Genomic DNA, 55,653 nt, shown 5'->3' with positions numbered 1-55,653 from the left:
GTCGCCACGGTGGCTGATCGACGCTCCGCTCCAGCCGCCGCTTCCGATGGTCAGGCGGGAGGCGAGAGTTCCGTCGCCGCGGCCTGGGTAGACGTACAGCTTTCCAGCGGAGTCAACAGCGATCAGGTCTGCCTTGCCATCGCCGTTCAAGTCGTTCGAGCGAGGCTGCTGTGGGCTGGGGTCTGGCTCGTGCGGCGGGGGGAGTGAGGGGTCGCCGTCGACTGCCACGTAGAAAGCATCGTTGTCGAGGACTCGATTGAGGGTGTAGAACTGCGTGTTGAGTTCCCTGCCGACTTTCTGGTTGTCGTCTGCGTCTATCAGTCGAGCCGAGTAGCGCCTATCTCCCTTTGCGGCCCCTTCATAGGTGGAGGCAAATGGGTATTCGTCGCAGTTTAGTTTGGTCCCGTCGTAGGGGCCCCACACGTCCGTGCATGTTCCGTTGGCCGCCTCACGGTTTTTGTCGACGGTGTCCTTGTCAAGGACTCGGTGGAGCGGCTCATTTTTGCCGGGAATGACCTTCGGGAAGGTGGCCGGGAAGGTGCGTTCCGGGTGGTGGAGTGCGTCATAGATATGCCGCGCTGTCTCCCAGCCCAGAGGGTCGTCCAGGCGCGGACGGAAAGTCATTCGCGCCTCGGTGAAAACCGTTCCCTTGTACTTTCCGGCGACTGGACCGGCGTAGTCGAAGCGGAAGTTGGAGCGGAAGGCATCTACGTCCTGGAAAGTTATTGATGAACTTGGCGACGAGACGCTGAGTGACGCCAGCGTGAGGGCGTTGACACGCTGTTGGTTTCCTTGACTGTATAGAGGACCCTTGTCGGGTGATGTGTATCTCAGATTCCACTGAGGCTGGGTGTGCCACTCTCCGAGAAGGCCGTCCCGGTCATTCTGCTGGGGTCCGGTGACTTTCGGGTCGGGGTCGCTGTTGGAGGGGTCTATCGAGTCCGAGAACTGTTGGTGGATCCGCCACTTGGTGGCATCTTCGTCGCCGTCAGTTTGGACTCGGATGTCTTCGATGCTGGTGACGAAGTCGACTCGCCGGTCTCCGTCGTAGGCGAACCCGAGGATCCATGCGTCGAACCACAGCCTGCCGATTACATCCTCGCCATCGGTGCTGCGCAGTACGAGGTCGTAGGGGCGGTGCATGCAGGTTTCGAATCTGCTTTTGATCCAGCCTGTCGTGCTCTTGGCGGCAGCTGCGTTTCCCTCCCGGGCACAGTCCGTCCGCAGGTCGCCGTCGTCAGCAGCGGCAGTAACGTTTCGCTTGGCCTTGGCGGTGTCGGGCTCGCTGCGGCTGTGCTGATAGTCGGTCTGGTCGAGTCGAACCAGCACAAGACCTGGACTGCCATGGAGTTCGACCGACTCCGCGAGCAGATCGCGGATTCGCCGGTCGGCTCGCGTCTGTTGGTCCTGGACAGCTGCTACAGCGGGGCAGCGCTCGACACCCTCTCAGCCGGTCTGAGTAGTGCGTCACGGATCGAGGGCACCTACGTGATGACGTCCTCCAACGCCACCAACGCGTCACGCGCCCCGCAGGGCGACCGCTTCACTACATTTTCCGGTGAGATCATCCGTTCACTGACCGACGGAATCCAGGGCGGTCCGCGGGTGATCGACACGGACACACTGTTCCGTCATGTGCGGGCCAGTTGCGAAGAGCAAGGCTGGCCCGTGCCATCGCGACAGATCGGCCGGGACGGAGACCGCGTAGAACTCATGAGCAACAGGTGGGGGCAGCCATGACCGAAGTTCGACTCCGCATCGTCACGGAGACCGGGGCGAAGGTTCCGGACGGTCTTCGGATCTTTCTCTCCCGGGACCCGGAGCTTCGCGGCATCGGCCGGGCCAGGTGGGCCTCGACAGCGCCGAAGGAAGGCCAGCTCGGGGACACCCTCGACATCCTGACGTTGGTGGTGACCGGCACTCTCGCCCTCCCGTCGGCAATCGAGGCAGTCAAGCGATGGTGCGGATCCCGTGGCATGGCGGAAGGCGTCGAAATTCGCTTGGGATCGCAGAGGATCACCGTCAACGGGACGGAAGACCCTGCGGAAATCCGGCGCATGGCGGACCTATTGAAGGCGGCATACCCCGAGAGCGGACCTGGTGAGGCGGAGTAGTCCGGGTCCCTCGCCGCAAGGTCATCTGCTAGCCAAACACGGCTCCGCTGGCCGACGGGTTGACGAACACGGCCAGGTAGCGGAACTCCCCGCCTGATCCGCCCTGCTCGGAGTACGCGTTCCAGCTGAGGCGGTATGCAGCTTTCAGAATGCACGTGTTCGGCTCGTATGCGCCCTTCGCCCAAAGCCGGGTTCCGGCGAGCTCGACCCCTGTGTGGAGCCTGAATTCGTGATCACGAGTGGGGCGGTGGTCGGGACCTGGTGGTGTCCACAACGCCGGTTCATTGGTCAGCATGAGAGCAAGGCCGTTCTGCTCAGTTTGACTGCAGAAGCGCTCCAGCCTGGCTATGTCGCGGACGAAGTGCAGGCGGGCGAGGTCCGTGGCCGCATGCGCTTGCAGGGCGTAGGTCTCGGCCGGAACGCCCGTCACGCCTTTCCATCGGCGGGTGAAGTACTTGAACTCGACGCAGGTACGGGCCTTCGGCCCGATGCAGAGCAAGTCTAGGTACTCGCTCTTGCCTGATCGCCGCTGGGGGACCTCGAGTCTGGACTCCACCTCCGGCGCCAGCTCCCAAAGCACCCTCGCGAAACTGTGCTGGAGGTCGGCCTCGGAGTGGAAGACCGGTCTGCGGTGTCGCAGATTCTCCATGACCTCATGGAGCGAAGCCCGTCCTGCAATGGTCTGTGAGCTGTCCAGAGGTCTCGTGGTCACTAGTGCATTCAAGTGGCTACCCGGCAGACTCTCAACCCAAGGATCCCCTTCGGATTCGCGGGAAGGGTCGAGTGTGCTCCGCATCCGCGGGACAGCTCGGCGCGTCTCAGGCTGATGACCTCTACGAACTGGTCGCGGGGGCTGTGCCTCTGGTGAGTCAGAGGAACTGCGATGATCGGCAGAGCCCGCGTCGAAGATTCCTGACACATCTCAGGGTCGACAGGCGCGCATTTCAGGGTTGTCTCAGGGTGCCACCCTCAAGCCTTCACCTTCGGCCGAGACGAAGGAGGGGACCAGTTGACGACCCCCGCTGCTCCTTGCGGTGGGGGTCGTCGGCACGAGCTCTGATCCTGACCTCCTATTCGGTGCGCAGGGCCGTGGCCGTTCGGGCCCTGGCGGCCCAGCCGGCGGGTAGGAGCGCACCCAGGACGGCGATGAGCAGGCCGCCGAGTGCGAGCGGGAGCAGTTCGACTCCTTGGTAGACGGCGATGACGGAATCGGGGAGACGGAGCCCGACGCTGTCGCCCATCGCGGGGATGACCCAGCCGTGCAGGGCTACGCCGAGCGGCACGCCCAGAACGCCCGCGACCAGTCCGGTCAGGGCGACCGAGGTGAGGACCATGGAGATGGTCTGCCGGGGAGTCATGCCGAGCGCCTTGTGCACACCGATCTCCCGGACTCGCTCGCGGGTGTCGAGCAACACTCCGTTGAGGACGCCGAGCGCGGCGACGGCGACGAGCATCAGCGTGAGGATCGCGGAGAGTGCGTTGAGCGTGACGACCATGTCGCCGCCTGCGTCGAGCCCGCCGGCACGGGCACTGACCCCCAGCGGTGCCAGCTTTCTGTTCAGCTCGTCTACGTAGGCGGTGACGTCGGTGCCTGACGTGACCGCGATGTGATGGCTCGTTTCCGTCAGTTCGGGATGGGCGGCCGTGAGGGTCGAGGCGTCGGTGAAGACCTGCATGCCGTCGTTGCGGGGGTCGAGGATCTCGCCGACGATCCGGACCGCGACCGGCTCGGCCAGGCCGTCCAGGGTGACGGTGTCGCCGATGCGGGTGCCGGTGGCGGCGAGGAAGGGGGTCGGGACCACGGCTTCGCCGGGCTTGGCGATCCAGCGGCCCGAGACCATCGTGTAGCCGCCCCAGGAAGCGTCGCCGGTGAAGGCGATCACGTCGACGGTGCCGGTCAGGCCGGACACGGCCGCCCGTACCGTAGCGGCGCTGTAGTGTTTTCCGGTTCCGGCGGCGGCCTCGATGGACGCGGTGACCGCAGCGGGATCGGCCTTGGGCTGCTTGTCGGGACCGAGACCCGGGCCAGGGCCTTGGGGTCCGAAGTCCGGCAAGGGCGCGGGCACGACGACATCGGCGGCGTCGTGGGCCTTGGCCTTCATCACCTCGCCGAGCGAGGCGCTCATTCCTACGGTGAACGTGACGGCGATGGCGCCGAAAAGGATCGCCGTGCCCATGGCCAGCGCGCGGGCCGGCCGTGCGAACGGTCGGGTCAGACCCAAGGCGACCGGCTGTGGCAACGGTAGCCGCCTGGCCAGGCGGGCCGCCCACCGGCCGCGCCCCGCCAAAGCGGTGCGCCCGACTGCGAGCGCGTCGACCGTACGCAATCGGCCGGCCCGCCACGCACTCGCCCACGCGCTCGCCGCCACCAGGCCGAGCACCCCGGCGATCACCGCCAGGTCGACCCAGGGGGCGATGGCCAGGGACGAGGTGCCGTAGACCTCCTGGGTCTCGGCCAGTACGGGGACGGCGAGCAGGTGACCGGCGAGGACGCCGAGGGCCGTGCCGACCCCGGCCGGGATCAGCGCCTGGCCGACGTAGGCGCGTACGACCTGGGGCGGGGTGAAGCCGATGGCCTTGAGAATGCCGATGCGGCGCGTCCCCATGCCGACCGCCGATGCGACGACGTTGCCGACGATGAGTACCGACATGATCATGCCGAGGGCACCGAACGCGGTGAGGAACGGGACGTAGACGGCGGTGTCGCGCTCGGCGGCCTTCTTGACGGTGAGCCACGACTGTTCGCCGACGGCCGTTCCCGGCGGCAGGGATTGGATCACGGCCTGGCCGCCCGCGGCGATCTGCGCGGCGGTGCCCGCGTCGGTGAAGCGGTAGAGCATCTGGTAGCCGCCGCTGCCGGGCGCGGTGAGCGCGGGCATCTGGGACGGAACCACCCAGGCGTCGGCGGTCCGCGTGACCGACCGGGCCACGCCGACCACCGTCAGTGTCGGACCGCCGGACAGACTGGGGAAGTCGATCTTCATGCCCATGGTCGGGATGAGGGAGGCGTCCGCGGACAGCACGATCTCACCGGAGTGCGTGGGCCACCGCCCGTCGAGCAGTGCCACCTCGTCCACGTCCCGGCCGGGATCGCCCCGACCGACGACGGTCATCGGCCACCCCGGGGTGGCCGAGTCCGGCCGCGGGATGACCGTCGCCGTACGGAAGGGCCCCGCCGCGCTGCTCACCCCTTCGGCGTCCTTGGACTTCGACAACTGCCCGGCACTCACCTCACTCGCGTCGAACTGCACGGACAGATGCGCGCCTTGCTGCCGGGTGAAGGCGTCGTCGAAGGGCGCGCCGGAGACGACGAGCAGCGAGCCGCCGAGGACGGAGGCGGCCACCGCCATCATCGTGGCGAGCCCGATCACCAGCGTCTGCACCCGGCGTCGTCCCACGCCAGAGCGCACCACCTTGCCGAGCGCGCTCATCGGACGGCCTCCGAGGAGTCGGCGTGCGACTGGATGCCCTCGGTGATCCGGCCGTCGGCGATCCGGACCGTACGGTTCGTGCAGGACCGGGCCCAAGCCAGGTCGTGGGTGACTACGACGATCGTCTGGCCCTCGGCATGGAGATCGGCGAGCAGCCTGCTGACGTCCTCTCCAGCAGCCGTGTCCAGGGCCCCGGTCGGTTCGTCGGCGAGGAGCAGCGCCGGTCGGTTCATCAACGCGCGGGCCACCGCGACGCGTTGCCGCTCGCCGCCGGACAGCCGTCCCGGGTAGGCGCGGGCGTGCCGGTCGATGCCGAGGACCTCCAGGAGTTCCGCCGCCCGACGGTCGGCCTCGCCACGGGCCACACCCGCGAGCCGCGCGGGCAGGACGACGTTGTCGGCCACGGTCAGATCGTCGAGCAGGTTGAAGAACTGGAAGACCATGCCGATCTTCGACCGCCGGTAGCGCGCCGATCCGGCTTCGCCCAGCTGGTCCACCCGTACCCCGTCCACGGTGACGGTCCCCGTATCCGGCCGGTCCAGGCCTGCGATCAGATTCAGCAGCGTGGACTTGCCGCTGCCGGAAGGGCCGAGGATCGCGATGGCCTCGCCGGGCCGCACGGTCAGCGATGCCTCGTGCAGAGCGGGCGGGCCGTCGTCGTATCGGCGGCTCACTCCGCGCAGTTCGATCACCGGCATGGTCATGGGAGGCTCCTTGGGCACGGGCAGTTGGCTGCGTGAACGCTAGGAGCGGCCCCGGCCCGCACGCGTCGCCCGCCCGAACCCCTTGCGGTACCGCGCTGGGACGAGCCCCGGAATCGTCATCCTTCCGATGTAGGCGAGTGATGTATCCGGTGCCGTGCGAAATGACCACCGGGACGGATTCCGCGGATCCGCGCGGCGGCGACAATGAACCGGTGATGGACGTACGTACGACGCTGGAGCGGCTGCGTGAAGTCGCCCGCCGGACGGTCCGCGACGCCAGGCTTCCGAGCGGTCCACCGCTGCGGCCCACCCGGCGCGCCTGGCAGTTCGACGCGCTGGTGGCACTGGCACTCGGAATCGCCACGGTCTACTACGGCATCGACAATGTCGACAACGTCGTTGTGCGTGAGATCGCACCCGGCGTGCAGCACGTCGTGCCGCGCCCGTCCGGTGCTGGTGGCCTGGCCCTCATGGTGACCCTCGCGGCCACCGCCTCGTGTGCCCTCGCGCTGCGTCGCCGCTACCCGCTCGCCGTGCTGTGCGTCGTGACGGCCGCGACTCTGGCGACACCGCACAGCGTCATGCGGCTCACCTTCTACGCGTTCGTCATCGCCGTCTACAGCGCCGCCGTCTACAGCCCGTACCGGGTGGCCACCCTGGCGGCGCTGCCGGTGTCGGTCGTCCTGGTCGGCACCTCGGGGAACTCGGTGACACCGATCGTCCCCAACGAGTACATCGCCCTGCTGATCCTGGCCCCGATGGCCGTGGCCGCCGTCGGCCTGCGTACCTGGAAGCTCCGCACCGACGAGGGCCGCACCCGACTGTCCGCCCTGGAACGCGAACAGGCCGAGGCCCTGCGCCGGGCCGTGGAGCACGAGCGGGCCAGGATCGCCCGCGAACTGCACGACGTCGTCACCCACAACGTCAGCGTGATGATCATCCAGGCGGGCGCCGCCCGCAAGATCATGAAGACCTCTCCCGAGCAGGCCGGCGAGGCACTGCTCGCCGTCGAGGCGGGCGGACGGGCAGCCATGACCGAGCTGCGCCACGTCATGGGCCTGCTCACGATGGCTGACGAGGGCGAGGGGACGGACGGAGATGCGGACCTGGCCGACACGGCGGGGGAGTTGGCCCCGCAACCCGGCCTGGACCAGCTGGAGGCGCTGGTCGGACGGGTCCGGGACGCCGGGCTGCCCGTCGACCTGACCGTGACCGGTCCGCCCCGTCCCCTCCCGCCAGGCCTCGAACTCGCCGCCTACCGGGTCGTCCAGGAAGCCCTGACCAACACCGTGAAGCACGCGTCCGGCGCCACCGCCGCAGTGACCGTCGCATACGGCCCTGAGCGGCTCCTGGTGGAAGTCACCGACACCGGTGGACGCCCGGGCGCGGGCACGCCCGCCGGAAACGGCCGGGGCCTGATCGGACTGCGCGAGCGCCTCGCCGTCTACGACGGAACCCTGAACACCGGCCGACGCCTGTCCGGCGGCTACCGTGTGGAAGCGCTGATCCCCCTGGAGGCATCGTGACCGAGCCGCTGCGTGTGCTCCTCGCCGACGACCAGACCCTGGTCCGCACCGGATTCCGGATGATCCTCAGCGCCGACGGCATCGATGTCGTCGCCGAGGCGACCAACGGAACCGAAGCCGTCGAAGCGGTCCGCCGCACCCGGCCCGATGTGGTTCTGATGGACATCCGGATGCCCGAGATGGACGGCCTGGAGGCAACCCGCCGCATCCTCACCGGAGCCCCCGGCGATCCTCGCGTCATCATCCTGACCACCTTCGACCTCGACCGCTACGTCTACGCGGCACTGTCCGCGGGTGCCAGCGGCTTCCTCCTCAAGGACGTCACCCCCGAGTACCTGGCCGCGGCCGTCCGCACCGTCCGTACCGGCGACGCTCTCCTGGCGCCGGCCATCACCCGCCGCCTCGTGCAGCGGTTCGCCCAGCGCGGCAGCGACACCGCCGCCCTCCACCGCGACCTCGCCTCGCTCACCCCGCGCGAACTGGAGGTCCTCGGCCTGCTGGCCCGAGGACTGAGCAACGCCGAACTCGCCACCCGCCTCCACTTGGCCGAGGCGACGGTCAAGACCCACGTCGCCCGCATCCTCGCCAAGCTCGGACTCCGTGACCGTGTCCAGGCCGTCATCGTCGCCTACGAGACGGGGCTGGTCAGCGCCGGAGATCGCGAGGCCGCCCAGCAGGCCGCAGAGCAGACGTAGTTCAGTACGGTTCGATCGAAGGTCGCCCCGGACGAACTCACGGGGTGAGTGGCGAGCGAAGCGCCCCCTGGGGCAAGACGCCTCGGGAACGGTGCTGGCATCGTACGAGTCATGAGAACAGCAGGCGCGACACCGGAACCGGAATCCTCAACCCGGAGTGGCCTCATGTCTCTGGGTGAGGTGGCGTGCCGGTATCGGGCGGATGAGGTCCGCCCGGAGGACCTGCCGATGATTGCTGCCGAGGCACTCGCGTCCGGCCTTGACACCCCGACGTTGTGCGAGCTCGCCGGTTTGCCTCGCAACGCGGATGCCCGCGATATCCGCGACGCGTTCGAGCAAGCGCTCTCCGAGGCGGGAATCGAGTTGCCTGATCCGGGCCTGGCACGGCGTCACGGGCTGCGTCGGCTGGCGGCGAGGCTGATTCGTGGGGAAATCGCTCCCGCTGATCTGGCGACAGATGACTGGTGGGAGACGGAGCCCGAAGCCGTTGAGGAGCGATCGTTCGTATCGCTGATCCCGCCATGCGGGTGCTGCATCGAGTACTCGTTGGGGCTTGACCAACGGACGTGGACGGCCGAGCTACGGATCGCCGCGCTCGCCCTGACATCGTCTCCGGCGATCGGCCCTGGCTGCTGACTCTGCCTCTTCTCGTCTATGCCGAAGACGAGGGCGGGCGGCGGGGCCGCGTGGTCTCACCTGGAACGGCCCCCCGTGACGTTCAAGAAGCAGTACGGCAACGACTGCGAGCTGCACGCACGGACCGGCGCCAACTTCGAGTTCTAGAGGCAACGCACCGGGCGGGGTGCTTCGCATATGCCGAAGGTTCTTTCATGCACGACCCTGTTGCCCACCCGGGGCGCGGTGGCAGGGTGTGCGCACGCGGTCCTCGCAGACCACCCCCGGAGAAGGATCGCGTACCTGGTCGGCCCCGCTTGCCGTCGAGCAGGCGGGGCCGCGCCGCCCCTTCCCGGCTCCCCACGGGAAGGGTCCAGGCGCACGCCCTGGTCACCGCTCGGAACGGCCGGACTGTCAGACCCTCCTCGTAGCGTCGTGAGCACAGGCCGGATGTGCCGGCCGCCGGAGCACGGGAGTGGTCATGGGCGAGATCAGTGTCGACAGGCAGCAATTGGACCGCCTGCTGGCCGACAGCGCCAGCGCGTACGGCGCGCCCTACCAGGAAGCGTTCACCGAACTCGCCGCCACGCACCGCGGCCGGCCCACCGGTGAGATCCTCCCCCTGCTCCGTGCGGCCGCCGACCGTGCACTGCTCGGCTTCACCACGGCGGACCTCCGTGAGCAGGCCGAGGCGATCAGCAGCGGGCGGCCCTACGTTCTCCGTATCCGCGTCGCCGGCCGCTGACCGATAGTCGGGTGCGGCCACGAGCTGCACCTTTGTACGCTGCCCTGGCAGCCGTCGTCGTCTAGCGGCCCAGGACGCCGGACGCCGGTTCGCCCGGCTTCGCAACCCAGGTTCGAATCCTGGCGACGGCTGCACCCAGCCACCCCCTGGTCACAAGCGCCAGGCTCCCAGCCACAGACTGGTCCTGGGCCGACCCCGTCGCGGCCCAGGAGGTGGCCGAGCTCGGGGTGGCTCTCAGTCTCGGGCCTGCGCGCCCGCCTCGGGTACGGACGGGGAACGGCGTGCGAAGGCGAGAAGGGCGCCGAGTGCGGTGAGGAGGGTCAGGGCCGCGTAGCCGTAGGTGAGCGTGGCGGCGGTCGCGACGGCGGCAACCAGGAGGGGCCCGCCGGCGTCGCCGAGTTCCCGGCCGAGTTCGGCGGCGCCCATGGTCTGCCCCATGCGCTCCTCAGGAGTGCTGGTCGCGAGGGCGGCGAAGCCGAGGGGGGTGATGAGTCCGGTGCCGGCGCCGATCAGAGTGGCCGCGGTCAGGACGCCCGCCAGTCCGGGCAGCATGGCGCAGGCGAGGCCGCCGGCGGTGAGGGCCAGGCCGGCCGCGAGGCCGGTGCCGGTGGTCAGGCGCCCGTTGTCGAGGGCGCGGCCCGCGGCGGGTTGGACGAAGGCGGCGGTGGCGGCGAGGACGGAGACCGCGGCGCCGGTGGCGATGGTGCCGAGTCCGGCCGCGGCGCCGGTGACGGGCAGGAAGCCGACGCCGACGGAGAGGGCGGCGGTGGCCGCGGCGAGGGCGGCGGTGGGGCCGAGGAAGAGCGGGTCCGCCAGGCGTCGCCCGAGGTCGAGGACGGTCTGCCGCTGCTTGGGCAGGGGAGGTGCGGCCGGGACGGAGAGGGCGGCCCACAGGGCGACGGCGGCGCCGAGTACGGCGAGCACGACGAAGAGGAGGCGCAGTCCGCCGGCCCAGACCAGGAGTCCGCCGAGGAGGGGGCCGAGGGTGTAGCCGATGGACTTGTAGAAGCCGTAACTGCCGAAGGCCCGGCCTCGCTTGGCCGCGGGGTTGAGGCGGGCGACGAGCGCGGAGGCGGAGGGAGAGAAGGCAGAGGCGGCGGCGCCCTGGCCGAGGCGGGCGGCCCAGAGCCAGCCGGGGCTGTCGGCTATGACGTAGAGGGCGGAGGCGCCGGCGAAGGCGACGAGGCCGCCGACGAGGACGGGCTTGGCGCCGATCCGGTCGGCAAGGGTGCCGAAGACGGGCTTGAGGATGACCTCGGCGCCGTCGTACAGGGCGAGCAGTCCGCCCAGGACAAGCAGGGAAGTGACGGCATCGTCGGAGAAGCCGCCGAGGTTGGCGGCGATTCCGTGTGCCCCGAACGCGGTGGTGAACCCGGCTGCGTACAGGGGCCACATGCGGCGAGCGGGTGGCACTTCGGTGGGCGTGGTGGCGGTCATCGGGGGTCCTCCGCGGTCTCGTGCAGGGCGGCGAAGACGCGCTCGGCGTAGTCCTCGCAGACTGCGGCGCAGGTCTTGAGCCGGGCCGCGGCCTCGGCGGCCTCCGGGGCGCCGAAGACGTCGCGCGCGGTCAGGTCGCGGTGCCAGCGGCGCAGCCGCTCCAGGGACTGCTCCTCTTCCTCCAACTCGGCCAGGGTGAACTTGGAGTTGCGGATCTCCTTGGCGATCTCCTCCTCGAACTTCCCGCAGTCGGCGAGGTACTCGGCCCAGTCCGCCGACCGGGCGGCGTTGAAGAGCTCCCGGAATCGGGCGGCGTCGCCCGGACCGCGCCCTGCGGCGTTGAGGGTGAGGGTCTGCCCGCCGGCCTTCTCGGTCAGCTCCAGGGCTCGGGCGACCCCGTCGGCGAAGACGGGCACGTCGGGCACGGCCCACACGCCCTGCCCGATCGAGAGGGCTCCGATGCGGCGCAGTTCGCGCCAGACGGCGACCCGGTGGCGGGACGGTTCTGCGGGGATCTTGACGACAAGTACGAGCCACCGCTCGCCCGACGCCGGTTCACTGTTCGACACGCGGAGAAATGTAGCGGCTGTTACATCAGATGGTGTATTCCGGGGATCGGCCGGTATCCGAGGCCGTGGGGGAGAGGTCGTGGGGAGCGCAGCTCAACAGCTGGGCCCCGTAGGAGGTATGGCGCCGCACCGATGCCCGGTGCACACTGCGCAACGCGCGTAGAAGTGACATGCGGAGGAAACCTTCCGGTCCCCCGCGTGCAACCCGGCCCGCCTAGAACTGCCCTGCCGCCACGGCGTGTCCCCCACACACCCCCGGTGCGGTGCACCGCGACCGTCCGCAACCGCTCGCGAAAGGCACCCTCATGTCACCTCGTCACCTACCTGTCAGACGCCCCCGCCGCACCACCACGCTCGGCGCCGCCTGCCTGGCCGCCGCCGTGACGGTGGCCATGCTCACCACCGCTCCCGCGTCGAATGCCGCCGCCTCGGTTCCGTCGCAGGGATCGCCGACACAGCTCGACGTCGGCAACTGGAACGTCGAGTGGTTCGGTGCGCCGGACTTCGGCCCGACCGACGAGGCGCTTCAACAGCGGAACGTACGCGACGTCATGGCGGGCGCCGACATGGACGTGTGGGGCCTCTCCGAGGTCGTCAGCGCCTCGGCGTTCGACACGCTCGTGGCCGGCATGCCCGGGTACACCGGGGTCGTGGCCAACGACCCGATCGTGACGAACGGCGCGCAGTACTACTCGGACTTCGGCAACACCGAGCAGAAGGTCGCCCTCGTCTGGCGCTCCAGCATGGCCACCCTGGTGAGCGCGAAGGTCATCCTGGCCAACCAGAACAGCAACTTCGCCGGCCGCCCGCCGGTGGAGTTCACGTTGCGCGGCACGTTCGACGGTGTCACCCGTGACCTCGTCTTCATCGTCCTGCACGCGAAGGCCGGGTCCACCCAGGACGCGTGGAACCTGCGCAACCCCGCGTCGCAGGCCCTCAAGTCCTACCTCGACACGACCTACCCCACACAGAACGTCTTCGTCATCGGTGACTGGAACGACGATGTCGACACCTCCATCACTCCCGAGAAGGCCTCGCCCTACGCCAACTTCGTGAACGACGCGGCCCGTTACACGTTCCCGACGCGGGCCCTGTCGCTGGCGGGCGTGCCGTCGACGGCGGGCTACCCGGACTTCATCGACCACCAACTCACCACCAACGAGGTGCAGGCGAAGTACGTCTCCGGCTCGGCTACCGCCTTCCAGCCCCAGCCTTATGTCCCGAACTACCCGACGACGACCAGCGACCACTACCCGGTGCTTGCTCGCTACGACTTCGTCATCGGTGGTGGCGGCGGACCCGCCAACGTCATCATCAACGAAGTGCTGGCCAACGAACCGGGCAGCAGCACCGCCGGCGAGGCCATCGAGGTCGCGAACACCGGCGGCACGGCAATCAGCATCGCCGGCTGGACCGTCCATGACGGGTCGGCGGTGCGGCACACGTTCGCGGCCGGTACGACGCTGCAGCCCGGCAAGGCGATCACCGTGTTCGGCGCGGGCTCCTCGATCCCCGGTGGCATCGTGGCGGTGGCAGCCAGTACTGGCGGCCTCAACCTGTCCAACAGCGGTGACCAGGTGATCCTGCGGGATTCGGCCGGAGCGACGGTCCAGTCGATGAGCTACTCATCGAGCCAGGCGAACTCCGACGGGGTGTCCATCAACCGAAGCCCTGACGGCTCGGCGACCGGCGGCTGGGGCAAGCACAACACCATCAGCTCCCTGTCCAGCTCGCCCGGCAAGCGCGCCAACGGAACGGTGTACTGAGCCCCGATCCGTCAGCGTGACTTCGAAGTGATCGATTAGCGGGGCCCGGGGCTGGTCGGCTGGTGGACGTAGCGCGGTAGCCGTTGGTCTGCCCAGCTCTTCCGCGTGTGCACAGATCTCGGGCCCTCGCGGGCGGGTCCACGAACCCGCCCGCGGAGGGCTCGGTGATCCACGTGGAGCGGGGGCGGTGCACCGTGTGCGGATCAGCGGGCGATCGAGATCGCGAAGGGCGTGAACCCGCTGGACCGGATCACGTGCGGTACGAACAGAATCGCGGCCTCCGTGGCGCGGGCGGTCCGGATCCCGCCGAGATCAGTGATCCACTCCTTGCGCCAGCCGAGGTTGATGAGCAGTTCGCGGACGGTCTGCTTGGCCTGCGGGTCCTCGCCGGAGAGGAAGGCGTCGGGCGTCTGGGTGAGCGTGGCCGGCGCGGTCATCACCGGGAAGAGCATGGTGTTGAGTGTCTTGACGACGCGCGTTTCGGGGAGCGCTTCCTGGAGTTGCTCGGCGAGGCTCGAGCCGGGGTAGATCAGGTCGGCGGGCAGTCCGTCCGGTCCGTCGACGGTGGCGTTGGAGACGTCGACGAGGATCTTGTCGCGCAGTTCCTCGCGCAGGGCGACGAGCCGGTCCAGCGAGCCGGCGCCTGGGGTGGCGTTGATGACGATCTGGGCCCTCCGGGCAGCGTCGGCGGCGGCGCCCGGCGCGCGGTCCGCGACGGTCACCTCATGCCCTGCGCGGGTGAGGGCTGTGGCCAGGTTGCCGCCGACGCGGCCGTTTCCGAGAACTGCGATCGTGGTCATGGTGATCTGGTCCTTCCGTGCGTGCGGGTTGTCGTGGGCGGTCAGCGTGAGAGCGTGGCGACGGCTTCGGCGTGGACACCGGGCGCGGCGGCCAGGAAGCTCTCGCTCTGCGGGGTCCAGGGGCGGCCCTCGGCGTCGGAGATCCGTCCGCCGGCCTCGGTGACGAGCAGCGCTCCGGGCAGCAAGTCCGCGCGGGCGCCGGCGAACTGCCAGAAGGCGTCCATCCGGCCGGCGGCCACGTTCAGCAGGTGCAGGGTCGCGGGCACGGCGGTGCGGACGACGAGCGCGTCGAAGAGCATCGCGGTGATCGAGGAGCCGACGCGCCGCACGACCTTCTCGTCCTCGTCCGGCCGGGCCTGGCTGGTGGCCACGATGCTCAGGCCGAGGTCCTCGGCCCCGGAGACCTGCAGCGGCCGACCGTCGAGGAAGGCGCCCGCGCCGGTGAGCGCGGTGTAGGTCTCGCCGGTCATCGGCAGGTGGACCGCGGTGAGCACCGGCTGGTTCTCACGCACGAGGGTGGCGGTCACCGCCCACTCCGGCAGGGCGTGCAGGTGGTTGACGTTGCCTTCGGCCGGATCCACGACCCACCATTCGCCGGGCGGCAGCGCCCCGCCGTCCAGCTCGTCCTCCACCCAACCGGCGTCCGGGCGCAGGCGCGTGAGGCGGGGGCGCAGGATGTCGAGGGCCGTGTCGTCGTTGGCGGCGAGCGCGCGCATCAGCTCTTCACGGGTCTGGTAGGGGACCACGTCACCGAAGCGCTCGCGCAGCGCCGAACCTGCCGCGCGCACGGCGATCGCGGTCTGGTCGAGCAGGTCGGCGTCGGAGGTGGCGACGTCAGTGGTCTGAATCATTTCGGACATGGCGAACTCCCTTTTGAGAATGAGGTGATGGGGCCGTTCGGGCCGAACTGTGCGCTCTGTTCAGCGCTCTGCTCTCGAAGGTACGCAGCCCCCCGATTAACTTCAAATGCATGTAAAGCACGGCTAGGATTACTCACATGCAATTGGATTTGAACCTGCTGGCCGCGCTCGACGCGCTGCTGGAGGAGGGCAGCGTGGCCGGGGCGGCCGCACGCCTGCACGTCACCGCCCCCGCGATGAGCCGGAGTCTGGGCCGGATCCGGCGCACGACCGGGGATCAGATCCTGGTGCGCACCGGCCGCACGATGACCCCGACGCCGTACGCGATCGCCGTCCGGGAACAGGTGCACGAGCTGCTGCACCAGGTGCAAGGGGTGCTGGCGCCGAGCCGTGAACTCGATCTGGCAACGTTGGAGCGCACCTTCACACTCCGCTGGCACGATTCCCTGGTCGCCATGAGCGGTCCCGCACTGCTCTCGGCCGTGCGTGAAGAGGCGCCTGGCGTGCGATTGCGCTTCGTCGCGGAATCGAGCATCGACACCCCCGAGTTGCGGCGCGGCGAAGTCGACCTGGAGGCGAACGCCAACGGCCCGAGCGCACCGGACATCCGTGCCGAGAAGGTGGGTGAGACCCGCCTCGTCATCGTCGCGAGGCAGGGGCACCCCCTCACCCGCGTCAGGACCGTCACCACAGAGCAGTACGCCGCCGCTGAGCACGTCACCGTCTCGCGACGTGGAAACCTCAGCAATGGCCTCGACGACGCCCTCGCGCGGCTCGGCCTCACCCGCCGCGTCGTGGCGACCGCGCCCACGGAAGCGGCCGCGCTGGAGTTCGCGCGCGGCTCCGATCTCCTGATCAGCGTCCCCGAAGCCACCACACGGTCCGCGGTCGCCGACCTCGGCCTGGTCGTGCTCCCCCTCCCGCTCGAACTGCCGTCGGCACCGATCTACCTGTCGTGGCATCAGCGCTACGACACCGACCACGCCCACGCCTGGCTGCGCGGGCTGGCGCGAACCGCGCTGGCCATGTGCGGAGCGTCGTAGTCGGCGCCGTCGATCTGAATGCGGTCGCGAAGCCCGAGTTCGCCGCCGAGGCCAAGGGCTGCGAAGGCGGTCGCCGCCCCGCCGTGGCGGCCGGCAAGACCGACGCCGTGCACACCGCGTACCTGGAGGGCCGCTCCATCGCCACCCTCGCCCGCGACCACGGTGTCAGCCGCGACGCGATCCGTACGGCCGTCGCCCACCTCATGCCCGACGGCACCGCCATCCAGCAGGAGGACGCCCCGGCCCCCGAAATGCCGGTCGCCCTCGACAAGCCGGGCAAGGTCACCGACTTCCCACGCCCCACGGGCTCCGCGAGCGGATTGCCCCGGAGGGCGACTCGCCGCTGTGGGGCCCGCCCGCTCGTCCCGCTCGTGGAACCGTCTCGGAACCGCCTTCCGGAAGCCGGACGTGGTGAGTCCAGGACGCCCGCTCGTTGGGCCTCCCCACCCCGCTCCTACGAGCGACCCCGTACCTTCCGGAGGATCTCCTCGCGAAGCCTCGCGCGGTCTGAGTCTCTTCGGAAGCGGACACCCCTCTGGCTCTCCACTGTTTCAGCCAGCCTCCTGGCCTGGCCTCCGTCGAGTCCGTCGACCATCTGCACCGCGAGCCGCATCGCGTGGTACTGCTCGAAGGGGGTGCGCGGGTGCCTGATGGCGGCGAGGGTGGCTTCGAAGTTCTGGAGTTCAGGCTTGGCCTGCATCATCGCCAAGGCCGTAATGCGCTCTTCCTCCGTACCTTCCCGCAACCAGCACCAAGACCTCGGCCGACTCGAAGGACTGCTCCTGCGCCAAGCGGCGCGCACGGGCAACCACGTCTTCCAGAGCCTGGGTGCGCGCGGCACCGGGGCGCATCGATCCACGCACTGAGCCGTAGTCGGCGGCGATGGGCCCCGCAGCGTCCAGCAGCGTCCGCGCCTCCGCACGCAACTGATGAGCCGTGGCAATGTCGCCCAGACGTTCGGACTCCTCCGCCAGTGCGAACCTCTCCGCTGCGGCGGCCCGAAGCCTCAGGGTGGCCCCTCCGAACTCAAGGCTCTCGACGCGACTGCCCAGCAGAGCGAGGAGAAGGAGGACGCCCCCGAAGACGATCAAGGCTGCGGCGCCGGTCCCGTTCTGGGTCGCGAAGACCGCATGTGCCCCCAATCCGAATGACCCCGCGCCGAGGAGAACTGTGAGCGTGCGCAACGCCGGCGTGAACCACACGGTCGCGGTTCTCGTCTTCACGGCCTCTCCGCCTCTGTTGGGATGGGATGGAAACTATCGGCGAACCAGGGCATACCAACCCGTAGAGGACTTGTATTGGGGCTGCGCTACGCGCCATCTGGACCGGCCACCATTGCCTGCTGCTGACTGTCCATCGGGCGGCCCCTCTCCTGGGCCGACTCCGCAGGCCGCTATCCAGCAGCCACGACCGTGCCGGCCGTGACCTGAGGACGGTTGGGGAGCAGCGACGCGAGGTTGTCCCTCACGAAGTCCGCCGCCCGCTCGATCGACTCTTCGGCCCCGGATCGGTCTTCAAAGACGCTGGTGGAGACCATCACTCCGTCTCCGGCGTCCACCCAGTAGTAGGCCACGAAGCCGGGGACTCGGCGGAGGAGAGGTACGAATCCCTCGTCCACTCGGCGTCCCGCCTCGGCAGAGTCGGTCACTCCTTCGTAACGCCGAATCACTGCGTACATAGCTGATCTCCTCCTGGATCCCAAGGTCACCTTGTGCGAATCGACTTCCCCCGCCGAGCGTCTCTCGCTCGGGGGACGTCAGGACGTGACCCGGATAGGCGCACCGGTCATCCAAACCGGGCTTCCGCTGTGGCAGGGGCTGGGCGAACCTGGGCTTCACGGAAATCCGGTCCGAGCCGCGGAGCCCGGCGGCCCGGCTGACCGCCGAACAGGTCACGCCTACTCGCGGCGGATACCAGGCGTCTGCCGGCTCAGACCAGCCGTGCGATGAGGTACGCGAGGGCGGCCGCGGCGCCGAGACAGCCGAGGACGAACACAGAGCGCCACGAGATGCCGCCCTGACCGTGGGTGTTCCCACCGCCGGCCGGCGCGGGGGCCGGGCCCGGCGGCGGCTGAGCAGGCGGGCTGAGCGGCCCTGAAGGCGGGCCCTCAGGCCGCAGGACGGCGCCGCCGCCGGTGTGGCTGCGTCCGGCTCCCGGAAGGGGGTTCCGATACGGTTCGACGAGCGGAACGATGGGCGGACCCCACAGCGGCGGGTCGCCCTCGGGGGAAATCCGCTCGCGGAGTCTTCCATCGGCGGTGCGCCGCCAGGCACGGCCCGCAACATCGGTGAACTCCACGGCCATCCCTGCGGGATCGAGCTCGCGGCCCGTGCCCTCCAGGAGAAGGGCAAACGTCGAGCATCCGCCCGGCATCAGCAGCCTGACACGGTCTGGTCGAAGTACGACCTCCCCGGCGAGGACACGAACATCTCCGACAGGCTGGCTACTGCCGTTGCACACCGTGACACGATCGCCGTCGGCCTCGACGTAATTCGAGATCCAGCTCGCCTGCCGGATCCGTTCCGTCCGCGCAGCCTCCTCCTCGCGCCGTCTCCGAGTCCGCTCCTCACGCTCATCGCGCATCCGCTGAGCTCTCTCGGTGCGGTGGCCGTGGCGGTAGCCGACAACAGCGGTTGCCACCGACACGACCAGGCCAAGGATCGCGATGACGGTCCCGATCATGCCCCCACCATGCAGTCTGCGGCGCCGTCCAGTCGGTTGCAGCGCCTGACCTCCACAGCCCAATCGCCCTATTGGGGGACGGTGCGAGCGTGTCAGGTGACTTGGTCCAGGAGGTGCGGGCCGTTGTTGCGGACGTTGTTCACGGCCATGGAGACGGGCCGGGCGTCGAGTTGGCCGTCCGCGGGCTGGGCGAGCAGGGCGCGGAGGTCTTCGGTGTTCTGGTGGTGGGGGTCGAGCCAGGCGTCGTAGTGGTCGGGGGTGAGGGCCAGTGGCATGCGGGGGTGGACGCGGCCTGCTGCGTCGGTGGCCTCGGTGGTGATGATCGTGCAGGTCATGAGCCAGGCGTTGGGGTCGTCGTCGCTGGTGACGTCGGGGTTGCGCCAGTACTCGTAGAGTCCGGCCATGGCCATCAGCCGGCCGTCGCTGGGGTGGATGAAGTACGGCTGCTTCCGGGTCTTGCCCGTCTGCTCGTCCTTCACCGGCTCCCATTCGTAGAAGCCGTCGGCCGGCAGTACGCAGCGGCGCTTGGCGAAGGCGCGCCGGTAGGCGGGCTTCTCATGGATCGTCTCGACCCGTGCGTTGATCATCCGGGAGCCGACTTTCGGGTCCTTCGCCCACGACGGCACCAGACCCCACTTGAGCGCCCGCAGTTCACGGTGCACTTCGTCACCGTCGTCCCGCGCGGCGCGTTCGAGGACCGCGTAGACCTCGTCGGTCGGCGCGACGTTCCAGCTGGGCTGCAGTGTTTCGTCGGGGCGCCAGTCGGTGACCTGGAAGAGCCGGGTCAGGTCCTCAGGACTGCGGGTGGAGGTGTAGCGGCCGCACATACCGCCACTGTGCCACGGCACCCGCGCTGGGGAACGGTAGCCGGGGGTCAGGCGGCGGCCGCGGCGTGCCGCTCCTGGACGCGCGCCGTACCCGGCCCGTGTGGCCAGGTACGGCGCTCAGAGTCCGAGCTGTGCCCGGTTCGGGGAGTGTGGCTCAGGTGTGGGGTCAGTACGCGTACGTCGTGTTGCCGCCCAGCGAGACGGTCACGCCCTTGATCGCCGCCCCCTCCTTGAGGATCTTCACCGAGTCGTACCGGGGGACGGTCGTGCCGTTGCCGAGCTGGCCCTCGCCGTTGTGACCCCAGGCGAAGACGTCGTCCGCCGTGAGGGCGACGCCGTGCCGGGCGCCGGCCGCGAGCTGCTGGACGCCCTCCAGGCGCGGGATCTCGACCGGGGCGGTGCGGTTGGTGCGGGAGACGTTGGAGTCGAAGGCCTCGTCGGACTCCAGGAGCTGGCCGTACTGGTTGTTGCCCCAGCCCCAGACGTGGCTGTCGCTGGTGGTGACGTAGTTGTGGAAGGCGCCGGCCTCGATGTCCGAGACGGCTTCCACCCAGTCGACGTCGACGGGTTCGGTGGCGGACTTGGTGGAGGAGTTGCCGAGCTGGCCGTAGAGGTTGTAGCCCCAGGACTTGACCGTGTCGTCGGCGGTCAGCGCAAGGGCGTGATGGCAGCCGGCGTCGATCTCCGTGATGTTCTCCAGGCCGTGGACCTGGCGGGGTACGGAGCTGGTGGCGCGGCTGCCGTTGCCGAGCTGGCCGTGGATACCGCGGCCCCAGGCGTACACCTTGCCGTTCTCAAGGAGCGCGAGGCTGAAGTCGCAGCCGGCCGAGATCTGCTTGACCTTGGGCATGCCCTGGACGCGGTCGGGGACCGTGCGGCTGTCGCCGGTGCGGTTGTTGCCGAGCTGGCCGTAGGCGTTGTCACCCCAGGAGTAGACCTGGCCCGCGGTGTCGAGGGCGAGGGCGTGCTTCCCGCCCGCCGCGATGTCCTTGATGTTGGTCAGGCGGGGGACGGTCGTGGGCACGGCCTGGTTGGTGTTGCCGCCGTTGCCGAGCTGGCCGGAGGAGTTGTGGCCCCACGACTTGACCGTCGTACCGGTACGGGCGAGGGCGAAGGAGTCGGCCGAGGAGGTGCCGCCAGCCGACATCTGGTCGACGTCACTGCGCACGAGGTCGGTGACCGAGGACGGGGAGAGGCTGTCGGCCAGGGTGCCGTTGCCGAGCTGCCCGGTACGGCCTGCCCCCCAGCTCAGCACGGTCGGATCGCCCGCATGGGCCGACGCGGCCACCGGGGCCGCGGCAAGGGCAGCGGCCGCCACCACAAGGACGGACGAGCGACGCAGCGAGCGCCAACTGGATCGGGGCATGCTGAAGACCTTCCTGAACAGAGGGATGGCCGACTGACACCACAGAGGGGACATAAAGCCCATAGGCGCCGAAAGGCGGCCGCGCATGTGCCCCAACCTAGATCATTTACGGGCGAGCGGGACGGCCACTTCACTCATCAGGGGGACCCTCAATCGGGTGCCGGACGAACCGCTGCGTTCCGCATTGGCCCGGCTACGCCCACAAGCAGCCGGGCCTGCCGGGGCCAACAGCAGCACACACCCGGTCCAACCAGACCGCCAACCGGCCGGCTGACGCCCTTCCGGTGGGTGAGTGCGGAGTCGTCGGCTACTTCTGTTCGATCTCGACGAAGGTCAGCGGGGTGGTGCCGCTGTTGACGACTTCGTGTTCGCCGCCGGCCGGGCGGGCGTAGGACTCGCCCGACCGCAGTTGTGAGGAGGTGACGGTGCCGTCGGGAGTGATCACGTCGATCGTCCCGTCGGTGACGGGTACGACGACGTAGGCGTACTCGTGCACATGGCGGCCGGTGCTCTCCTGCGGCGCGAAGTCCCAGCGAGTGACGCGTACCCGCTCGTCCTCCTGCTGCAAGGTGGCGCGGGCGGTGGTCGTCATCGGTGTCTCCTCGTCTTCGGTTGCCCAGGTGGCAGGCTAGCCCCCGCGTGCGCGCTGGCGCGGTAGCGCTGCCCGGGGATGTGAGCGCGGATCGCGGGGGATCGGATCGGCGATCAGGGCGGGCGAGAGCCAGGCGATCCGGCTGGAGCGTGCCACTGCGTCGGCCTGCGCTGCCGGAGGAATGTGCGTGCCTGGCTTCTCGGCCGCTAGCGACCGCCGGCGGAAGTCACCAGAGCGACCAGCACGAGAAGGCTCACGGTGAGTGTGATGACATGCTGCGCTTCCCACCCTTGCTGGACGGCCACGACCACGACGGCCGTCACCACGTACGGCCACGAGCGAGACTGCGGCTGAGGCGAGTTGGAACCAGGCACGGTGAACCCCTTGGATCGACTGATCGGCTGGATCCACGTTCACCCGCCACCAGTCCTGAGACCTCGCCCGACCTCTCCGAGCTCCCGCCGGCAGGCTGGCTCGCACCATCGACCGGCTGCGCCGCATGGCGGGTAGAACGCCCGACTGACTTGCTAAGCGGGGGCGTCTGCCGGGGGAGTCTGCGCTGGGGTGTCCGCCGGGGGAGTCTGCGCGGCGGTGCGGGCGAGGCTGTCCTCGATGCGGCGCAGGATGTGCAGAGCCTCCGCTTGCTGATCGGGAGCGAGGCCGCCCGTGGTGGCGGCTTCGAGTTCGGACCAGATGCGTTCGACCTCACGCCGCAGCGCTTGGCTGGCCGTGGTGGGTTCGATGATGACGGCGCGTTTGTCGTCGGGGCAGGGGCGGCGGCGGACGAAGCCGGCGTTCTCCAGGCGCTTGATGCTGCGGGTCATCGTGGCGGCGTCGGAGTCGAGCAGGCGTACCAGGTCGGTCTGCCGCTGGGGGCCGAGCTCCCACAGGTGCATCATCACGAGCTCCTGGCCGAGGTGGAGGCCGACGCGGCGCAGGAGCTGCCCGGCGATCATGCGGTGCAGGCGGGCCACGCGGAAGATCGCGTGACTGACGGGCCCCGCCTGTGCGGAGGCCGGCACCGTCACCGTGGAGGGCTGCGCCGCTTCGAGTGACTCGTTTTGCGTGTCCCGGTGTGTCGCCCGGCTCATCGTTTCCGTCCCTTTCTCGGCCAATCACTGGCCGGACAGTAATCAGGATAGCCGCCCCTGTCGTCATGTGGCACTGGGTATGGAGGACCACCTTCCCAGCGCAAGAGCCCCTTGTGTGACGTGGATCACACGGCGATGGGGGAAGGGTTCGCGATGATTTACTTGTTCGGACAGGTAAGTCTGGTGCAGTCGGTATCGCACACCGATGGAATGCCGGTGAACCGGGCAACCTCCCTCTCCCTGAACAAGGAAATGATCATGACGACCGCTTTTGACCCGATCGAGCTGGGCGGCAAGCGCCTGGCCAACCGCATCGCCATGGCGCCGATGACCCGCAGCCGCGCCTACGGGCCGGGTGCGAGCGTGACGGAGCTGACGGCGACCTACTACGCGCAGCGAGCGAGCGCCGGGCTGATCGTCACCGAGGGCATCCAGCCGTCGGTGATCGGCCAGGGCTACCCCGACACTCCGGGCCTGCACTCCGCCGAGCAGGTCGCCGCCTGGCGGCGGGTGACCGACGCGGTCCACCGCGAGGGCGGGGTGATCTTCGCCCAGCTGATGCACACCGGCCGCATCGGCCACCCCAGCCTGCTGCCCGACGGTCTGATCCCGGTGGGTCCCTCCGCCGTCGCGGCGAAGGGCCAGGTGTTCACCCACCAGGGCCCCAAGGACTTCGTCACGCCCAAGGAACTGGAGCACGACGAGATCGTCCAAACGATCGCCGACTTCGCCGACGCGGCGCGCAACGCGATCGCCGCCGGCTTCGACGGGGTCGAGGTCCACGGAGCGAACGGTTACCTGATCCACCAGTTCCTCGCCCCCAACGCCAACCAGCGCAACGACGCCTGGGGAGGCGATGTCGCGGGCCGGGTGCGCTTCGCTGTCGAGGTAGCCGAGGCCGTCGCGGAGGCGATCGGCGCCCACCGCACCGGTATCCGCATTTCGCCCGGCACCCCCTTCAACGACATCTCCGAGACCGACCAGGCAGACCTGGAGGAGACCTACACGGCCCTGGTGGCCCGTCTCGCGCCGCTGGAGCTGTCCTATCTGCACGTGCTCGAAGGCCCCAACCGCAGTCTGACCGAGCGCCTTCGCAAGGACTGGCCCGGCACGTTCGTCCTCAACCCGTTCACGCACCCCGAACCCACGGGTCAAGCCTCCCTCGGTCTGATCGAGGACGGCGCCGCGGACATGATCGCCTTCGGCGCGCTGTTCCTGGCCAACCCCGACCTGCCCCGCCGTCTCGCGGCCGGCGGCCCGTACAACACGCCGGACGCGGCCACCTACTACGGCGGCGACGAGCGCGGCTACACCGACTACCCGGCCCTGACCGCCTGAGCAGCCGCACCACTCACCGCTCTCCCACCTCTCCCACACGCGCCAGAAGGAGATCCCCTCATGACTGCCACGATCGCCCGCAGGCTCCAGCACGCCGCCTACGGCGGCCCCGAGGTGCTCGAACTCGCCGAGGTGCCGCTCCCGGAGCCCGGCCCCGGCCAGGTCCGCGTCCGCATCCACGCCGCCGGTGCCAACGCCCTGGACTCCAAGCTGCGGCGAGGCCTGTTCAATCCCGGCCAAGAGGCCCCCGCCGAACCCCAGCCCCTGGGCCTTGAGATGGCCGGTGTCATCGACGCCGTCGGCCCCGGTGTCACCGAGTGGGACCTCGGCCGGCCGGTGCTGGGACGCACCGTTCGGCCCGACGCCCTCGCCACCCACGCCCTGGCCCCGGCCGACGACATCGTCGCCAAGCCCGGCTCCCTCACCTTCGAGCAGGCCGCCGCGCTGCCGGTCGCCACGGAGACCGCGTACCGCACTCTGCGCGAACTCGGGCTGCGGTCCGGCCAGACCCTGCTGGTCCACGCCGCCGCCGGTGGCGTCGGCCTGATGGCCGTCCAACTCGCCCGCGCGTGGGGCGCCACCGTCATCGGCACCGCAGCCGAAGCCAACCACGCCTACCTCCGCGAGCTCGGCGCCATCCCGGTCACCTACGGCGCGGGCCTGGCCGACCGGGTACGCGCCGCGGCCCCGCAGGGCATCGACGCCGTCCTCGACGCCTCCGGACGCGGCGTCCTGCCCCTGTCCGTCGAACTTGCCGGGAGCCCGGAGAACGTCGTCACCATCGCCGACCTGGACGCCGCCCGGCACGGTGTTCGCTTCTCCAAGGGAAGCCTGCCCCTCCCGCAGGTCTGGGCCGACGTCCTGCCGCTGATCGAGGACGGCCGGCTGCGCATGCCCATCGAAGCGGTCTTCCCTCTGGAGAAGGCGTCCGACGCCTACCGCCGCCTCGATGGCGGCCACCTGCGAGGCAAGATCGTCATCACCGCCACGACGCCTGTCGACCCTGAGGCCCGGGCGGTCCTCGACGCGGCCGACCAGCCCGGCGTTCCCCCGCTCAACTAGCTCCCCGTACCTGCGGCACGCAAGGCGACCGACCAGATGCCGGCCGACCTCGCGGGAGCGCCCGCCGAGGTCGCCCGCGTCGAGGAGGCCATGGCTCGTCGCCTCACCCGAACGCGCCCTACGGCTGGAGTGTCAGAGGGGTTGTGAGGCGGCAGCCTTCTGCCTGAGGAGGTACCTCTTGCGGCCCCGTTCCCCGATCTTGTTGAGCACGGTGAGCAGTCGGGGCAGGATCCAGGGGAAGCATTCGAGCGTCCTGCAGACGATGCTGTCGCCGTAGGGCAGGTAGGTCTCCAGGCGTCGGGTGCGGAGTACACGGTCGTAGCGGTCGGCGACCTTGTCGACGGAGGTGACGGTGCCGACGAAGTTGAGCACGCTGCCGCCGTGCGTCGCCTCGTGGTGCAGCATCGGAGTGTCGACCGCGCTGACGTAGATTCCGCTGACGGCCACGTCGGTGTCGCGCAGTTCGGCGTGCAGGGCCGCCAGGTAGGCCCGCACGCCGGCCTTGGCCGCCGAGTAGGTCGCCGACCCCGGAAGGGCGAGGATCCCGCCCGTCGACACCGTGGCGAGGATGTGGCCCTCGTTCTTCTGCTTGAAGACGCGTGCGGCGCCGGCCACGACATGCAGGACGCTGCGCAGCATGACGTCGATTTGGAGGTCGATCTGCTCCGTGGCGAGGTCGGTGACATCGCCGGGGACGATGACCCCGGCGTTGCAGATGAGTACGTCGAGGTCTTGTGCCCACTCGTTCTCGATCGACCGGACGAGCGCCGAGACGTCGGTGGGGTCGGTGAGGTCGCAGACGACGGGGATGCCGGCGGGCGCGATCCCGGCGGCCGCGCGCTGCGTCAGCGTGGCGTCGCGGTCGACGACGATCACGGTGTGGCCCCTGGCGGCGAGACGTCGTGACACTTCGAGACCGATACCGCCGGCCGCTCCCGTGACCAGGGCGAGTCTGCGCTCAGACATGAGCGCCTCCGGTGGCTCGAGTCCGCCCGTCCTTGTTCGTCGGCTGCTTCCTGACGCTGTCGAACATGCCGGGAGTGAGCTCGGTCCAGCCGAGGTCACGACGAACCTCGCGCAGGTACCGCTTGAAGGCGGCTGCGTCCACGTATCCCTGGTTGCGCGGGGTGGCGACGAAATTGATCCCGCCGCCGAGGTCGGGACGGTCCTGCTGAATGCGGTGTCGGAACACCTCGGCTCGGGCCGGCGCTGCCCGCTGATCGTCGAGGTGCTGGGCGACGACATGGCTGATGTGATCGAACAGTGTGTAGGCGCTGGAGTTGGTCTCGAGGTAGCCGAGGCCGAAGAGGTTCGGCTGGGTCCGGCTGAACGCGGTGAGGTAGAGGTCGGGGCGCCCCTCGTTCCACTCAAACAAGTGCTCGGCGTACGGCATCCCCCAGTCGTAGCCCGTGGCGTACAGGACCAGGTCGATCTCCTCCGACGTACCGTCGGCGAAGTTCACCCGCGGGCCGCTGAAGCTGGTCACATCGCCGCGGATGGCGACATCACCGTGCTGGAGATGGTGGACCAGCTGACTGTTCAGCAGGGGATGCGTCTCGAAGAGCTTGTGGTCGGGCCTGGATAGTCCAAGCCTGGTCAAGTCGCCCTGGATCAGCCTCAGTAGGCGGCTGAAGAAGAAGCGCTCGACCCTGATCGGGAGACTCAGGCCACGCTCGGCGAACTCGTCGATCGGCATCCCGAAGAGGTGCTTGGGGATGATGTGGTACCCGCGGCGTACGCTGACGAAGGCGGCGTCGGCGTTCTGGGCGGCGTCGCAGGCGATGTCGGCCCCAGAGTTTCCCAGCCCCACGATCAGCACCCGCTTCCCCCGGAACTCCGCGGGGTCGCGGTAGGTGCCGGCGTGGCGCACCTCGCCGTCGAAGACCCCCGGGTGCTGAGGGGAGCGTGGCTGCCACGTCACACCGGTCGCACAGACGACAGCGTCGTACGTCGCAGTGGAGCCGTCGGAAAGCGACAGGGTCCACCGCTCCCCGTCGCGCGTGACGCGCTCGACCGAGGTGTTGAACCGGATCGCCTCGCGCAGTCCGAAGGTCTCGGCGAACGACCGTGTGTAGGACAGGATCTGACGGTTGCTCGGATAGTCCGGATACGTGTCCGGCATCGGGAAGTCGAAGAATCCCGAGAGCTTCCGTGAGGAGATGAAGTGCGCCGACTCGTACATCGGGGTGCCGGGATTGTCGAGATCCCAGATACCGCCGACGTCGGAGTGCCGCTCGAACTGGTCGTAGCCGATGCCGACGCGCCTGAGCGCACGCGCCATCGACAGGCCTGCCGGACCGGCGCCTATGACGGCCGCCCGGAAGCCGCTGGAAGGGGTCTGAGTCATGGGCAGATGACACCACCGGGAACATCGGCGAGGGGAGGGCATCTCCTCCTAGAATGGGGGGCAAACCGGACGCGAGGAGGCGCATGCGCGACCATGACCCGCGACTGAGCGTCGCCGTCATCCCGCCCTCGGTCCTCCTCGGCCTGATCGAAGTCGCGCGGGCCGAGGGCTGCGCGACACAGAACTGGTTCGCCGGAAGCGGCCTGACCGAGGAGATCCTGGGGCGTCCGGAGACACGGGTGTCGTACCGTCAGACCGCGGCGATCGTGGGACGTGCCCTCCAGGTCCTGGACGGCCCGGTCGGCCTTCGGGTCGGTACCCGCGACCCGCTGTTCTCCTTCGGAATGCTCGGGATCGCCCTCCGGTCGAGCGAGACCGTCGGCGACGCCGCGCTGGCCGCATCGGAGCTCCACCAAGCGGCCGGCTCACTGACGGACGTGGAGATCGAACGGCTGGGACCCGAGGTGGGCTTTCGCCTGCATCAGCGCCACCCGGACCCCGCCCTGGTCGCGTTCGAGGAGGCGTTCGCCAGCACCCTGCTGCTCGCCCGGACACTCCTCGGCCCGGACTTCGCGCCATCCAGGCTCCAGCTCGGGTACACCGTACAACGCGACCGCGCGCTCGCCTACGCACGCTTCTTCCAGTGCCCGATCGAGTACGAAGCCGATGCCCACCGGATGTTGCTCCCTGCGGGCCTGCTCGACGTGCGCCTCAGCACCTACAACGAGGCAAATCGTGTACTCGCCCTCGAAGCGTGCCGCCGCCAGCTCGACGAGAAGGGTCCGGACGACCTCATCGCCACCCTCGAGATGATGCTGGCCGAACGCCTGCGCCGCCCCCTCACCATGGCCCAGGCCGCGGAGCGACTCGCGATCACCGAACGCCAGCTCCGGCGTCGACTGACAGATGCCGGAACCCGATTCAGTGCGATCCGCGACCGAGTACGAGAACACCGCGCGACCGCTCTCCTCACCGGCAGCGGCCTGCCGATCGGCGCGATCGCCGAAGAAGTCGGCTACACCGACGCGCGCGAGTTCAGACGCGCGTACATCCGCTGGACCGGACGGACACCGAGCCAGGCGCGGGCCGGAATCGCTTCACCTCCGACGATGTGACGCTGCCGGCCGCGGTCGATCGCTCCCGTCCTCAGTTCATCTGTACCGAGCGGATGGAATTCCCCATGACCATGCGGTCGATCGGGCTCGTGGCGCTGCTGGGGTCGTTCGCGGCGCCGATGGTGAGGAGCAGGGGTACGTAGTGGTCGGCCGTGGGGTGGGCGATCTTGGCGCCGGGGGCTTTGTGGCGGTAGTCGGTGAGGGCGTCGACATCGCCCCGCTCCAGTGCGTCGGCGGCCCACTCGTCGAAGGCTCTGGTGTGTCCGGCGAGGTCCGGGCGGCGGAGGACCGCGAAGCTGTGGGTCATGAAGCCCGAGCCGATGACCAGGATGCCTTCGTCGCGCAGGGAGCGCAGGCGAGTCCCGAGTTCGAGCAGCGTGGCGGGGTCGAGGCTGGGCATGGACAGTTGGACGACCGGGACGTCCGCCGCGGGATACATGGCCATGAGGGGGATGAACGCGCCGTGGTCGAGACCCCGGTCGCGGTGCTCGTGGACCGTGGTCGCCGGGTTGAGCGTGGCGGTGAGGCGTCGGGCGAGGTCGGTCGCGTCCGGGGTCGCGTAAGGGAGGGTCTTGTAGCGGGGGTGGAAGCCGCTGAAGTCGTAGAGGAGTGGGGTGCCCGCGGCCGCGCCCGAGATCGCGGCCGGTGCGTCCTCCCAGTGCGCCGAGACGATCACGATGGCTTTCGGTTTGGGCAGGGACTGCGCCCAGGTGAACAGGTCGTCGAGCCACTGTGGATCGTCGAGGGTGAAGGGTGCGCCGTGACTGATGAACAGGCTCGGGAGTGCCCCGTCGGTGGGGGTCCAGAGCCGCTGTTCGTGGGCCCTGGGGAGGACCCGGGCGAGGTGATCGTCGTACGCCCCGGCGGGGATGGGGGGCGTGGGGTGAGTGGTCAATGGAGTGTCGCTCCTTGCCGGTTGGGGCGGGCCGGTCCGGGCGACCTCATCGACGGGTCGCCCGGGCCGCGTTCCGTGTCGTTCACCTGTGGCCGGCTGCCGGCCCGAGGGCGCGTCGCCTCCGACGGCGGTGCTCAGCCGAAGATCTGGCTCTCGGTGGTGTAGAGGAAGCGGGTCTTGGAGCGGTCGATGAAGTTCTCCTCGTCCGCGGCGACCGCTGTGGTGTAGGTGTCGGAGGTGAACCAGCGGGCGGCGTCGGCGACGGTGTCGACCCATATCTCGGCGACACCGTCGTAGGTGGCGGTGCTGATGCCGGGGATCTCGTCGTCGGTGGGGAGAAGTTGGACGTAGCGGCGGACCGGGACCTCGCCGCCGGGCAGGCTCGTGATCAGTGCGGTGTGCTTCGGCCAGTAGTCCACGAACTCCTGATGGGTGAGGTCGGCCCGCCGGGTCAGGAAGATGCTGATCTTGATCACAGATGGCTCCTTGAAGTCGAGATTGACTTGCCTGGGCAACTCATACGGTAGGCGACGATGACTTGCCCAGGCAAGAGATGTCTCTTGCCTGGGCAAGTTAGGATGGGTCGCATGGACGCATCGTCACCGTGGCTCGACGCCGAGCAGCAGGAGCTTTGGCAGGACCTTCTCACCGTCGTGATCGCGCTGCCCGCGGCCCTGGACCGCCAGTTGCAGCGCGACGCGGGCATTTCGAACTTCGAGTACGGCGTGCTCGCCCGGCTGTCCATGGCGGATCAGGTCACCATGCGGTTCAGCGAGTTGGCTCGGGACTGCAACAGCGCTCTCCCGCGGCTGTCGAAGCTGATGGACCGCTTCGAGACGCGGGGGTGGATCGTACGTCGAGTCGACCCGAGCGATGGCCGCTACACCCTGGCCACGCTGACCGACAGCGGCCGGCAGAAGCTCGTCGACAGCGCGCCGGGACATGTCGCGCAAGTGCGCCGCCTCGTGTTCGACCCCCTGACCGCTGCCCAGCGCCGCCAACTCGGCGCGGCACTGGCCGACATCGCCGAGACCGTGCGGCGGGATGCCGCCGGTGGATGAGGGCGACGGCGTGGTAGTTGGTGACGTTCCCGCGCCGCGTGCCGATCGCCGCATTACTGCGTCGGCGGTACGAGTCGATGAGATCCGTCGCCTGTGAGCGGGCGCCGATGACGACCTGTTCCGATCTGAGAGCAGCGATCCGTTACACCGCCAGAGCCGGCAGTCGCCGTCCGAGGCCGGGGCCTCGTCCTGGCGGCTCGACGGCCGGCTGCCGGAACGAACCCCCTCCGGTCGGCGCAGGGTATCGGGCCGGAGGGCGTGGGGAGCTGATGCGGTGACGGTGCGGATCCCCTCCGGCCGCACGGAAGGGGGCGTCTCGGTGCGGCCATGGGGCTGATTGACGCAGCGCTAGCCGTACGCCGCTTTCATGGCGTTACATCCGCAATGTCCTATGCTGGCGATCATGTGTGCTGACATCAGCCCTTTCCGGATCCAGATCCCGCAGGCCGATCTCGATGACCTGCATGACCGTCTGGCGCGCACCCGGTCGCCGTACCCGGTTCCCGGCGCCGAATCGGAGTGGGATCACGGCATCCCGTCGGCCTACGTGCATGAGCTGGCCGACTATTGGGCGGACGGATTCGACTGGCGGACACACGAGGCGAGGCTGAACGCGTTCCCGCAGTTCCTGACCGAGATCGACGGGCAGACCATCCACTTCCTGCACATCCGTTCGCCGGAGCCGGACGCCACGCCCCTGCTGCTCAATCACAGCTACCCGACCTCGTTCGTCGAGTTCCTGGAAGCGAGCGGGCCGCTGACCGATCCGCGCGCGCATGGCGGGGACCCGGCCGACGCGTTTCATGTCGTCATCCCTTCGCTGCCCGGCTTCGCTTTCTCCAGCCCGCTCTCGGCGCGCGGCTGGAATCTGGAGCGCACCGCCATGGCCTACGGCGAGCTGATGACCCGTGTTGGCTATGAGCGCTTCGGCGTGGAAGGAGGGGACCTCGGGGCCGGCGTGACCGGCCGGTTGGCGATGCTGCTGCCCGACCGGGTGATCGGCGCGCACACCCATGGCGATCGGCTCCAGCTCGGCATGGTCGGTGAGGATCTCCCGGTGCCGGACGGCCTGAGCCCGCAGGAACACGCCGAGCTCGAAGCGGCGCAGCGCAGCTGGTCGCAGATGAAGGGCTACCGGGTGCTGCACTCGACCGCGCCCAACGCCCTTTCGGCGGGCCTTGCGGACTCGCCGATCCTGCAGTTGGCCTGGATCGCGGAGAAGTTCGTGCAGTGGGCCAACCCCGCCACACCGATCAGCCGCGAGAACGTGCTGATCACCGCGAGCCTCTATTGGTTCACCCGGACCGGACCTGCGGCGGGCGACTTCTACTGGGAACTGGCCCACGCCGACAACCCGGGCTGGGGCGGTCCTTCTGCCGTGCCCATGGCCTCCTCGCTGTTCTACAGCGACCCGCTGGTCCGCAAGGTCCTCGGCCCGGGCGACAGTGCCGTCTTCTTCCGGGAGCACGCCGAAGGCGGGCACTTCCCGGCATTCGAGGTGCCCGACCTGTTCGTCGACGACATCCGCGCCTTCTTCAGAACACTCCGCGCCTGACACGGCGCCGACTGAAGCAGCATCCACCATGGCCACGATCCGTCCGAAGGTCAGTGACCGGCAGCGCCGCGCCATGCTGGTCCGTCGCCACCTGCTCGCACCGTCCGCCCGAGCCACATCGGTGGAGCAGGTGACCGATGCCCTGGTGGCGCTGCATGCCACCGAACCGGCCACGGTGTTCCTCTCCGTGGCCGCGCGGATGACGGGAGCCACGCCGCAGGCGGTGGAGCGGGCGTTGTACGAGGACCGCAGCCTGGTCCGGATGCTGTGCATGCGCCGCACCGTGTTCGTGGTGCCGAAAGACCTGGCACCTGTGGTGGAGGCGTCCACCGCACGCACCGTCGCGGCACGCGAACGCGCCGCCCTGGCCAAGGTGCTGGCCCAACAGCTCGGGCACGACACGGCGTGGCTGGAAGCCGTCGAACGCGACGTCCTCACCGCCCTGGCCGACCTCGGTGAGGCCGACGCCACCCAGATCGCCGACGCGGTCCCGCAGCTCAAGGAGCGGATCACGCTCTCACCGGGCAAGCCGTACGAGACCCGCGCCCGGATCAGCAACAAGGTGCTCACCGTGATGGCGGCCGAAGGCCGCATCCGCCGCGGCCGCCCGCAGGGCACCTGGACCTCTGCCAAGTTCCGATGGACCCTGGCAGAACCCCACCACCACCTGCCCGTCGACCAAGCTCGAATCGATCTCGCCACCCGCTACCTGGCGGCGTTCGGCCCCGTCACCCTCGACGACATCAAGTGGTGGACCGGCTGGAACCTCACCGACACCCGCAACGCGTTGGCCGGCACCGACGCCATCGAAGTCGACCTCGGTCACACCACTGGCCACGTCCTGCCCGACGACCCCGTCCTCGACTTGCCCGACAGGGCTGGCACCGGACCGGTGGTATCTCTACTGCCCTCACTGGACCCCACCGCGATGGGCTGGCGCGACCGCGACTGGTACCTCGACCCCGCCCACGTACCGGAACTCTTCGACCGCAACGGCAACATCTGCCCGACCCTGTGGTGCGACGGCCGCATCGTTGGCGGCTGGGGCCAGGATGAGGACGGCCGTATCGTCACGGAACTCCTCCGCACCAAACCGGACCGTCATGTCCGCACAGCCATCACGGCCGAGGTCGATCGGCTCACCGAATTCCTCGGCGACGTCCGCATCCGCCCCCACCTGCGCACCCCGCTCGTCCGCCGCCTCGCGGCCGTCCCGCACGGGGCCTGAGCCAGGGCGACGCGTTGCTGAGGGCCGACGTACGAGCGAGCAGTGAATTGATGGCGGTTCGGGCAGAGAGGCACCGTTCCCCGTGTCGTACCGAACGGCGTCGTCGTGTACTGAACGGCGAGTCCGAGGCAGCTGGCCGCAAACCTCCCGTGTCACGCTCCGTTCCCGCCCTCCGTCCCGCGACGGGGCGCCGGCCCGGAGCACGTCCGCTCCGGGCCGGCGTCCCTTTCCGCGAACCTTCTGGAGAGCCCGTGACAACGAGCGACCGCATCGTCATCGACCCGTTCGGCGCCGACATTCCCGGCGAGGCCGCTCGGCTTCGGGCCCTCGGCCCCATCGTCCCCGTGGAGCTGCCCGGCGGTCTTCCCGCGTGGGCGCCCACGGGACACGACATTCTCAAGGAGCTGATCCTCGACCCGAACGTCAGCAGGGACGCCCGACTGCACTGGAACCTGTGGCCCAAGTTCCCGGACAACCCAGCCTGGGGCTGGATATACACGTGGTCCGCGGTCGACTCCATGCTCGCCACGTACGGCAGCCAACGCGCCCGGCTGCGCAGCCTGGTCGCCCCCAGCTTCACCAACCGGCGCACCGAGGCGCTGCGTTCCCGGGTCGAGGCGATCTCCGGCGCGCTGCTCGATCGGCTCGCGGCCCGCGAGGAGGAGGTGGTGGACCTGATCGAGGGGCTCGCGTATCCGCTGCCGCTGCGGGTGATCTGCGAATTGGTGGGCGTTCCGGACGAGTTGCTGGACGCGGTCCGCCGTCTCATGAACGCCGTCGTGGGCACGCCGGAGACACCGGAACACGGCGAGTTCATCCAGCGGCAGGTGCTCGAGGTTTCGACGGCCCTGATGGCCTACCGGCGGGAACACCCGGGCGAGGACCTGACGAGCGACCTGATCCGGGCCATGGAAGCCGAGGACGGCCCGACCGACGACGAGGTGAGTAAGACGCTGTTGCTCGTCATCGGCGCGGGATTCGAGACGACGGTGAACCTGATCGGCAACGCCGTCGTGGCCCTGCTGCGGGACCCCCGGCAACTCGCCGCGGTCCGCGCGGGCGAGGTCGGCTGGGACGACGTGATCGAGGAGACGCTGCGCGTTCACCCGCCCCTGGCCGCGGTGCCGCTGCGATTCGCGGTGAAGGATCTGGAGGTCGGCGGTGTCACCGTCCCGGCCGGCGACGCCATCATCACGACGTACGGCGCCGCCGGGTGGGACCCCGACCGCCACGGCCCGGACGCGCACGTGTTCGACGCGGCTCGCGAGGGCGAGGACCACATGGCGTTCGGGATCGGGGTCCACCGCTGCATCGGCGCTCCGCTGGCGCGGATGGAGGCCCGGACCGTGCTCCCCGCCCTGTTCGAGCGCTTCCCCGACATGACCCTCACGGCCGACCCGGACGAGCTGCGCCAGGTGGCCTCCTTCATCGCGTGCGGCTGGCGGGAGATACCGGTACGGCTCCACGGCCGCGGCTGAGCAGTCACGCGCGGCATGCCATCAGCACAGGAAAAAGGGACGCACTGGACCATGTCCGGGCGTACCTCGGCGCCCCGGAGGGCGACCCCATGGGCCTCACTCTGGTCGTCGAGGACCTCCTGCGGCTACTGGACTCCGGCCTCGACGGCGAGGAACTCAATCTGCTGTGGCGGGTCACAGATCCGCCGCGCGGCGGGTCGCCCGAAATCCAGGGCACCGAGCGTGCGTGGCTGGAAGGGCTGCTGGACGAGGTCGTCCCCCTGGCGCGAACGAGCGGTGCGCCAGAGGCGAACTGCACGTCGTACCCCGCATGCGGGGTGGGCGGGGCGAGCACGCCGGCGGTCGAGCATCGGCGGCTGGCGGCCGAGGTGGTGGAGCTGGTCGGGATGCTCGGCCAGAGGCAGGCCTGGAGCCGCGGGCCGTTGGAGCAGACGCGGGACGCACTGGCGTGCTGCGCCGAGACGGTGTGCTCGGAACTGGCGTTCCGATTCCTGCTGAGGGCCGCCAACCAGTTCTGCTCGCGCCTGTCTCCTCACACGTACAGTCGCCTCGAGCGGCTCGGGGCGGCGTTCGGGTTTGGTCCGCAAGTCGTCGACGAGGTCCGGGAGCAGCCCGGGCGGTACGGCACTCAGGTCGGGTTCGTCGTGGGCGACGGCGTACATGAGCGCGAGCGGCGAGTCACCGGCGTACGGCGTCCGCCCCGTGGTGGCGGTGACGAGGGTGACGCCGAGCGAGAACACGTCGCCCGCCGGCCCCGGCGTCGCGCCCCCGACCTGCTCGGGGGACATGAACGCGGGCGAGCCGATCAGCGCGCCCGTATGCGTCAGCTTCGTCTCGTGGTCGGCGGCGCGGGCGATGCCGAAGTCGACGACCCGGACGCCGTCCTCCGCGAGAAGGACGTTGGAGGGCTTCAGGTCCCGGTGCACCAGGTCCGCCCGGTGGATCTCCTCCAGAGCCCGGGCCAGGCCCACGGCGAGCCGGCGCATGGTCTCCTCGGGCAGCGGCCCGGTCGCCTCCAACGCCTCGCTCAACGAGGGCGCCGGCAGGAACAGGGAGGCGAGCCAGGGAGTCGGCGCGTCCGGGTCGGCGTCGATCACGGGGGCCGTGTACGCCCCGGACACCCGTCGCGACGCGTCCACCTCGCGACGGAAGCGCGAGCGGAAACCGGGGTCCTCGGCGAGATCGGCGTGCACCCGCTTGACGGCGACCAGGCGGCCGTCAGCCGCCACACTCAGGAGCACCTGGCCCATGCCACCTTGCCCGAGCTGCCCGACCGTCCGGAACGGCCCGACGTGCGACGGCCCGTCAACTCCCCACTCAAGCATGCTGATCAGCCCTCCCCCTGGACGTACGCCTGATCCTATCGACGCTCGTGGGAGGGCCGCCGGGCGGAGCGTCGTACCGTCAGTGCGGCCCGAGGTGTGAGGTGGCCGTGACGACGGTGTCGAACTGCAGGGTGGTGCGGGACTGCTGGTCGTACCGGTCCCAGTGAGGCATCGCCGGGTGGTTGGGGTCGCCGGTGCGGATGAACGAGATCCAGGCCTGGTGCATGGTCCTGGCCAGGCCGGCTCCGGTCCTGGTGTCCATCCCTTCCATGAACGGCGCGTGCGACCACGTGGCGAGGTTGTCGAAGACGAACGGCAGGTCGAGGCAGTGCGGGGCGCCCAGGCGGCCGTCGTGCGCGGGGGTGGGGAAGGCGAACTCGTACGTCCATACCGGGCGGCCCCGTGCCGCTCGCGCTTCCGCGAACGCCAGGGTGGGCTTCCTGAAGAGTTCGTCGGTGGTCAGGTCGATGAGGACGTCGATCGGTCGTGCGCCCGGGCGGGCTGCCTCGTACGCCGCGTACGCTTCGGCCGCGCCGTCGCCGAAGGTGTCCCGTGCGCGGCGGAGCACCTGCTCCTTGGTCGTCGACGAATACGGCTCGCCGAGCGCGAAGCTGAAGGCGGCCTCTTCCCTGGTCCAGCCGATGAGGACGTCGATGTCGGCGCCCGGGCCGTCGAGCAGGTTGTCGACCGGTTGCCGCGAGGCCGTCGACCCGTCGAGCACCGGCATGAACGGCGCGGTCCAGCGTCCCCATTCCGCGGTGGCCGCGAGGAGTCCGGCGGTGGCCTCGACCAGGCGCGGCCACGGCACCGTGCGCAGCTCGTCCACGTCCTTCGCGCCGACGATCTCCAGATACGCGGCGGTACGGGCCAGGGACTCGGCAGGCGTGGCGAGGGGCATCGCGAGCGGGACGCTCTGGAGGATGGCTCGCCGGAAGAGGCGGCCGTCGCCCGCATGGCCCGCGAGCGCGGCGGTGGAAACGGCGCCGGCGGACTGGCCCGCGACGGTGACGTTGTCGGGATCGCCTCCGAACGCGGCGATGTTCTCGTGGACCCAACGCAGTGCGGCCAGTTGGTCGGTCAGCCAGACGTTGTGGTGCGTCGAGCCGTCGTCCGATGAGGACGAGCAGGACAGGAGGCCGAGCGGTCCGAGCCGGTAGTTGAGGTTCACCACCACTACGTCGCCGTTCCGCGCGAAGGTCTCGCCGGAGTAGGTGGGCATCGTCCCGGACCCGGAGATGAAGGCGCCGCCGTGGATCCACACCAGGACGGGGCGGCGGGCGTCGTCGGTGCCGGGCGTCCACACGTTGAGCGTCAGACAGTCCTCGTCGAAGGGCGGGAAGCCGTGGCCGCCGAGTATCGGGTCGCCCACGCGGACGGCCTGCGGCGCACTCGGACCGTACGCGGTCGCGTCGAGTGTGCCGCTCCATCCCTTATGCGGCTGCGCGGGGCGCCACCGGAGGGGCCCGACGGGCGGCGCCGCGTACGGCACGCCCCTGAACACCGCCATGCCGTCCTCGACCGCGCCGCGGACCGGGCCCGAGCGCGTGTGCACGACGGGCGCGGTGCTGCCCTGAGTAAAACCCATGCGGTGCGTCCTTCCAGACCGGGGATCGAGAGCCTTGGACACCGCAAGTTATTGCGAAATTGTGGCGGACGTCAATATTGTTCGATCCATCATCAAGGGAGGCTCGCATGGCGACGTGGCGCATCGGTACGACGACGATCCACAAGGTGCTCGAGGCAGAGGTGCCTGTTCCGGTCGTAGGGGCCCTGCGTACGGATGACACCGCGCTCCTGAAGCGGTACGCGTGGCCCACTCCGGACTTCAGCAGGGCGGACGGCACGTTCCTGCTGTCGGTGCACGGGCTGGTCGTGGACACCGGTGCGCGCAGGATCCTCGTGGACACCTGCGTGGGCAACGCGCGGGCGTCCGTACCGTTCCTGAGCATGCTGGACACGGCGTGGCTCGAAGACCTCACCGCCCTCGGCTACCCTCCCGAGTCGATCGACACCGTGGTCTGCACCCACCTGCACTTCGACCACATCGGGTGGAACACGCGCCTGGTGGATGGCACATGGGTGCCGACCTTTCCCCGTGCACGTCACGTGGTCACACGCGTGGAATGGGACCACTGGGCGGACGAAGCGGACACCAACCTGCCCGACACGATGCAGCCGTTGATCGACGACGGTCTCGTCGACTTCGTCGGAACCGATCACCGGGTGTGCGACGGTGTACGGCTGGAAGCGGCCCCCGGGCACACCCCGGGCCAGGTCGCCGTCGTGGTCGAATCCGGCGGAGAACGTGCCGTGATCACCGGTGACCTCGTGCATCACCCCGTGCAGTTCATCGAACCGGATGTGGCCGGCGCCGCCGACGCCGACGCGGCCCAGGCCGCCGCCACCCGGAGGGCGTTCGTCGAGCGGTACGCCGACACGGGAACGCTCGTGATCGGCACGCACTTCCCCGCCCCCACGGCCGGACTGCTCCGGCGCGGCGGTGACGGGAGCGTGCGGTTCGTCGCCGACGGCTCGCGCTGAACCGTGGACTTCCGGCAGCTGACGTACTTCCTCGCCATCGTGGACCACGGCGGCTTCACCCGCGCGGCCGCGGCGCTCTACGTGTCGCAGCCGTCCCTGTCCCAGGCCATTCAGGCCCTGGAACGGGACGTGGGCGGCCGCTTGTTCCATCGGATCGGCAGGAGAGTGGTCCTGACCGAGGCCGGTACGGCACTGGTTCCACGGGCGCGGGAGGCGTTGCACGCCCTGGAACTCGCCAGAGCCAGTGTCGGCGCCGTCCGTGAACTGCGCGGTGGGCGGCTGGAGATCGCCGCGATGGCCTCTCCGACCATCCAGCCCCTCAGCGCCATGGTCCGGCGTTTCACCGAGCGCTTTCCAGCGGTGTCGCTCAGTCTGCGCGTAGCCCTCACGAGCGAGGACGTGGTCGAGAGGGTACGCGGCGGAGGCTGCGAACTCGGACTGTTGACGACCTCGTCGCCGCTGCCGAGTCGGGACGTCGTCGCGCACCCTGTCGGACACGACCGGCTCGTCCTGGTCACCCCGATGGACGGCCCTTTCCCGGCCGGTCAGGCCGTGCGACGCGAACAGCTCGCAGGGCACCGGCTGATCGTCGGGCAGCGGGGGACCGGGATCCGTGCCTATGTCGACGACCTGCAGGCACACGGCATCGACGTGCGCATCGCGGTGGAGACCGAACACCGCATGGCCTTCCTGCCTTTGGTGCTCGGCGGTGTCGGACTCGCGGTGGTGACGGAATCCTGGGCCGACCTGTCCGAGCGGGCCGGAGCCCTCGTCCTCGACCTGGAACCGGCCTGTGTCCAGCACAACGTCCTCGTGAGTCGCAAGGACCAACTGACGCCCGCTGCCCGTGCCTTCCTGGAGATCGCCGTCCCACCGGCCTGCTCATAGGAGATGCCTATGAGACAGATCGGGGATACGTGTTGGACCCTGGTTGCGGACGGTTGTTGGAATGCTTGCCATGACGAACCACAGCATCGCCCTCATTCCCGGTGACGGCATCGGCACCGAAGTCCTCCCGGCGGCACGCGAGGTCCTCGACACCGTCGGGAAGCGTCACGGCATCACGTTCACGTACGAGCCCTTCGACTGGTCCTGCGAGCGCTACCTCCGCCACGGGGCGATGATGCCCGAGGACGGCCTGGAGCAGCTCCGCCGGCATGACGCGATCCTTCTCGGCGCCGTCGGCTACCCGGGCGTGCCGGACCACGTCTCCCTGTGGGGGCTGCTCATCCCGATCCGCCGGGCCTTCAGTCAGTACGTCAATCTCCGCCCCATCCGCGTCTTCGACGGCCTGCCCAGCCCCGTACGCGCGGCCCTTCCCGGCGAGGTGGACTTCGTGGTCGTCCGGGAGAACACCGAAGGCGAGTACAGCGAGATCGGCGGCCGGATGAACCGCGGGTTCCCCGATGAACTGGCCGTACAGCAAGCCGTGTTCACCCGGACCGGAGTGACCAGGGTCGTCGACTTCGCGTTCCGCCTCGCCGAACGGCGCGGCGGCCCCCTCACCTCGGCGACGAAGTCCAACGGCATCGTGCACACCATGCCGTTCTGGGACGAGTTGGTGGCCGAGCGTGCCGCCGAACACCCCGCGGTCGAATGGCACCAGGAGCACATCGACGCGCTGGCCGCCAAGTTCGTCCTCGACCCCGCACGCTTCGACGTCGTCGTCGCGTCCAACCTCTTCGGCGACATCCTCAGCGACCTGGCGGCGGCTGTGGCCGGCGGCATCGGCATCGCACCGTCCGCCAACATCAACCCGGAGGGCACGTACCCCTCCATGTTCGAACCGGTCCACGGATCGGCCCCCGACATCGCCGGGCAGGGGATCGCCAATCCGATCGGCGCGATCTGGTCCGCCGCCATGATGCTCGACCACCTCGGCCACCCCGGGGCCGCGGCCGACGTCACCGGCGCCATCGCCCGCGTCCTGGCCACCACCCCGGTACGCACCCGCGACCTCGGCGGCTCCGCCTCCACCGCCGAGTTCACGTCCGCCATCCTTCAGCACCTCTGATGGGGGGCGTCGGGGGCCGGTGACCTCAGGAGCGGCATCCCCCCTCGCATCACCAACCGTTCATCGAGTTCCACCAGCCCCACCGCTGCGCTGCCGGGCCGCTGTCGGCGGCTGCCCGTTCCTCCTGTCGCCTCTCCGGTACGCCCATCACCGTGTGGGGCGCAGGCGCTGCGGTGACGGCCATCAGGTCGGGCAGGGGCGGGGGGAACGCCACCGGCAGCGCGTCCGGGGTGCCGCGCCAGAGGGTCGGCTGCCAGCGCAGATCGGAGTCGGGTACGCCGGCGCGGACCGGGCTCAGCCGACTCAGCAGCACGTCCACGGCCGTCTCGACGATCGACCGGGCCACGTCCTTGGCGGGGCAACCGTGAGAACCGGTGCCCCAGGCCAGGTGGGCGCGGGTTCCGGCGTCGTGCGAGCTGTGGACCAGGAGATCGGCGTGGGCGGCCGCCAGGCAGGGAATGAGCAGGTCCCCGGCGCGCACCCGGTAGCCCGCGAAGTCGATGTCGCCGCGCGCCCAGCGGCCGGCGATGTTGGGGACCGGCGAGCCGTCCCACAGTGCGCGATCGGCGACGTCCGTGACGGTCAGCCGACCCGTGGCCATCGCCGAACCGAGGCGGGCGTCGCCCAGCAGCAGGCGCATCGTCCCACTGATCCAGCCGACGGTGCTCTCCCCTCCCGAGCGGAGGATCGACGCCAGGTTGTGGGCCACCTCGTCCTCCGTGAGGTGCGTGGCATGAGCCAGCAGCCATGAAGTGAGATCCGGGCCGGGCGCCTCACGCTTCTCGGCGACCAGACGGTGCAGCGTCCGCATCAGCTCGGCCTCGGCGCGGTCCGCGTCGTGGGCACCGCCGGTGATCGAACCGAGCAGGGCGGCGAGCGTCCGCTCCCCGGGCGCCGGAAGTCCGATCAGCACCCTGAAGGCGTACCACACCAGGGGGCGGGCGTACTGGGTGATGAGATCCGCGTGGCCGTGCATGCCCCAGCCGTCCAGCAGCGCCTCGGCCTGCTGCCGGACGGCGCCGCGCAGCCGGCGCAGGTCGATGCCGTTCAAGGTCTCCGTCACGACCCGGCGCTGCCGGCCGTGCGCCTCGTCGTCGAGGCGGTTCAGGGCCGGACGCCAGCCCAGAACCGCCAGCAGCGGGGAATCCTCGGGCAGGGAACCCTCGGCGATCGCGCTCCAGCGCCGTGCGTCGCTGGAGAAGGCCTGCTCGTTCCAGACGAGCTCAAGCACCTCCTGGTAACCCATCACCAGCCAGGCCCCGACCCCCGGGCCGATCTCCACGGGGGCGATCGCACCCCAGCGCCGGCGCAGGGCCTCATAGACGCGGCGCGGATCCTGGGCAAGCAGGTCGCCGTGCAGAGGAACCAGACCATGGTGTTCCGGGACCGGGGATTCATTCGGCGATTCGTACGGCGGTACGTGCGGGGATGCGTGCGGCGATTCGTACGGTGACTGATCGCGCTGATCCATCAGGGTCCTTTCAGGCGTCGTTACGGGCTATAACACGTGTAACCTTGCCGGGGAAGCGGTCGGTCGACCGGAAAGGCGAGCGAAGAAGGACGACATGGCGAGAGAAACGCCCGGTGCCGCCTCGGTCACGAGCACCGACGTGGCGCGCCTGGCGGGGGTGTCCCGCGCCACCGTCTCCTTCGTGCTGAACAACACCCAGGGCCACCGGGTCGGCGACGGCACCCGAGCCCGGGTCCTGGCCGCGGCCGACACCCTCGGTTACGTGCCGCACGCCGCTGCCCGCTCCCTGCGTGCCGGGCGGAGCAACCTCGTCCTGCTGCCCGCATCCGTCTCCGCGATCGGCAGCCTGGTCAGCAGCTGGGTGGACGAGCTGCAGAGCGAGCTCGACCGCCACGGCTACACGACCGTGCTGCACACGGGCCGATTCCCCGACGCGGCGAGCGCCGCCCGCTCGTGGGCGGAGCTGAGGCCCGCGGCGGTGTTGGCCATGAACGGTGACCGGCTCACCGGGGAGGCCGGGGACATCCTGCGTCGCGCCGGTGTGCGCGGGCTGCTCGCCGTCGCCGCCCGTCCGGTGGAAGGGGTCCACACCGTCGTGTTCGACCACGGGCGCATCGGTGAGGCCGCCGTGGAGCACCTCATCGCCCGCGGGCGCGGCAGGATCGGTGTGGTCATGCCGCAGGAGCGTGGCCTCGACGCCTTCGGCCGACCGCGGCTGGCCGGCGCTCAGAGGGCCGCCGCCCGGCACATCGCCACCGTCACCCCGGTGGAACTCGCCTACACGCGCGAGTCCGCCACGGCCCTGGCCGCGCGCTGGCCGGACCTGGGTCTGGACGCGGTCTTCGCCTTCAACGACGAGTACGCCGCTCTCCTCATGCACGCACTGCGGAGCGCCGGCATCGCCGTCCCGGAGGAGGTCGCCGTCGTGGGCTGTGACGACCTCGTACCCTCCGCCCTCCAGCGGCCGCCGCTCACCACGGTCCGCCTGCACCTGCCCGCCGCGGCGGCCATCGCCGACACCCTTCACGCGCTGATCGAGCAGGGTGCCGCGCCCGCGGTGTCCGAGGTCGAGGCCGAGTTGGTGCACCGGCTGAGCTCCTGAAGGGGCCTCAGTCCCGGGAGACGGCGCCCTCATGGGCCAGCCCCCGCCTGAAGAGCCACCAGAGCAGCAAGCCGGCGCCGGCGCCGACCGAGGCGCCCGCCACGGTGTCGCTGAGCCAGTGGGCGTGCAGCCAGGTACGGCTCCACATCATCGCCAGGGTGAACAGCGCGCCCGCGATCCACCATGCGCGCCGCCGCGCCACCGGTACGAGAAGGGCGCCCACGATCACCACGAGGAGCGCCGCCCCGGCGGCGTGACCGGACGGGAACGAGCCGTGGTCCACGCGGACCAGGGGGTTCGCCGGACGGGGCCGGTCCACCAGGTGCTTGAGGACCTGGACGACGGCCATGCTCCCCACCAGGTAGCTGGTGAGCAGATAGGTCATGGACCACCAGCGCTTCCGCACGATCAAGAAGATCAGCAGTCCGACGGGAACGACCACCCCCAAAGGCCCTCCGAACCAGTTCAGCGCGGCCGCCAGGACGGCCTGGAGACCGCCGTGGGGGCCTGACATCCAGGTCAGCCACTGCTGGTCCAGCCCCTGGAAGGGCGGACGCTCGGGATGCCGCATGACGGCGACCCCCAGCAGTGCGGTGACGAGAAGGAAGAAGATCCCCAGGTGAAGTGCGCCGGCCGGTGGGGGAGCCGGGACGGTTCTGCGGTGCCGGGTGGCGGCCGGGGGAGCAACGGAAACAGCGGACATGGAAGCCTCTCGCGACCGGGGCGGTACCCGCGACTCCGTATCGGGTGTCACACGAGGGAAGAGCGCCGGGAAGGGTGCCTGGCATGTTACACGTGTAACAGCTCCCTTTCGGTCCGGGTGCCCGACATCCTCGCGTCGGCGGATGTCGACGTAACACGCTGTTACCGAAATTCGAGTATTGCGAATCATTGACGGTCGGAAGATTAGCGAGATACTTTCCCCACTCTCCCTGCTGCCCCGAGATTGAGGTGCCGCCCCATGGAGCTCTCCCCGTCTTCCCACGTCGACACGTTCTGTCGCGATCGACTCCCGCCCGCTTCCCTCTGGCCCGAACTGCACTTCGACCTACCGGAGTTGCGCTACCCGGACCGGCTCAACTGCGCCGAGCGACTCCTTGACGAAGCCGTCCGGCGCTGGGGCGCCGACCGGCCCTGTCTGTTGAGTCCCACGGAGCGGTGGACGTACGGCGACCTGCTGGAACGGGCCAACCAGGTCGCCCAGGTGCTCACCGAGGACTTCGGCCTCGTTCCCGGCAACCGGGTTCTGCTGCGCGGCCCCAACAACCCCTGGCTGGTGGCCACTTGGCTCGGAGTCCTCAAGGCCGGCGGGGTCGCCGTCACCACCATGCCGCTGCTGCGCGCCGGCGAGCTCGCGGAGCTCTGCGAGATCAGCCGGCCGACCGTGGCCGTGTGCGACCACCGCTACCTCGAGGAGCTCGCGGCCATCGGCCCGTCCGGGCCGGCCGTGCTGGCGTACGGCGGCCCCGGCGAGGAAGACCTGGTCGCGCGCTGTACGACGAAGGACGGGCGGTTCTCCCATGTGGCCACCGCGGCGGACGACGTGGCCCTGATCGCCTTCACCTCGGGAACGACCGGGCGGCCGAAGGCGACCCTGCACTTCCACCGCGACGTCCTGGCCAACGCGGACACCTTCTCCCGCCATGTCCTACGGCCCCACCGGGACGACGTCTTCACCGGAACCCCGCCCCTGGCCTTCACGTTCGGCCTCGGGGGGCTGGTGGTCTTCCCGCTCTCCGTGGGTGCGTCCACGCTGCTGATCGAGCAAGCCGCTCCCCAGCAGCTGGCCGACCTCGTGGCGGAACACGGAGTCACCGTGCTCTTCACCGCGCCCACCGCGTACCGGGCCATCATGGCGGCGGACGCGGTGGGCCGGTTGGCAGGGCTGCGCCGCTGTGTGTCGGCGGGGGAGGCGCTGCCCGCGGCCGTGTGGGAGGAGTTCCACGCCGCCACCGGGCTGCGCATCATCGACGGCATCGGCGCCACCGAGATGCTCCACGTGTTCATCTCGGCCTCCGACGACGAGATACGCCCCGGCTCGACGGGCAGACCCGTCCCCGGATATCGGGCCCGCGTCGTCGACGAGGCGGGTGAGCCCGTCCCGGACGGGCAGCCCGGCCTGCTCGCCGTCACCGGACCCACGGGCTGCCGGTACATGGAGGACCCGCGCCAGAGCGTGTACGTCAGGAACGGCTGGAACGTCACCGGCGACACCTACATCCGCGACGCCGACGGCTACTTCTGGTACGTGGCCCGCAGCGACGACATGATCGTCTCCTCCGGCTACAACATCGCGGGCCCCGAGGTCGAGAAGGCGCTCGCCACCCATCCGTACGTCGAGGAGTGCGGTGTCGTCGGAGCCCCGGACGACAAGCGAGGGATGCTCGTCAAGGCGTACGTGATCCTCCGGCCCGGTGTCGCACCCGACGGGGCGACGGTCAAGGAACTCCAGGACCACGTGAAGCGAACCGTCGCGCCGTACAAGTACCCGCGCGCCGTCGAGTTCGTCACCGAACTCCCGCGGACGAGCAACGGAAAGCTCCAGCGCGCCGAGCTGCGCAAGCGCGCCCACGACGCCGCCCATCAACCCACCCTGCACGCAGCCGAGCAGACCGCCCTGCACACAGCCCAGCCGACCGCCCCTCACACCGCCTAGCGGCCGAACGAAAGGCACGATCATGGACAACTCCAGCCCGCCGCAGGCGGATTCCCCGGTGACCGGCAGCTGCGCCGCGGGATGCCCCGAGGCCCTCGCGCAGAACCTGCCCAGCGTCGTCATCGAGCGGCGCGTCGAATGGCCCGACACGGATGCGGCCGGCCACTACCACCACTCCACGGTGGTGCGCTGGGTCGAGGCGGCGGAGGCCGTCCTGCTGCGGCGACTCGGCCTGGCCCATCTCTTCGGCAGCACGCCCCGCGTCCACTTCGAGGCCGACTACCGGGCCCGGCTCTGGTTCGGCGAGACCGTCCGTACCGAACTGAGGGTCACCAAGGTCGGAACCAGCTCCGTGCACTACGCCTTCACCGTCCGCGGTGAGGGGGAGGAGCCGGCCGCGACCGGGCGTATGGTCATCGCCCACTCCGCTTCACGGGCCACCGGGTCCACGGCCTGGCCCGACGATGTGCGGGAGGTCCTCACGAAGGCCGGTCCGCAGGCCCCCGAGCTCTTCGCGTGACGCGGGGCGACGAGTCGAACGTACCCCGCAGGATGTGTCGACTTCTTGACGCTCGCCAAATCAACGACATATTCTGCTGTTCGGAACCACTAGGAGGAACACCGTGCGTGTAGCAGTCATCGGAGGAGGGCCCGGCGGGTTGTACTTCGCGGCGCTGGCCCAGCAGCTCTCACCGGAGTGGGAGATCACGGTCTGGGAGCGCAACGCCCGCGACGACGCGTTCGGCTTCGGCGTCGTGTTCTCCGACGAGACGCTCGACGGCATCGCGCAGGCCGATCCCGCCGTGTTCGCGGCGATGTCCGCGGAGTTCGCCCGGTGGAGCGACATCGATGTCCGCTACGGCGGCGAGGTCCACGTCTCCGGTGGCCACGGCTTCGCCGCGCTCGACCGCAACCGGCTGCGGGAGATCCTGCAGAAGCGCTGCGCCGAGCTCGGGGTGGAGGTGCGCTACGGCACCGAGGCGCCGCCCGTCGAGGAACTCTCCGCCGGCTACGACCTGGTGGTCGCCGCGGACGGAATCCGCTCCACGGCCCGCGCGACGTACGCCGACAGCTTCCGCCCGGAGCTGGACGAGCGCCACTGCCGCTACATGTGGCTGTCCACCGACCGCGTCTTCGAGGCCTTCACCTTCATCGTTGAGAAGGGGGAGTTCGGCAGCATCCAGGTCCACGCCTATCCCTACGACGACAAGCGCAGCACGTTCATCGTGGAGATCGCGGAGGACGACTGGCGGCGTGCGGGGTTCGAAGCGCTCGCCGAGCGGGAGTTCGCGCGGGGCGAGAGCGACGAGGCGAGCGTACGGCGGTGCGAGGAGATCCTGGCCGACCACCTCGACGGCCACCGCCTGATACCCAACGCCTCGAAGTGGATACGTTTCACCACCGTACGCAACGCCTCCTGGCGCCACGGCAACGTGGTCCTGCTCGGCGACGCGGCCCACACCGCCCACTTCTCCATCGGCTCCGGCACCAAGCTCGCCATGGAGGACGCCCTCGCCCTGGCCGCCTGCCTGCACGAACACCCGGACGTGGCCTCGGCGCTCGCCGCCTACGAGGCCGAGCGACGGCCGGTGGTCGAATCCACCCAGCGAGCCGCCCAGGCCAGCCTCGAATGGTTCGAGAACGTCGGCCGCTACACGGCCCAGGAGCCCCCGCAGTTCGCGTTCAACCTCCTCACCCGCAGCCGCCGCGTCACCTACGACAACCTGCGCGTACGCGACGAGGAGTTCACCACCGCGGTCGACTCCTGGCACGCCGACGGCAGCGCCCTGACGGCCACCCGGCCCGGCACCGCCACCGGCACCGCCGCCACCGTGCCGCCGATGTTCCGTCCCTTCCGGCTCGGCGGGCTGCTCCTGCGCAACCGGGTCGTCGTGCCGCCCACCGCGCTGTACACCGCACGCGACGGAGTCCCCGGCGACTTCGACCTCGTCCACCTGAGCACCCAGGCGCTGGGCGGCTCCGGCCTGGTCCTCGCCGGCATGACCGCGGTCAGCGCGGACGGCCGGGCCTCCACGGGCTGCCCCGGCCTGTACACGGACGAGCAGGAGGCCGCCTGGCGGCGCATCACCGCCTTCGTGCACGGCCAGTCGGACACCTGCCTAGGCATCCAGCTCACACACGCCGGCCGCCGCGCCGCCACGAGCGTGCCCCGCGCGGACGGCAGGTCCGCCCCGCTCGGAGCCGCGGGGTGGCCGCTCGTCGCCGCCTCCCCGCTGGCCTGGACCGACGGCGCCGTCGTCCCCCGGGAAGCGACGCGGCAGGACATGGACGCCATCGCAGGCGACTTCGTCGCCGCCGCCGAACGCGCCCACCGCGCCGGCTTCGACGTGCTGGAACTCCAGTACGGGCACGGCCACTTGATGTCCGGGTTCCTCTCGCCGCTCACCAACGTGCGGTCGGACGGGTACGGCGGCAGCCTCGCCGGCCGCCTGCGCTTCCCCCTGGAGGTGCTGCGCGCGGTGCGCGCCGTCTGGCCCGAGGGCAAGGCCCTCGTGGTCCGGATGTCCGCCGCGGACTGGGCCGACGGGGGCACCAGCGAGGCCGATGCCGTGGAGATCGCCCGCGCTCTCGGCGAGGCGGGCGCGGACGCGATCGACGTGTCCACCGGCGAGGTCGTCGCCCACGAGCGGCCCCGGTTCGGGCGCAGTTACCAGACCCCGTACGCCGACCTGATCCGCAACGCCACGGACATCCCCACCATCGCCGTCGGCGCGATCTCCACCTACGACGACGTCAACTCGATCATCCTGGCCGGCCGGGCCGACCTGTGCGCCGTCGGCCGCGCTCAGATCCACGACCCGCTGTGGACCCTGCACGCCGCCGCCGCCCAGGGCTACCACGGCCCGGCGGCACCCTGGCCCGCCTCCTGGCGGGCGGGCAGCGGACGCCCCCCGGGTGCGCGCACCGACCGCGTTCCGCCCCGCCTCGAGCTGCTCCGCGTGGCCTCCGCCCCGGTGCACCAGCGCTGGGTCCCGCGTCTCCCCGCCGCCGCGACCGCCACCCCCGACATCGCCGCCGCTGCCGTATCCGCCTGCTGACCTGGAGAACCGATGGACAATCTGCCACGCTTCACCGCCGCGGCCGTACAAGCGGCTCCCGTGTACCTGGACCCCGCGGCGACCGTCGACAAGGCGATCGCCCTCATCGCGGAGGCGGCCGCCGCGGGCGCCGAACTGGTCGTCTTCCCCGAGGTGTTCGTCCCCGGCTATCCGTACTGGAACTGGACGATGAACCCGGTCCAGGGATCGCCCTGGTTCGAGCGCCTCTACCGCTCGGCCGTCGACGTACCCGGTCCGTACGTCGATCAACTGCGCGCCGCCGCACGCCAGTACGGGATCGTCCTCGTCATCGGCGTCAACGAACGCGGGCCGCACAGCCTCGGCGTCCTCTACAACACCCTGCTCACCATCGGCCCGGACGGCGAACTCCTCGGGGTCCACCGCAAGCTGGTGCCGACCTGGGCCGAGAAGCTCACCTGGACCGGCGGGGACGGCAGTTCGCTCAAGGTGCACCAGACGCCCATCGGCCCGCTCGGCGCCCTCGCCTGCGGCGAGAACACCAACACCCTCGCCCGCTTCACGCTCCTCGCCCAGGGCGAACTGGTTCACGCCTCCTGCTACATCGCCCTGCCGGTGGCACCCGCCGACTACGACATGGCCGAAGCCATCGCCGTCCGCACCGCCGCCCACAGCTTCGAGGGCAAGGTCTTCTCCGTCGTGGCCTGTTCGACGATCTCCCCGGAGATCGTCGACGCCCTCGCCGGCGACGACGAGGAGCTGCGCAAGCAGTTCACCCGCCCGCGCAGCGCCCTGTCCGGGATCTTCGGTCCCGACGGCCGCCCGGTCACCGAGCCGCTCGTCGACGACGAGGGAATCGTCTACGCCGAGATCGACCTGTCCCGGTGCATCCAGCCCAAGCAGATGCACGACATCGTCGGCCACTACAACCGGTTCGACGTCTTCCAGCTCCACGTCGACAACCGCCCCCGCACCCCGGTGACCTTCGCGACGGATCCGGCGCACACCGGGGTACCGCAATCCACTTCCACGGACGTCACCGGCATCACCGGCATGACGAAGGAGGACGCATGACCACCGAGTACGACGACAGCCAGTTGGGCCGAGCGCGGGTGTCCGACTCCCCTGAACTCACCGCGTTCTACGGCGAACTCGCCCAACTCGAGGCCGGCGCGCTCTGGACCGTGGCCAACGACATCGAGCCGTGGTACCCGCAGCCGAAGTCCGTCCCCGTCCTGTGGCGCTACAGCGAACTGCGGCCCCTGGTCCGCAAGGCCCTCGACCTGGTCAAGGCCGACGACGCCGGCCGCCGCGTCGTGATGCTCGTCAACCCGGGCCGCAAGGACGTCAGCGCCGCAGTCGGTCTCCTCTACACCGGGCTCCAGATCATGGGCCCCGGCGAGGCCATGACCGCCCACCGCCACCAGGCCGCCGCCCTGCGCTTCGTCCACGAGGGCACCGGCGCCTGGACGATCGTGGACGGCCAGAAGCTGAAGGTCGGACCCGGCGACTTCGCCATCACCCCGAACGGCACCTGGCACGAGCATGGGAACGAGTCGGACGACGCCCCGGTCATCTGGCAGGACGGACTCGACATCCCGCTGGTCAACGCCCTCGACGCCGGCTTCTACGAGGTCCACCCCGAGCTGTACCAGACCCCCGGAAAGATCATCAACTCCTCCGTGCTGACCTACAGCGCGAACCTCCTGCCCTACGGCGTGGAGAAGTGGACCCGCCCCTACTCACCGCTGCTCGCCTTCCCCTGGGAACCCACCTACGAGGCCCTCCTTGGCCTCGCCAAGGCCGGCGAGGGATCCCCGTACGACGGTGTGATCGCGGAGTACACCAACCCGGTCACCGGCGGTTCCGTCATGCCCACCATGGGCGCCCACATGCAGCTCCTGCGCCCCGGCCAGGCCACGCGGGCGCACCGCCACACCGGGTCGGTGATCTACACCGCCGCCAAGGGGCGCGGTGTCTCGGTGATCGCCGGTCAGCGCCTCGAGTGGCAGCAGGGCGACATGTTCTGCGTCCCGTCCTGGGCCTGGCACGAGCACGCGAACCTCGACCAGTCCGAGGACGCCTGCCTCTTCTCCTTCAACGACTTCCCCGTCATGCGCTCGCTCGGCTTCCACCGCGAAGAGGCGTACACCGACAACGGCGGGCACCAGCCCACCACCTGAACCGCTCCGCCGTACCGGAGGCCGCCGGCCCTGACACCGGCACCGGTACGGCGGAGCACCCAGCCGGGCGCGGTTTCCTCCCCCGCTCCGCCCCGGACCGAGGGCGGCGGTGGAGCGACCTGAGTTCCACCGCCGCCCCACCCCTCAGCAACCCATCACACGCAAGGAGCACCCGATGCGACTGGTCACCTACAGCCTCCCCGAGACCCCCGAGCGCCTGGGAGCGCAGGTCGACGACCTCGTCGTCGACCTCGCCACCCTGGCCACCCAGGCCGACGTCCAACTGCCTCTGGATCTGCTGTCGTTCATCCAGGCGGGCGCGACCGCCCAGGACACCGCGCGTGGCCTGCTGGCCGGCGGTCCCGCGGCCTGGCCGGCCGAGGCCGTGCACCGACTCGACGAGGTGTCGCTGCGGGCCCCGCTGCGCCCCGGCAAGATCATCGGTGTCGGACTGAACTACGTCGAGCACGTCGAGGAGTCCAGCCGCAGCCTGGACACCGACAAGGAGCGCCCCTCGCGCCCCGTGCTCTTCAGCAAGCCCGCCACGGCCGTCACCGGCCCCGGCCAGCCGATCCTGCACAACGCGGACCTCACCAATCAGCTGGACTGGGAGTGCGAACTGGCCGTCGTCATCGGCCGCACCGCCTTCCGGGTGAGCGAGGAGGAGGCGTACGACCACATCTTCGGCTACAGCATCGTCAACGACATCAGCGCCCGCGACCAGCGCCGCTCCGGCCAGTGGTTCTTCTCCAAGGGCCAGGACTCTTACGCCCCCTTCGGCCCCGCCGTCGTCACCGCCGACGAGATCGCGGACCCCATGGCTCTGGACCTCTCCCTGCGCGTCAACGGTGTCATCAAGCAGAAGTCCAACACCCGCCACATGCTCTTCCCCATCGCCCGCCTCATCGCCGACATCTCCTCCGGCGTGACCCTCGAACCCGGTGACGTCATCGCCACCGGATCGCCCGCCGGTGTCGGAGCGGGCATGGTCCCGCCGGAGTTCCTGCACCCCGGCGACACCGTCGAGGCCACCGTCGAAGGCATCGGCACCCTGACCAACCCCGTCGTCGACGCCCGCTGAGGAGCGACCGTGACCGACCGCAACCCCCGCACCTACCGCATCGGCCAGATCGTGCCGAGCTCCAACGTCACCATGGAGACCGAGGTCCCCGCGATCCTGCGCGCCCGGGAGACCGTCGCGCCGGAACGCTTCACCTTCCACTCCAGCCGGATGCGGATGACCCACGTCACCCCGGAACAGCTCAAGGCCATGGACGCCGACTCGGACCGCTGCGCCGTCGAACTCTCCGACGCGCACGTGGACGTCCTCGGCTACGCCTGCCTGGTCGCCATCATGAGCATGGGGCTCGGCTACCACCGCACCTCCGAGGAGCGGCTGCACCTGCGTACCGTGGAGAACGCCGCGCCGGCCCCCGTCGTCACCAGCGCCGGCGCCCTCGTCCACGGCCTCAACACCCTCGGGGCGAAGAAGATCGCCCTGATCGCCCCGTACATGCGCCCGCTGACGAAGACCGTCGTCGACTACCTCACCCACGAGGGCATCGAGGTGCTCGACTACCGGGCCCTGGAGATCCCCAACAACCTCGACGTCGCCGCGCACGACCCCGCACGCCTTCCCGGGCTCGCCAAGGCCCTGGACCACAGCGACGCCGACGCCGTCGTGCTCTCCGCCTGCGTCCAGATGCCGTCCCTGGGTGCGATCGACGAAGCCGAACAGCTCCTCGGCAAGCCTGTCGTCTCGGCGGCCGTGTGCACGGCCCACCAGATGCTGCGCGCCCTGGACCTTCCGGCGACGGCCCCCGGAGCGGGCCACCTCCTGTCCGGCGCCTACGCGGAATGAAGAGGGCGCGCCGCCCCCGTCGTCGCACACCCGGCCGTGACCTGAACCTGGACGGTGCCCCGTCCTCCCGGCTCGGTAGGATCGCGACCGCGTACGACGGAAGGCGATCATGGCGGACACTCCCCTCAGGCCCAGCTCGTTGATCAACACGGTCTACGGGGCGTTCCTGCGACGCCTCGGAGGCTGGATCTCCGTCGCCGACCTGATCACCCTGATGTCGGAGCTGGACGTCGACGGCCCGGCGGCGCGCTCGGCGATCTCCCGGCTCAAGAAGAAGGGCGTACTCGAACCGGAGCGCCGCGGCGCCACCGGCTACCGGCTGAGCCCCGCCGCGCGCCCCGTCTTCGACGAGGGCGACCGGCGCATCTTCGGCAGCCTGGAACCGGCGAAGCTCAGCGACGGCTGGGCGATGGCCGTCTTCTCCGTACCGGAGTCCGAGCGCTCGTACCGCTACCAGCTGCGCACCCGGCTGACCTGGCTCGGCTTCGGCAACATCGCCCCCGGCGTGTGGCTGGCCCCCGGCCGGCTCCTCGGCGACGCGCGCGAGATGCTCGTCCGGCGCGGGCTCAGCGAGTACGTCCACCTGTTCGCCGCTGACTACGCCGCCTTCAGCGACCTGCCCGGGACGGTCAGCTCGTGGTGGGACTTCCCGGCGATCCAGGAGCAGTACGCCACGTTCACCGACGCGTACGGCCCCGTCGCCGCCGGCCTCGCGCGGCAGCGCGACATCGACGGCGCCGAGGCCTTCCGCCACTACGTCCCGATGCTCACCCAGTGGCGCCGCCTGCCCTACCTCGACCCCGGCCTGCCGAGCGAGCTGCTCCCCGCCGACTGGAACGCGGTCGTCGCGCGCCAGATCTTCCAGGAACTGCACGACGTCCTCGCCCCACCGAGCCTGCTGCACGTACAGCAGGTCACCGGCCTGGCGGATCCGTCGTAGAACCACACCTTGCCCGGCAGGGGGTGGCTTCCTTCAGGTCGCGAACCTGAGGACCGCGTCGAGCAGGCAACTCCCGCCGAACATCAGGTCGGAGATCCGGGCATGCTCGTCGGGGGCGTGGATGAGCCGCATGATGTCCGCGTCGCTCGCGGAGGGAAAGAAGCCGACGACCTTCGTCTCGGGGAAGGCACGGGCGTCCGTGGCCGCCGGATTGATGTACGGCAGGACACGCGCGCCCGGTTCGTGGGCGGCGACCGTGTCGCCCAGCACCCGCAGGATCTCCGGGTCGTCGTGGCCGGCGTGGCTCACCCTGCCGTGCAGCAGCGACACCTCGACCTGGTCTCCCGCCGCCTTCTGGACCTCCTCCACCCACCGCTCGGGCAGCTCGCCCGGCAGCAGGCGGCCGTCAAGGATCACGCTCGCCTCGACGGGCACCACGTTCTGCCGGTGCCCCGCGGCCAGCATGGTGGGAGTGGCGGTGTTGTGCAGCCCGGTGACAACGAACTCCCGTAGGACGGGGTGGATGGGCAGGGCGTGCGCACCCGCCCAGGTCGGCTCCTTCAGCAGCCGCCCGATCGCCTCCGCGCCCGCGCCCGGATGCAGGTCGGCCAAGGTACGCAGCATGCGCCGCGACGCCGGATGCAGTACGGACTCCGGGGCGAAAGCGCGCAGCCTCAGCAGGGCCTCGGCCAGGGTGAAGACCGCGGACTCCGCGCGCGGGACGGACGCGTGACCACCGGGCCCACGCGCGGTGACCCGCATCCGGGCGCTGCCCTTCTCGGCCACCTGCACGGTGTACACCGGGCCGCCGGGCGTCATGAATCGCTGTCCGCCGCCTTCGTTGAACGCCAACTCCGCCTCGACGAGGCCGCGGTGGTGCTCCCAGAGCCAGTACGCCCCCAGTCGGCTGCCGGCCTCCTCGTCGGCGGTGACCACCATCAGCACATCGCGGGTCAGCCGGAACCGGTGCGCGGCGAGGAGTTGCATCACCAGCAGGCTCGCGGCGACCTGGCCCTTCATGTCGAGCGCCCCGCGGCCCCACACGCGGCCGTCGGCCACCTCGCCCGAGAAGGGCGGACGACTCCACCCCTCGGGCGGCCCCGCACCGACCACGTCGGCGTGGCTCAGCAGCATGAGCGGCGGCTTCTGCCCCGAACCGGGCAGCCGCGCGACGAGGTTGGCCCGACCGGGCTCGGCCTCCAGGACGGTGTGGGTGATGCCGGCGCGAGACAGCTGATGGGAGAGGTAGCGGGCGACGGCGATCTCGTTGCCCGGCGGGTTCGAGGTGTCCAGGCGGATCAGCGCCGCGAGGTGGCTGACGAGGTGGTGTTCCTGGTCGGCCCAGGAGAAGGGCAGGGGCATCGGCACCGGCACTGGCACCGGAATCGGCACCGGCGGCATCGGCTCGGGTGAGGTGGACATCTACGCTCCTGAGTTCCCTGGAACCACTTGCGGGCACGGTCGATCGCCCCGTCCGGGAGCGGCAGCCGCTCCCGGACGGGGCTGCGGGGCGCTCATGCCCGGTACGGACAGGTCCGCGCCCCGCAGCCCCTGCCGAAGCCCACGCGAACGGCGACGGT

Annotated in this window: 53 protein-coding genes and 1 tRNA gene (1 of these 54 only partly in view); 29 read left to right on the top strand and 25 right to left on the bottom strand. The window is 70.0% G+C overall.

Annotated features, from left to right (window positions below):
• Positions 1-1,329, bottom strand: partial view of an FG-GAP-like repeat-containing protein gene (locus ACWCO8_RS36170; RefSeq protein WP_451035766.1) — the 5' portion only. The gene continues 624 nt to the left of window position 1, outside the view; only the first 1,329 of its 1,953 coding nucleotides appear in the window; the start codon lies at positions 1,327-1,329; its stop codon lies off the left edge, out of view.
• Positions 1,330-1,344: 15 nt separating this feature from the next.
• Between ACWCO8_RS36170 and ACWCO8_RS36165 the strand changes: the two genes are divergently transcribed.
• Both ACWCO8_RS36165 and ACWCO8_RS36160 read left to right on the top strand, forming a co-directional pair.
• Entirely contained in the window at positions 1,345-1,740 is a 396-nt protein-coding gene (locus tag ACWCO8_RS36165) for a hypothetical protein (protein WP_451035765.1), read from the top strand.
• Positions 1,737-2,114 carry an effector-associated constant component EACC1 gene (locus tag ACWCO8_RS36160; RefSeq protein WP_451035764.1) on the top strand — a complete coding sequence of 126 codons (378 nt, stop codon included), beginning with the start codon at positions 1,737-1,739 and terminating at the stop codon, positions 2,112-2,114. Before ACWCO8_RS36165 ends, ACWCO8_RS36160 begins: the two co-directional genes overlap by 4 nt.
• A gap of 28 nt (positions 2,115-2,142) precedes the next feature.
• Here the strand turns inward: ACWCO8_RS36160 and ACWCO8_RS36155 are convergent, their stop codons facing one another.
• From ACWCO8_RS36155 to ACWCO8_RS36145, 3 genes are all read right to left on the bottom strand, one after another.
• Positions 2,143-2,763: a hypothetical protein gene (locus tag ACWCO8_RS36155; RefSeq protein WP_451035763.1), complete on the bottom strand. Its 621-nt coding sequence runs from the start codon at positions 2,761-2,763 to the stop codon at positions 2,143-2,145.
• Between the two features lie 421 nt (positions 2,764-3,184).
• Positions 3,185-5,545, bottom strand: a complete 2,361-nt coding sequence (locus ACWCO8_RS36150) for an FtsX-like permease family protein (protein WP_451035762.1) — start codon at positions 5,543-5,545, stop codon at positions 3,185-3,187.
• Positions 5,542-6,249, bottom strand: coding sequence for an ABC transporter ATP-binding protein (locus tag ACWCO8_RS36145; protein ID WP_451035761.1), 708 nt, complete (start codon positions 6,247-6,249; stop codon positions 5,542-5,544). The genes ACWCO8_RS36150 and ACWCO8_RS36145 overlap by 4 nt, the downstream gene beginning before the upstream one ends.
• 215 nt (positions 6,250-6,464) lie before the next feature.
• Here ACWCO8_RS36145 and ACWCO8_RS36140 point away from each other — a divergent pair, with 215 nt between their 5' ends.
• From ACWCO8_RS36140 to ACWCO8_RS36115, 6 genes are all read left to right on the top strand, one after another.
• Positions 6,465-7,775 carry a sensor histidine kinase gene (locus ACWCO8_RS36140; RefSeq protein ID WP_451035760.1) on the top strand — a complete coding sequence of 437 codons (1,311 nt, stop codon included), beginning with the start codon at positions 6,465-6,467 and terminating at the stop codon, positions 7,773-7,775.
• Entirely contained in the window at positions 7,772-8,470 is a 699-nt protein-coding gene (locus ACWCO8_RS36135; protein ID WP_451035759.1) for a response regulator, read from the top strand. Before ACWCO8_RS36140 ends, ACWCO8_RS36135 begins: the two co-directional genes overlap by 4 nt.
• Before the next feature lie 165 nt (positions 8,471-8,635).
• The gene (locus ACWCO8_RS36130; protein ID WP_451035758.1) at positions 8,636-9,106 is read left to right on the top strand and encodes a hypothetical protein; all 471 of its coding nucleotides are present in this window, start codon (positions 8,636-8,638) and stop codon (positions 9,104-9,106) included.
• An 18-nt stretch (positions 9,107-9,124) separates the two neighbouring features.
• Entirely contained in the window at positions 9,125-9,253 is a 129-nt protein-coding gene (locus ACWCO8_RS36125) for a hypothetical protein (RefSeq protein WP_451035757.1), read from the top strand.
• A 313-nt stretch (positions 9,254-9,566) separates the two neighbouring features.
• The gene (locus ACWCO8_RS36120) at positions 9,567-9,830 is read left to right on the top strand and encodes a hypothetical protein (protein ID WP_451035756.1); all 264 of its coding nucleotides are present in this window, start codon (positions 9,567-9,569) and stop codon (positions 9,828-9,830) included.
• Positions 9,831-9,880: 50 nt separating this feature from the next.
• A tRNA-Arg gene (locus ACWCO8_RS36115) sits at positions 9,881-9,961 on the top strand.
• Positions 9,962-10,064: 103 nt separating this feature from the next.
• Here ACWCO8_RS36115 and ACWCO8_RS36110 read toward each other — a convergent pair.
• Together ACWCO8_RS36110 and ACWCO8_RS36105 are read right to left on the bottom strand one after the other, a co-directional pair.
• The gene (locus ACWCO8_RS36110; protein ID WP_451035794.1) at positions 10,065-11,225 is read right to left on the bottom strand and encodes an MFS transporter; all 1,161 of its coding nucleotides are present in this window, start codon (positions 11,223-11,225) and stop codon (positions 10,065-10,067) included.
• 38 nt (positions 11,226-11,263) lie between these two features.
• Positions 11,264-11,836, bottom strand: a complete 573-nt coding sequence (locus ACWCO8_RS36105) for a Chromate resistance protein ChrB (RefSeq protein ID WP_451035755.1) — start codon at positions 11,834-11,836, stop codon at positions 11,264-11,266.
• 305 nt (positions 11,837-12,141) lie between these two features.
• Between ACWCO8_RS36105 and ACWCO8_RS36100 the strand changes: the two genes are divergently transcribed.
• Positions 12,142-13,602 carry a lamin tail domain-containing protein gene (locus ACWCO8_RS36100; protein ID WP_451035754.1) on the top strand — a complete coding sequence of 487 codons (1,461 nt, stop codon included), beginning with the start codon at positions 12,142-12,144 and terminating at the stop codon, positions 13,600-13,602.
• A gap of 203 nt (positions 13,603-13,805) precedes the next feature.
• Here ACWCO8_RS36100 and ACWCO8_RS36095 read toward each other — a convergent pair whose 3' ends face one another.
• Entirely contained in the window at positions 13,806-14,402 is a 597-nt protein-coding gene (locus ACWCO8_RS36095; RefSeq protein ID WP_451035753.1) for an NADPH-dependent F420 reductase, read from the bottom strand.
• A 41-nt stretch (positions 14,403-14,443) separates the two neighbouring features.
• A complete protein-coding gene (locus ACWCO8_RS36090; RefSeq protein WP_451035752.1) occupies positions 14,444-15,262 on the bottom strand; it encodes an inositol monophosphatase family protein in 819 nt (272 codons plus the stop codon).
• Positions 15,263-15,399: 137 nt separating this feature from the next.
• Here ACWCO8_RS36090 and ACWCO8_RS36085 point away from each other — a divergent pair, with 137 nt between their 5' ends.
• Complete coding sequence (locus tag ACWCO8_RS36085) at positions 15,400-16,305, top strand: LysR family transcriptional regulator (protein ID WP_451035751.1); 906 nt, start codon at positions 15,400-15,402, stop codon at positions 16,303-16,305.
• Positions 16,306-16,759: 454 nt separating this feature from the next.
• Here ACWCO8_RS36085 and ACWCO8_RS36080 read toward each other — a convergent pair whose 3' ends face one another.
• From ACWCO8_RS36080 to ACWCO8_RS36045, 8 genes are all read right to left on the bottom strand, one after another.
• A complete protein-coding gene (locus ACWCO8_RS36080; RefSeq protein WP_451035750.1) occupies positions 16,760-17,008 on the bottom strand; it encodes a hypothetical protein in 249 nt (82 codons plus the stop codon).
• The gene (locus ACWCO8_RS36075; RefSeq protein ID WP_451035749.1) at positions 16,989-17,528 is read right to left on the bottom strand and encodes a hypothetical protein; all 540 of its coding nucleotides are present in this window, start codon (positions 17,526-17,528) and stop codon (positions 16,989-16,991) included. Before ACWCO8_RS36075 ends, ACWCO8_RS36080 begins: the two co-directional genes overlap by 20 nt.
• Before the next feature lie 170 nt (positions 17,529-17,698).
• Entirely contained in the window at positions 17,699-17,983 is a 285-nt protein-coding gene (locus tag ACWCO8_RS36070) for a hypothetical protein (protein WP_451035748.1), read from the bottom strand.
• Between the two features lie 251 nt (positions 17,984-18,234).
• Positions 18,235-18,987 (bottom strand): hypothetical protein, encoded by a 753-nt coding sequence (locus tag ACWCO8_RS36065; protein ID WP_451035747.1) that lies wholly within the window; start codon positions 18,985-18,987, stop codon positions 18,235-18,237.
• Positions 18,988-19,079: 92 nt separating this feature from the next.
• Complete coding sequence (locus ACWCO8_RS36060) at positions 19,080-19,814, bottom strand: SOS response-associated peptidase (RefSeq protein WP_451035746.1); 735 nt, start codon at positions 19,812-19,814, stop codon at positions 19,080-19,082.
• Positions 19,815-19,980: 166 nt separating this feature from the next.
• Positions 19,981-21,180: an RCC1 domain-containing protein gene (locus ACWCO8_RS36055; protein ID WP_451035745.1), complete on the bottom strand. Its 1,200-nt coding sequence runs from the start codon at positions 21,178-21,180 to the stop codon at positions 19,981-19,983.
• Between the two features lie 307 nt (positions 21,181-21,487).
• Positions 21,488-21,772: a cupin domain-containing protein gene (locus tag ACWCO8_RS36050; protein WP_451035744.1), complete on the bottom strand. Its 285-nt coding sequence runs from the start codon at positions 21,770-21,772 to the stop codon at positions 21,488-21,490.
• Positions 21,773-22,299: 527 nt separating this feature from the next.
• Positions 22,300-22,863: a MarR family winged helix-turn-helix transcriptional regulator gene (locus ACWCO8_RS36045; RefSeq protein ID WP_451035743.1), complete on the bottom strand. Its 564-nt coding sequence runs from the start codon at positions 22,861-22,863 to the stop codon at positions 22,300-22,302.
• Between the two features lie 258 nt (positions 22,864-23,121).
• Between ACWCO8_RS36045 and ACWCO8_RS36040 the strand changes: the two genes are divergently transcribed.
• Both ACWCO8_RS36040 and ACWCO8_RS36035 read left to right on the top strand, forming a co-directional pair.
• Positions 23,122-24,201, top strand: coding sequence for an alkene reductase (locus tag ACWCO8_RS36040; RefSeq protein ID WP_451035742.1), 1,080 nt, complete (start codon positions 23,122-23,124; stop codon positions 24,199-24,201).
• Positions 24,202-24,261: 60 nt separating this feature from the next.
• Positions 24,262-25,263: an NADP-dependent oxidoreductase gene (locus tag ACWCO8_RS36035; RefSeq protein ID WP_451035741.1), complete on the top strand. Its 1,002-nt coding sequence runs from the start codon at positions 24,262-24,264 to the stop codon at positions 25,261-25,263.
• Between the two features lie 132 nt (positions 25,264-25,395).
• Here ACWCO8_RS36035 and ACWCO8_RS36030 read toward each other — a convergent pair whose 3' ends face one another.
• Positions 25,396-26,229, bottom strand: coding sequence for an SDR family NAD(P)-dependent oxidoreductase (locus ACWCO8_RS36030; RefSeq protein WP_451035740.1), 834 nt, complete (start codon positions 26,227-26,229; stop codon positions 25,396-25,398).
• A complete protein-coding gene (locus tag ACWCO8_RS36025; protein WP_451035739.1) occupies positions 26,222-27,610 on the bottom strand; it encodes a flavin-containing monooxygenase in 1,389 nt (462 codons plus the stop codon). Before ACWCO8_RS36025 ends, ACWCO8_RS36030 begins: the two co-directional genes overlap by 8 nt.
• A gap of 83 nt (positions 27,611-27,693) precedes the next feature.
• Here ACWCO8_RS36025 and ACWCO8_RS36020 point away from each other — a divergent pair, with 83 nt between their 5' ends.
• Entirely contained in the window at positions 27,694-28,725 is a 1,032-nt protein-coding gene (locus tag ACWCO8_RS36020; RefSeq protein ID WP_451035738.1) for an AraC family transcriptional regulator ligand-binding domain-containing protein, read from the top strand.
• 31 nt (positions 28,726-28,756) lie between these two features.
• Here the strand turns inward: ACWCO8_RS36020 and ACWCO8_RS36015 are convergent, their stop codons facing one another.
• Both ACWCO8_RS36015 and ACWCO8_RS36010 read right to left on the bottom strand, forming a co-directional pair.
• Positions 28,757-29,620: a DODA-type extradiol aromatic ring-opening family dioxygenase gene (locus ACWCO8_RS36015; protein WP_451035737.1), complete on the bottom strand. Its 864-nt coding sequence runs from the start codon at positions 29,618-29,620 to the stop codon at positions 28,757-28,759.
• A 134-nt stretch (positions 29,621-29,754) separates the two neighbouring features.
• A complete protein-coding gene (locus ACWCO8_RS36010; RefSeq protein WP_451035736.1) occupies positions 29,755-30,096 on the bottom strand; it encodes an EthD domain-containing protein in 342 nt (113 codons plus the stop codon).
• 111 nt (positions 30,097-30,207) lie between these two features.
• Here ACWCO8_RS36010 and ACWCO8_RS36005 point away from each other — a divergent pair, with 111 nt between their 5' ends.
• From ACWCO8_RS36005 to ACWCO8_RS35990, 4 genes are all read left to right on the top strand, one after another.
• A complete protein-coding gene (locus ACWCO8_RS36005; protein WP_451035735.1) occupies positions 30,208-30,681 on the top strand; it encodes a MarR family winged helix-turn-helix transcriptional regulator in 474 nt (157 codons plus the stop codon).
• A gap of 403 nt (positions 30,682-31,084) precedes the next feature.
• On the top strand, positions 31,085-32,236 hold the full coding sequence (locus tag ACWCO8_RS36000) for an epoxide hydrolase family protein (protein WP_451035734.1): 1,152 nt from the start codon (positions 31,085-31,087) through the stop codon (positions 32,234-32,236).
• A gap of 28 nt (positions 32,237-32,264) precedes the next feature.
• Complete coding sequence (locus tag ACWCO8_RS35995) at positions 32,265-33,464, top strand: winged helix DNA-binding domain-containing protein (RefSeq protein WP_451035733.1); 1,200 nt, start codon at positions 32,265-32,267, stop codon at positions 33,462-33,464.
• A gap of 251 nt (positions 33,465-33,715) precedes the next feature.
• A complete protein-coding gene (locus ACWCO8_RS35990) occupies positions 33,716-34,942 on the top strand; it encodes a cytochrome P450 family protein (protein WP_451035732.1) in 1,227 nt (408 codons plus the stop codon).
• 125 nt (positions 34,943-35,067) lie between these two features.
• On the opposite strand, the gene ACWCO8_RS35985 is transcribed toward ACWCO8_RS35990, so the two are convergent.
• Together ACWCO8_RS35985 and ACWCO8_RS35980 are read right to left on the bottom strand one after the other, a co-directional pair.
• On the bottom strand, positions 35,068-36,267 hold the full coding sequence (locus ACWCO8_RS35985) for a serine/threonine-protein kinase (protein ID WP_451035731.1): 1,200 nt from the start codon (positions 36,265-36,267) through the stop codon (positions 35,068-35,070).
• A 79-nt stretch (positions 36,268-36,346) separates the two neighbouring features.
• Positions 36,347-37,852 carry a carboxylesterase/lipase family protein gene (locus ACWCO8_RS35980; RefSeq protein ID WP_451035730.1) on the bottom strand — a complete coding sequence of 502 codons (1,506 nt, stop codon included), beginning with the start codon at positions 37,850-37,852 and terminating at the stop codon, positions 36,347-36,349.
• A 107-nt stretch (positions 37,853-37,959) separates the two neighbouring features.
• On the opposite strand from ACWCO8_RS35980, the gene ACWCO8_RS35975 reads away from it, so the two are divergent.
• The 3 genes from ACWCO8_RS35975 to ACWCO8_RS35965 all read left to right on the top strand — a co-directional run bounded on the left by ACWCO8_RS35975 (position 37,960) and on the right by ACWCO8_RS35965 (position 40,822).
• Entirely contained in the window at positions 37,960-38,808 is an 849-nt protein-coding gene (locus tag ACWCO8_RS35975) for an MBL fold metallo-hydrolase (protein WP_451035729.1), read from the top strand.
• 3 nt (positions 38,809-38,811) lie between these two features.
• Positions 38,812-39,696 carry a LysR family transcriptional regulator gene (locus tag ACWCO8_RS35970; RefSeq protein ID WP_451035728.1) on the top strand — a complete coding sequence of 295 codons (885 nt, stop codon included), beginning with the start codon at positions 38,812-38,814 and terminating at the stop codon, positions 39,694-39,696.
• 70 nt (positions 39,697-39,766) lie between these two features.
• Positions 39,767-40,822 carry a tartrate dehydrogenase gene (locus ACWCO8_RS35965; protein WP_451035727.1) on the top strand — a complete coding sequence of 352 codons (1,056 nt, stop codon included), beginning with the start codon at positions 39,767-39,769 and terminating at the stop codon, positions 40,820-40,822.
• A gap of 49 nt (positions 40,823-40,871) precedes the next feature.
• Here the strand turns inward: ACWCO8_RS35965 and ACWCO8_RS35960 are convergent, their stop codons facing one another.
• A complete protein-coding gene (locus ACWCO8_RS35960) occupies positions 40,872-42,293 on the bottom strand; it encodes a cytochrome P450 (RefSeq protein WP_451035726.1) in 1,422 nt (473 codons plus the stop codon).
• Between the two features lie 94 nt (positions 42,294-42,387).
• Between ACWCO8_RS35960 and ACWCO8_RS35955 the strand changes: the two genes are divergently transcribed.
• Complete coding sequence (locus ACWCO8_RS35955; RefSeq protein WP_451035725.1) at positions 42,388-43,395, top strand: LacI family DNA-binding transcriptional regulator; 1,008 nt, start codon at positions 42,388-42,390, stop codon at positions 43,393-43,395.
• A gap of 7 nt (positions 43,396-43,402) precedes the next feature.
• Here the strand turns inward: ACWCO8_RS35955 and ACWCO8_RS35950 are convergent, their stop codons facing one another.
• Complete coding sequence (locus ACWCO8_RS35950; RefSeq protein WP_451035724.1) at positions 43,403-44,098, bottom strand: phosphatase PAP2 family protein; 696 nt, start codon at positions 44,096-44,098, stop codon at positions 43,403-43,405.
• 258 nt (positions 44,099-44,356) lie between these two features.
• Here ACWCO8_RS35950 and ACWCO8_RS35945 point away from each other — a divergent pair, with 258 nt between their 5' ends.
• The 8 genes from ACWCO8_RS35945 to ACWCO8_RS35910 all read left to right on the top strand — a co-directional run bounded on the left by ACWCO8_RS35945 (position 44,357) and on the right by ACWCO8_RS35910 (position 54,073).
• Complete coding sequence (locus tag ACWCO8_RS35945; RefSeq protein WP_451035723.1) at positions 44,357-46,051, top strand: AMP-binding protein; 1,695 nt, start codon at positions 44,357-44,359, stop codon at positions 46,049-46,051.
• A gap of 22 nt (positions 46,052-46,073) precedes the next feature.
• Positions 46,074-46,571 (top strand): acyl-CoA thioesterase, encoded by a 498-nt coding sequence (locus tag ACWCO8_RS35940; protein ID WP_451035722.1) that lies wholly within the window; start codon positions 46,074-46,076, stop codon positions 46,569-46,571.
• Between the two features lie 103 nt (positions 46,572-46,674).
• On the top strand, positions 46,675-49,110 hold the full coding sequence (locus ACWCO8_RS35935; protein WP_451035721.1) for a bifunctional salicylyl-CoA 5-hydroxylase/oxidoreductase: 2,436 nt from the start codon (positions 46,675-46,677) through the stop codon (positions 49,108-49,110).
• A 12-nt stretch (positions 49,111-49,122) separates the two neighbouring features.
• Entirely contained in the window at positions 49,123-50,163 is a 1,041-nt protein-coding gene (locus ACWCO8_RS35930) for a carbon-nitrogen hydrolase family protein (RefSeq protein WP_451035720.1), read from the top strand.
• Positions 50,160-51,272 carry a cupin domain-containing protein gene (locus ACWCO8_RS35925; protein ID WP_451035719.1) on the top strand — a complete coding sequence of 371 codons (1,113 nt, stop codon included), beginning with the start codon at positions 50,160-50,162 and terminating at the stop codon, positions 51,270-51,272. The genes ACWCO8_RS35930 and ACWCO8_RS35925 overlap by 4 nt, the downstream gene beginning before the upstream one ends.
• Positions 51,273-51,447: 175 nt before the next feature.
• The gene (locus tag ACWCO8_RS35920; RefSeq protein WP_451035718.1) at positions 51,448-52,353 is read left to right on the top strand and encodes a fumarylacetoacetate hydrolase family protein; all 906 of its coding nucleotides are present in this window, start codon (positions 51,448-51,450) and stop codon (positions 52,351-52,353) included.
• A 72-nt stretch (positions 52,354-52,425) separates the two neighbouring features.
• Positions 52,426-53,133: a maleate cis-trans isomerase family protein gene (locus ACWCO8_RS35915; RefSeq protein ID WP_451035793.1), complete on the top strand. Its 708-nt coding sequence runs from the start codon at positions 52,426-52,428 to the stop codon at positions 53,131-53,133.
• A gap of 109 nt (positions 53,134-53,242) precedes the next feature.
• Positions 53,243-54,073, top strand: coding sequence for a PaaX family transcriptional regulator (locus ACWCO8_RS35910; protein WP_362017253.1), 831 nt, complete (start codon positions 53,243-53,245; stop codon positions 54,071-54,073).
• A gap of 33 nt (positions 54,074-54,106) precedes the next feature.
• Here the strand turns inward: ACWCO8_RS35910 and ACWCO8_RS35905 are convergent, their stop codons facing one another.
• The gene (locus ACWCO8_RS35905; protein ID WP_451035717.1) at positions 54,107-55,495 is read right to left on the bottom strand and encodes a M20/M25/M40 family metallo-hydrolase; all 1,389 of its coding nucleotides are present in this window, start codon (positions 55,493-55,495) and stop codon (positions 54,107-54,109) included.
• Between the last annotated feature and the right edge of the window lie 158 nt (positions 55,496-55,653).

The organism is Streptomyces sp. NPDC001927, assembly GCF_053594455.1.
Note: the sequence above shows the minus strand (reverse complement) of the source record. Positions and strands in the feature narration are given on the sequence as shown.

Coding starts and splice junctions, on each gene's coding strand:
- ACWCO8_RS36035 (WP_451035741.1), top strand. CDS start 24,262: ATGACTGCCACGATCGCCCGCAGGCTCCAGCACGCCGCCTACGGCGGC.
- ACWCO8_RS36150 (WP_451035762.1), bottom strand. CDS start 5,545: ATGAGCGCGCTCGGCAAGGTGGTGCGCTCTGGCGTGGGACGACGCCGG.
- ACWCO8_RS36045 (WP_451035743.1), bottom strand. CDS start 22,863: ATGAGCCGGGCGACACACCGGGACACGCAAAACGAGTCACTCGAAGCG.
- ACWCO8_RS36145 (WP_451035761.1), bottom strand. CDS start 6,249: ATGACCATGCCGGTGATCGAACTGCGCGGAGTGAGCCGCCGATACGAC.
- ACWCO8_RS36155 (WP_451035763.1), bottom strand. CDS start 2,763: ATGGAGAATCTGCGACACCGCAGACCGGTCTTCCACTCCGAGGCCGAC.
- ACWCO8_RS36125 (WP_451035757.1), top strand. CDS start 9,125: ATGCCGAAGACGAGGGCGGGCGGCGGGGCCGCGTGGTCTCACCTGGAA.
- ACWCO8_RS35950 (WP_451035724.1), bottom strand. CDS start 44,098: ATGTCCGCTGTTTCCGTTGCTCCCCCGGCCGCCACCCGGCACCGCAGA.
- ACWCO8_RS36165 (WP_451035765.1), top strand. CDS start 1,345: ATGGAGTTCGACCGACTCCGCGAGCAGATCGCGGATTCGCCGGTCGGC.
- ACWCO8_RS36040 (WP_451035742.1), top strand. CDS start 23,122: ATGACGACCGCTTTTGACCCGATCGAGCTGGGCGGCAAGCGCCTGGCC.
- ACWCO8_RS35940 (WP_451035722.1), top strand. CDS start 46,074: ATGGACAACTCCAGCCCGCCGCAGGCGGATTCCCCGGTGACCGGCAGC.
- ACWCO8_RS36030 (WP_451035740.1), bottom strand. CDS start 26,229: ATGTCTGAGCGCAGACTCGCCCTGGTCACGGGAGCGGCCGGCGGTATC.
- ACWCO8_RS35925 (WP_451035719.1), top strand. CDS start 50,160: ATGACCACCGAGTACGACGACAGCCAGTTGGGCCGAGCGCGGGTGTCC.
- ACWCO8_RS36060 (WP_451035746.1), bottom strand. CDS start 19,814: ATGTGCGGCCGCTACACCTCCACCCGCAGTCCTGAGGACCTGACCCGG.
- ACWCO8_RS35945 (WP_451035723.1), top strand. CDS start 44,357: ATGGAGCTCTCCCCGTCTTCCCACGTCGACACGTTCTGTCGCGATCGA.
- ACWCO8_RS36130 (WP_451035758.1), top strand. CDS start 8,636: ATGTCTCTGGGTGAGGTGGCGTGCCGGTATCGGGCGGATGAGGTCCGC.
- ACWCO8_RS35985 (WP_451035731.1), bottom strand. CDS start 36,267: ATGCTTGAGTGGGGAGTTGACGGGCCGTCGCACGTCGGGCCGTTCCGG.
- ACWCO8_RS35995 (WP_451035733.1), top strand. CDS start 32,265: ATGGCCACGATCCGTCCGAAGGTCAGTGACCGGCAGCGCCGCGCCATG.
- ACWCO8_RS36095 (WP_451035753.1), bottom strand. CDS start 14,402: ATGACCACGATCGCAGTTCTCGGAAACGGCCGCGTCGGCGGCAACCTG.
- ACWCO8_RS36025 (WP_451035739.1), bottom strand. CDS start 27,610: ATGACTCAGACCCCTTCCAGCGGCTTCCGGGCGGCCGTCATAGGCGCC.
- ACWCO8_RS36005 (WP_451035735.1), top strand. CDS start 30,208: ATGGACGCATCGTCACCGTGGCTCGACGCCGAGCAGCAGGAGCTTTGG.
- ACWCO8_RS36085 (WP_451035751.1), top strand. CDS start 15,400: ATGCAATTGGATTTGAACCTGCTGGCCGCGCTCGACGCGCTGCTGGAG.
- ACWCO8_RS35905 (WP_451035717.1), bottom strand. CDS start 55,495: ATGTCCACCTCACCCGAGCCGATGCCGCCGGTGCCGATTCCGGTGCCA.
- ACWCO8_RS36020 (WP_451035738.1), top strand. CDS start 27,694: ATGCGCGACCATGACCCGCGACTGAGCGTCGCCGTCATCCCGCCCTCG.
- ACWCO8_RS35930 (WP_451035720.1), top strand. CDS start 49,123: ATGGACAATCTGCCACGCTTCACCGCCGCGGCCGTACAAGCGGCTCCC.
- ACWCO8_RS36140 (WP_451035760.1), top strand. CDS start 6,465: ATGGACGTACGTACGACGCTGGAGCGGCTGCGTGAAGTCGCCCGCCGG.
- ACWCO8_RS36055 (WP_451035745.1), bottom strand. CDS start 21,180: ATGCCCCGATCCAGTTGGCGCTCGCTGCGTCGCTCGTCCGTCCTTGTG.
- ACWCO8_RS36050 (WP_451035744.1), bottom strand. CDS start 21,772: ATGACGACCACCGCCCGCGCCACCTTGCAGCAGGAGGACGAGCGGGTA.
- ACWCO8_RS36090 (WP_451035752.1), bottom strand. CDS start 15,262: ATGTCCGAAATGATTCAGACCACTGACGTCGCCACCTCCGACGCCGAC.
- ACWCO8_RS35915 (WP_451035793.1), top strand. CDS start 52,426: ATGGAGACCGAGGTCCCCGCGATCCTGCGCGCCCGGGAGACCGTCGCG.
- ACWCO8_RS35965 (WP_451035727.1), top strand. CDS start 39,767: ATGACGAACCACAGCATCGCCCTCATTCCCGGTGACGGCATCGGCACC.
- ACWCO8_RS35975 (WP_451035729.1), top strand. CDS start 37,960: ATGGCGACGTGGCGCATCGGTACGACGACGATCCACAAGGTGCTCGAG.
- ACWCO8_RS36070 (WP_451035748.1), bottom strand. CDS start 17,983: ATGTACGCAGTGATTCGGCGTTACGAAGGAGTGACCGACTCTGCCGAG.
- ACWCO8_RS36065 (WP_451035747.1), bottom strand. CDS start 18,987: ATGATCGGGACCGTCATCGCGATCCTTGGCCTGGTCGTGTCGGTGGCA.
- ACWCO8_RS36080 (WP_451035750.1), bottom strand. CDS start 17,008: ATGATGCAGGCCAAGCCTGAACTCCAGAACTTCGAAGCCACCCTCGCC.
- ACWCO8_RS35910 (WP_362017253.1), top strand. CDS start 53,243: ATGGCGGACACTCCCCTCAGGCCCAGCTCGTTGATCAACACGGTCTAC.
- ACWCO8_RS35920 (WP_451035718.1), top strand. CDS start 51,448: ATGCGACTGGTCACCTACAGCCTCCCCGAGACCCCCGAGCGCCTGGGA.
- ACWCO8_RS36110 (WP_451035794.1), bottom strand. CDS start 11,225: ATGTGGCCCCTGTACGCAGCCGGGTTCACCACCGCGTTCGGGGCACAC.
- ACWCO8_RS35960 (WP_451035726.1), bottom strand. CDS start 42,293: ATGGATCAGCGCGATCAGTCACCGTACGAATCGCCGCACGCATCCCCG.
- ACWCO8_RS35980 (WP_451035730.1), bottom strand. CDS start 37,852: ATGGGTTTTACTCAGGGCAGCACCGCGCCCGTCGTGCACACGCGCTCG.
- ACWCO8_RS36120 (WP_451035756.1), top strand. CDS start 9,567: ATGGGCGAGATCAGTGTCGACAGGCAGCAATTGGACCGCCTGCTGGCC.
- ACWCO8_RS36000 (WP_451035734.1), top strand. CDS start 31,085: ATGTGTGCTGACATCAGCCCTTTCCGGATCCAGATCCCGCAGGCCGAT.
- ACWCO8_RS36100 (WP_451035754.1), top strand. CDS start 12,142: ATGTCACCTCGTCACCTACCTGTCAGACGCCCCCGCCGCACCACCACG.
- ACWCO8_RS35955 (WP_451035725.1), top strand. CDS start 42,388: ATGGCGAGAGAAACGCCCGGTGCCGCCTCGGTCACGAGCACCGACGTG.
- ACWCO8_RS36160 (WP_451035764.1), top strand. CDS start 1,737: ATGACCGAAGTTCGACTCCGCATCGTCACGGAGACCGGGGCGAAGGTT.